29 protein-coding genes and 4 tRNA genes are annotated in these 57,671 nt (G+C 58.1%); 17 read left to right on the forward strand and 16 right to left on the reverse strand.

Annotated elements, in window-relative coordinates; all coding sequences use genetic code 11:
- Nucleotides 1–139: 139 nt before the first annotated feature.
- The 3 genes from ABEB25_RS12590 to ABEB25_RS12600 form a co-directional block, all read right to left on the reverse strand.
- Nucleotides 140–1,990 carry an amidohydrolase gene (locus tag ABEB25_RS12590; RefSeq protein WP_345736765.1) on the reverse strand — a complete coding sequence of 617 codons (1,851 nt, stop codon included), beginning with the start codon at nt 1,988–1,990 and terminating at the stop codon, nt 140–142.
- Between the two features lie 95 nt (nt 1,991–2,085).
- On the reverse strand, nt 2,086–2,619 hold the full coding sequence (locus tag ABEB25_RS12595) for a putative antibiotic biosynthesis monooxygenase (protein WP_345736766.1): 534 nt from the start codon (nt 2,617–2,619) through the stop codon (nt 2,086–2,088).
- Between the two features lie 88 nt (nt 2,620–2,707).
- Nucleotides 2,708–3,385, reverse strand: coding sequence for a hydrolase (locus ABEB25_RS12600; protein ID WP_345736767.1), 678 nt, complete (start codon nt 3,383–3,385; stop codon nt 2,708–2,710).
- Nucleotides 3,386–3,521: 136 nt separating this feature from the next.
- Here ABEB25_RS12600 and ABEB25_RS12605 point away from each other — a divergent pair, with 136 nt between their 5' ends.
- Nucleotides 3,522–3,872 carry a winged helix-turn-helix transcriptional regulator gene (locus ABEB25_RS12605; protein ID WP_345736768.1) on the forward strand — a complete coding sequence of 117 codons (351 nt, stop codon included), beginning with the start codon at nt 3,522–3,524 and terminating at the stop codon, nt 3,870–3,872.
- 78 nt (nt 3,873–3,950) lie between these two features.
- Nucleotides 3,951–5,426 carry a sulfatase family protein gene (locus ABEB25_RS12610; protein WP_345736769.1) on the forward strand — a complete coding sequence of 492 codons (1,476 nt, stop codon included), beginning with the start codon at nt 3,951–3,953 and terminating at the stop codon, nt 5,424–5,426.
- Nucleotides 5,427–5,443: 17 nt separating this feature from the next.
- Here ABEB25_RS12610 and ABEB25_RS12615 read toward each other — a convergent pair whose 3' ends face one another.
- Nucleotides 5,444–7,024: a peptide ABC transporter substrate-binding protein gene (locus ABEB25_RS12615; protein ID WP_345736770.1), complete on the reverse strand. Its 1,581-nt coding sequence runs from the start codon at nt 7,022–7,024 to the stop codon at nt 5,444–5,446.
- A gap of 85 nt (nt 7,025–7,109) precedes the next feature.
- Here ABEB25_RS12615 and ABEB25_RS12620 point away from each other — a divergent pair, with 85 nt between their 5' ends.
- From ABEB25_RS12620 to ABEB25_RS12665, 10 genes are all read left to right on the forward strand, one after another.
- Nucleotides 7,110–7,838 (forward strand): 3-keto-alpha-glucoside-1,2-lyase-like domain-containing protein, encoded by a 729-nt coding sequence (locus ABEB25_RS12620; protein ID WP_345736771.1) that lies wholly within the window; start codon nt 7,110–7,112, stop codon nt 7,836–7,838.
- Nucleotides 7,839–7,903: 65 nt separating this feature from the next.
- Nucleotides 7,904–9,010, forward strand: a complete 1,107-nt coding sequence (locus ABEB25_RS12625; protein WP_345736772.1) for an alpha-hydroxy acid oxidase — start codon at nt 7,904–7,906, stop codon at nt 9,008–9,010.
- A gap of 92 nt (nt 9,011–9,102) precedes the next feature.
- Nucleotides 9,103–10,014 (forward strand): metal ABC transporter substrate-binding protein, encoded by a 912-nt coding sequence (locus ABEB25_RS12630; RefSeq protein ID WP_345736773.1) that lies wholly within the window; start codon nt 9,103–9,105, stop codon nt 10,012–10,014.
- Nucleotides 10,015–10,136: 122 nt separating this feature from the next.
- A complete protein-coding gene (locus tag ABEB25_RS12635; protein ID WP_345736774.1) occupies nt 10,137–10,295 on the forward strand; it encodes a hypothetical protein in 159 nt (52 codons plus the stop codon).
- Between the two features lie 1,821 nt (nt 10,296–12,116).
- Nucleotides 12,117–12,189 (forward strand) — tRNA-Ile (locus tag ABEB25_RS12640).
- Nucleotides 12,190–12,200: 11 nt separating this feature from the next.
- Nucleotides 12,201–12,275, forward strand: a tRNA-Leu gene (locus ABEB25_RS12645).
- A gap of 22 nt (nt 12,276–12,297) precedes the next feature.
- A tRNA-Arg gene (locus ABEB25_RS12650) sits at nt 12,298–12,370 on the forward strand.
- Between the two features lie 192 nt (nt 12,371–12,562).
- Nucleotides 12,563–12,638: transfer RNA gene (locus tag ABEB25_RS12655), tRNA-Glu, on the forward strand.
- A gap of 161 nt (nt 12,639–12,799) precedes the next feature.
- The gene (locus tag ABEB25_RS12660; RefSeq protein ID WP_345736775.1) at nt 12,800–14,218 is read left to right on the forward strand and encodes an RtcB family protein; all 1,419 of its coding nucleotides are present in this window, start codon (nt 12,800–12,802) and stop codon (nt 14,216–14,218) included.
- Nucleotides 14,219–14,476: 258 nt separating this feature from the next.
- Entirely contained in the window at nt 14,477–15,058 is a 582-nt protein-coding gene (locus tag ABEB25_RS12665; RefSeq protein WP_345736776.1) for an HNH endonuclease, read from the forward strand.
- Between the two features lie 111 nt (nt 15,059–15,169).
- Here the strand turns inward: ABEB25_RS12665 and ABEB25_RS12670 are convergent, their stop codons facing one another.
- Genes ABEB25_RS12670 through ABEB25_RS12680 form a run of 3 tightly spaced genes read right to left on the reverse strand, consistent with a single transcriptional unit; the run spans nt 15,170 to nt 21,845 of the window.
- Complete coding sequence (locus ABEB25_RS12670) at nt 15,170–15,553, reverse strand: hypothetical protein (protein WP_345736777.1); 384 nt, start codon at nt 15,551–15,553, stop codon at nt 15,170–15,172.
- A 43-nt stretch (nt 15,554–15,596) separates the two neighbouring features.
- On the reverse strand, nt 15,597–17,087 hold the full coding sequence (locus ABEB25_RS12675) for an Hsp70 family protein (protein ID WP_345736778.1): 1,491 nt from the start codon (nt 17,085–17,087) through the stop codon (nt 15,597–15,599).
- A 36-nt stretch (nt 17,088–17,123) separates the two neighbouring features.
- Nucleotides 17,124–21,845: an FHA domain-containing protein gene (locus ABEB25_RS12680; protein WP_345736779.1), complete on the reverse strand. Its 4,722-nt coding sequence runs from the start codon at nt 21,843–21,845 to the stop codon at nt 17,124–17,126.
- 153 nt (nt 21,846–21,998) lie between these two features.
- On the opposite strand from ABEB25_RS12680, the gene ABEB25_RS12685 reads away from it, so the two are divergent.
- From ABEB25_RS12685 to ABEB25_RS12695, 3 genes are read left to right on the forward strand one after another with little or no spacing between them, the layout of a single operon-like run.
- Complete coding sequence (locus tag ABEB25_RS12685) at nt 21,999–22,784, forward strand: hypothetical protein (RefSeq protein ID WP_345736780.1); 786 nt, start codon at nt 21,999–22,001, stop codon at nt 22,782–22,784.
- A gap of 16 nt (nt 22,785–22,800) precedes the next feature.
- Entirely contained in the window at nt 22,801–23,232 is a 432-nt protein-coding gene (locus ABEB25_RS12690) for a hypothetical protein (protein ID WP_345736781.1), read from the forward strand.
- A gap of 13 nt (nt 23,233–23,245) precedes the next feature.
- The gene (locus ABEB25_RS12695; protein ID WP_345736782.1) at nt 23,246–24,088 is read left to right on the forward strand and encodes an ion transporter; all 843 of its coding nucleotides are present in this window, start codon (nt 23,246–23,248) and stop codon (nt 24,086–24,088) included.
- 44 nt (nt 24,089–24,132) lie between these two features.
- Here the strand turns inward: ABEB25_RS12695 and ABEB25_RS12700 are convergent, their stop codons facing one another.
- The 9 genes from ABEB25_RS12700 to ABEB25_RS12740 form a co-directional block, all read right to left on the reverse strand.
- Nucleotides 24,133–24,873, reverse strand: coding sequence for a dienelactone hydrolase family protein (locus ABEB25_RS12700; RefSeq protein WP_345736783.1), 741 nt, complete (start codon nt 24,871–24,873; stop codon nt 24,133–24,135).
- A 482-nt stretch (nt 24,874–25,355) separates the two neighbouring features.
- A complete protein-coding gene (gene guaA, locus ABEB25_RS12705) occupies nt 25,356–26,876 on the reverse strand; it encodes a glutamine-hydrolyzing GMP synthase (RefSeq protein WP_345736784.1) in 1,521 nt (506 codons plus the stop codon).
- Nucleotides 26,877–26,949: 73 nt separating this feature from the next.
- Nucleotides 26,950–28,410 (reverse strand): IMP dehydrogenase, encoded by a 1,461-nt coding sequence (gene guaB, locus ABEB25_RS12710; protein WP_345736785.1) that lies wholly within the window; start codon nt 28,408–28,410, stop codon nt 26,950–26,952.
- Nucleotides 28,411–28,468: 58 nt separating this feature from the next.
- Complete coding sequence (gene vccD, locus ABEB25_RS12715; protein ID WP_345736786.1) at nt 28,469–29,170, reverse strand: Verru_Chthon cassette protein D; 702 nt, start codon at nt 29,168–29,170, stop codon at nt 28,469–28,471.
- Between the two features lie 22 nt (nt 29,171–29,192).
- Nucleotides 29,193–30,302: a Verru_Chthon cassette protein C gene (vccC, locus tag ABEB25_RS12720; RefSeq protein WP_345736787.1), complete on the reverse strand. Its 1,110-nt coding sequence runs from the start codon at nt 30,300–30,302 to the stop codon at nt 29,193–29,195.
- A gap of 24 nt (nt 30,303–30,326) precedes the next feature.
- Nucleotides 30,327–35,576, reverse strand: coding sequence for a Verru_Chthon cassette protein A (vccA, locus tag ABEB25_RS12725; protein ID WP_345736788.1), 5,250 nt, complete (start codon nt 35,574–35,576; stop codon nt 30,327–30,329).
- A 151-nt stretch (nt 35,577–35,727) separates the two neighbouring features.
- Nucleotides 35,728–53,376: a beta strand repeat-containing protein gene (locus ABEB25_RS12730; RefSeq protein ID WP_345736789.1), complete on the reverse strand. Its 17,649-nt coding sequence runs from the start codon at nt 53,374–53,376 to the stop codon at nt 35,728–35,730.
- Nucleotides 53,377–53,459: 83 nt separating this feature from the next.
- On the reverse strand, nt 53,460–53,987 hold the full coding sequence (gene vccB / locus ABEB25_RS12735; RefSeq protein WP_345736790.1) for a Verru_Chthon cassette protein B: 528 nt from the start codon (nt 53,985–53,987) through the stop codon (nt 53,460–53,462).
- Nucleotides 53,988–54,487: 500 nt separating this feature from the next.
- Complete coding sequence (locus tag ABEB25_RS12740; RefSeq protein WP_345736791.1) at nt 54,488–55,588, reverse strand: L,D-transpeptidase family protein; 1,101 nt, start codon at nt 55,586–55,588, stop codon at nt 54,488–54,490.
- Nucleotides 55,589–55,812: 224 nt separating this feature from the next.
- On the opposite strand from ABEB25_RS12740, the gene ccsA reads away from it, so the two are divergent.
- Together ccsA and hemA are read left to right on the forward strand one after the other, a co-directional pair.
- Nucleotides 55,813–56,589: a cytochrome c biogenesis protein CcsA gene (gene ccsA / locus ABEB25_RS12745; RefSeq protein WP_345736792.1), complete on the forward strand. Its 777-nt coding sequence runs from the start codon at nt 55,813–55,815 to the stop codon at nt 56,587–56,589.
- Between the two features lie 2 nt (nt 56,590–56,591).
- Entirely contained in the window at nt 56,592–57,668 is a 1,077-nt protein-coding gene (gene hemA / locus ABEB25_RS12750; RefSeq protein WP_345736793.1) for a glutamyl-tRNA reductase, read from the forward strand.
- Nucleotides 57,669–57,671: the final 3 nt, after the last annotated feature.

Genomic DNA, 57,671 nt, shown 5'->3' on the forward strand with positions numbered 1-57,671 from the left:
TTTGATCTTATTTTCGATGCTGCAATGAACGCCGCCCCCACGTCAAGACGACGTTTGAGAGAGGTGGATAAAAATGGAGGCAAGGAAATTTCTAACACCTTGAAGCAACAAAAAACGCGAGGTCTAACCATCTCCCATCTCAAAACGCAAAGCAGTCGCAGCCAGAGCCCCAGAGCTGACCAAGCACCTTCGGCCCTTCCACAGAACCGCTGCGGCGCATCACACGGGGGGCGGCCCAGGGAGCAAAGGACATCGAGCGTTCACTGCGGATGAAACCAGGTGCGCCGTAACCGCCAAATTTAGCCACGGGGGACCAGTCCGGCATCACGGGGAGCTCAGGGGGACCTTCGTTTTTAAACTCCGCGTCTGCCCACACAGTCTGCCCGCCCAACAGGGTGAGCACGCTATGCAGTCCTTTGATCTCCTCCTCTGGCACGCTGAAATAGTCGCCACTTAGCACGATCAGGTCTGCTAGTTGACCGGGTTTCAACACACCCTTTTTTTCCTCGTCACGACTGAACCAGGCGCTGCCCTGGGTGTAGAGGCGCAGGGCTTCCTCACGGCTCACGCAGTTCTTTTCCGGATACAAGCTCAACCCGCCCACGGTGCGGCCGGTGACCAGCCAGTAGAGGGAGTTCCAGGGGTTGTAGTTCGCCACGCGGGTGGCATCTGTGCCAGCTCCCACCGGCACGCCCAGCTCCAGCATACGCCGCACGGGCGGGGTGCGCTCGGCCGCGGCGGCACCGTAGCGGTCCACAAAATACTCACCCTGAAAGGCCATGCGATGCTGGATGGCGATGCCACCGCCCAGGGCCTTCACCCTCTCGATGTTCTTGTCACTGATCGTCTCGCAGTGATCAAAGAACCAGTGCAGCCCCTCCAGCGGCACCTCTTGATTCACCTCCTCAAACACATTGAGAAAGCGTGTGATGCTTTCCTCATAAGTGGCGTGCAGGCGGAAGGGCCAGCGGTTTTGCGCCAGCAGTGTCACCACTTCTTTTAACTCCGGTTCCAAGGTGGGCGGCAGGTCCGGGCGGGGCTCCAGAAAGTCCTCAAAATCCGCCGCACTGAAGACCAGCATCTCCCCTGCCCCATTCACGCGGTAGTAGTCATCCCCCGTGCCCGGCTTGGTCAGGCCGATCCAGCGCGCGAAGTCCGCCTTCTCCTGCCCCTTGTTTTGGGTGAATAGATTGTAGGCGATACGTAGCGTCAGTTCCCCACGCTTGTGCAGCTCCGTCACCACCTCGTAGTCATCCGGGTAATTTTGGAAACCGCCACCAGCATCGCAAACACTGGTTAGGCCCAGTCGGTTCAGTTCACGCATGAAATGGCGGGTGGAATTGTACTGATACTCCAGCGGCAGCTTCGGGCCCTTGGCCAGCGTGGCGTAGAGGATCATGGCATTCGGCCGGGCGATCAGCAGGCCGGTCGGGTCGCCATTTTTATCACGCTGGATTTCACCGCCGGGGGGATTCGGGGAGTTGCGATCGTAGCCCACGGCCCGCAAGGCTGCTCGGTTCAGCATGGCATGGCAGTAGAGGTGCAGGATGAAAACAGGCGTATCTGGGGCGGCGGCATTGATTTCCTCCAGCGTGGGCATGCGCCTTTCCTGGAACTGAAACTCGCTCCAACCGCCGACCACCCGCACCCATTGTGGCGCAGGCGTGCGCTCCGCCTGGATCTTCAGCAGAGCCAGCGCATCAGACAGCGAGGTCACGCCATCCCAACGCAGTTCCAGATTGTAGTTCAACCCGCCACGGATGACATGGAGGTGACTGTCATACAGCCCAGGCACCACGCGCCGCCCCTTCAGGTCAATGCGGCGCGTCTGGGGTGTGGAAATGTCCGCATATTCCTCGCCCTCATCCAGGCCCAGGATGCGACCGCCGCCGATGGCCATATTGCTGGCCTCCGGGTAGGCGGGATCCAGCGTGGTGATTCGGCCATTGTATAAGATCAAGTCAGCCTGAGTGGTGGTATCGAGGGACATAGAAGTGAGTGTGCTTGAAGATTGAAAAAGGAAAGTATCCTGCGGCATCCCAGCCCTAGCCTAACCAAAAGAATTTTTCTAAAACTGCCCACCCCTCATTGGTGCGGGTGCAGCCAGCGATGCATCAGCTTCGTCACGGCTGGCATCACCAGCCAGGTGAGACACACCACCATGCAACCGGAAATGATGAGGCTGGACAACGCTCGGGGCAGTGTGTGCAGATGCGGAGCCAGCAGGAGGCCTAACACCAAGCTTGTTGGGTAAACACCCGCCCAAGTGGCCAGGGCCATTTTCCAGCGTGGGGGGCGCGGGGCGTCTGGCTGGCGGAACCAGGCCTCCAGCCCGTGCAGTTCCCGAAACTCGGGCGCACCATCCGTCAGATGGGCAATCTCCTTCTCCCAGTCCAAGTACGCCGAAGAGGCATAAAACGCATCCCGGTCCTCTGCACTGGCAAAAGTGCGCAGGATGCCATACTCAGGATTCTTTGCCCCAGGGGCCGGATGCAGCATCTGCACACCGCGCGTGCCCGGCGCTTCCAGCGACCGCTGGGCAAAACGGCTGAGCCTTTCTCCAAACTCCACTTCAGTTCCAAGGCGGACGCGACGGGTAATGGCGACATGGATGCTCATAATAAAAAGAGGGAAAACAGTCACGTGAAATCATGCAGGAGGCAGACTCGCTGCCCAGCTCCATCATTCCACGCGCTGCGGGAGGACATCAGTGTTTTAACCCGCCAGTCACCACCTGCGGGACTTGGGCCGATTGGGGGGCCTTGTGCACCATCGTGTAGGCATACTCCACGCCGACTCCGTAGGCCCCTGCTTGGCCTTTGAGGAGGCCCATAAGATTGTTGTAATGCTCGCGGTTCTTCCAGTCGCGCTGCCACTCCAGCAGCGCCGGGACGGTGGTCACGCGGGTGGCCCCAGCCTGGACCATGCGGCTCATGGCCGCCTCATGCGCGGCAGGGGAGGTGGCACCGCAGCAGTCCTCCACAACATAGATATTATACCCGGCACCAATCATCTCGATGGTCGGCCACGTCACGCAGACTTCCGTCCACAGACCGGTCATGAGGATGTTCTTTTTCCCGGTGGCCTCGATGGCCGCGCGGAAGCCCGCATCATCCCAGGAATTCATGGAGGTTCTCTCCACGATGGGCTGGCCTGGAAACACATCCAGAAGCTGCGGCCAGATATAACCGCTGAAGGATTCCGTCTCCACCGCAGTCAGCACTGTCGGAACATTGAACTCCTTGGCAACCTTCGCCAGGAGGGTCACATTGTTGATCAGGGTAGCCCGGTCAATGTTCGCGACCCCGAAGGTCATCTGCGGCTGATGGTCAATAAAAACGACGGCGGTGTCCTCAGCGGTGTAGAGTTGGTGATAATGGCTCATGGGAACTCAGTGGATCATTTGATTTATTTACCCGACAGGACCGCCATCCTGCGCCCAAACCAACATTCGCACAATTAGGCACAAAAAAGTGCCTGCCTGCTTGCAATCAGGGACAGGCCCGTGCTTTAAAACCCGCATGAAGGAAAACAGAGTCCAATGCCACGTGGAAGAGTTGCTCCGGATGATCGGGGGCCGCTGGAAAGTTGTCCTTATTCGCGAGCTGGATTCCGGCCCTCAACGCCACGGGCAACTGATGCGCAGCCTCACTGGCATCACTCAAAAAATGCTCACCCAGCGCCTGCGCGAGTTGGAGAGTGACGGGCTGATCCAGCGTCGCGACTTCCAAGAAGGCCGCGTCAAGCTGGTGGAATACTCCCTCACCGACTGGGGCCGCACGGTCATGGGCATCGTCATGGACATCCATCATTGGACGGTCACGCACCATCACCATTTCGCCACCCCGCAGGTGGCCGGCAAATCCGTCTGATACAACCTGCCAAGGCAAGACGGAAGAACCCGCATCCTTTTTGACAAACCTAGCCATCGGCCATCGTTACCACGCCCCATGTTTCGTCTTTTCCTCAGCCTCCTCGCCCTGGTCTTCACTGCCACGGCTCCTGCGGCCAGCCGCCCGAATGTCCTGTTCATCCTCTGCGATGACCTGCGGCCGGATGCCCTCGGCTGCTACGGCTCCAAGCACGTCAAGACGCCCAACATCGACAGCCTGGCCGCCGAAGGCGTGCTGTTTCAAAACGCCTTTTGCACCACCTCCCTCTGCTCCCCCAGCCGCGCCTCCATCCTCAGCGGCCTCTACGCGCACACCCATGGCGTGACCAATAACTTCACGGAGTATCCCTCCACGATGGGCAGCTTTCCCCAAGTCCTGCAAAAGGCCGGTTATGCCACCGCCTACATCGGTAAATACCACATGGGGGAGGACAATGATGAACCCCGCCCAGGTTACGACTGGTTTGTCACCCATAAAGGTCAGGGCAAATACTTCGACACCGAATTCAACTTCCACGGCCAGAAGCGCGAAGTCGTCAAAGGCTACTACACCACCGTCGTCACCGACCTGACGCTCGACTGGCTGAAGAAACAAAACGCCGACAAACCCTGGTGCATGTTTCTGGGCCACAAAGCCCCCCACAGTTTTTACACGCCCGAGCCCAAATACGAACACACCTTTGATGACGTGCGTGTGCCTTACCCCGCCACCGCATTCCAACTGGATGACAAGCCAAAGTGGATCAAGGAGCGCCTCTACACCTGGCACGGTATCTACGGCCCTCTCTTTGAGTGGCGCAAAAAATTCCCGGACGACCGCCCCGAAGCCGTCAAAGACTTCGAAAGTATGGTGCATGGCTACTGGGGTACCATCCTCAGCGTGGATGACAGCCTGGGCCGCCTGCGCACGCATCTGGAAGAAACAGGCCAGCTCGACAACACCCTCATCGTCTTCATGGGCGACAACGGCCTCCTCGAAGGTGAACATGGCATGGTGGACAAACGTACCGCCCACGAAGCCAGCCTGCGCATCCCCATCATCGCGCGCTTCCCCAGCCTAACCAAAAACGCTCAAAAGATCACCCAACAAGTCCTCACCATGGACATGGCCCCCAGCGTACTTGAACTTTGCGGTGCCCCCGCCCTGACCAACATCCACGGCAAGTCCTGGACCAAGCTCGTGCGTGAAGGCGATGCCACCTGGCGCAAAAGCTGGTTCTACCATTACAACTACGAAAAGCAGTTCCCCTACACGCCCAACGTCAGGGCCATCCGCACCGATGAATGGAAGTACATCCACTACCCTCACGGCAATGGCAAAGCTGACCGGCATCTGGCCGAATTGTACAACTTGAAAGATGATCCTGGTGAAACAAGGAACCTCATCGGCCAGCCCGACCTCGCGGGCAAAGTCTCCGAACTCCAGGCGGAGCTGGCCAAGCTCATGGCCGCCACAGGCCTGACGCCGGCCAAGGACAAAATGCCTCTCGATGAAGGCGTGAAGAGCGAATTGCCCGACGCGAAGATCCGCTGACACGGCCCGCCAGCCCATCACTTCCAACGCATGCAGCGGAAGGGATGGTCATCAATGAGGTTGCCCTGCACACCGTCCAGTTTCTCGTCGCGGTAAAACTGCACGCCTACGTAATAATAAACCGGAATCACCGCCGCCTCATCCCGCACCAGCGTTTGCTCCGCCTGCTGGAAGATGCCATTGCGTCGAGGGATGTCCACCTCACGCGCAGCAGCGGCAATGAGACGGTCATACTTCTGGTTAGCCCAGCCGGTGCGGTTGTTCCCATTGCCCGTGGTGAAGAGATCCAGGAAGGTGCTCGGATCGTTGTAATCGCCCACCCAACTGGACCGGCACAGGTGGTAGTCCAGCTCGCGCATGGACTTCAGCCACACCTTCTGCTCCTGCTTTGTCAGGTTCACCGTCACGCCCAGCGTCTCCTGCCACATGGACTGGAGTTCGATGGCGATGTTTCGCTCAATCGGCAGGGGAATGTAAAGATATTCGATCCGAGGAAACCCCTTGCCGCCAGGGAAACCTGCCTCGGCCAGTAGACGGCGTGCTTCCTCGATATTGTAGTTTAGCCCCTCGGGTGACTCATAGCCCTGGCCAATTCCTGGAGGAGCGATGCCCTGGGCCGTTGGCTCGCCCAATTGCGTGATTTTTTCCACAATGCGCTTTTTATCCACCGCCAGTGCAAAGGCCTGGCGCACGCGTGGATCCGTAAAAGGCGGCCTCGTCACATTGATGCGGATGAACCACGTGCCCAGAAATGGCCCAGTGTGGAACCAGGGCTGCTGTTTCAGCTTCTGCGTCAGCGTGGGTGGCACCATGCCCTTGTCCATCATGAGATCACACTGACCCGTGTGAAAGTAGCTCAGCGCCGTGTTCGCATCCTGCACCGGCTTCACCTCGATGGTCTCCATCTTCACATTGGCAGCGTCCCAGTAGGCCGGATTTTTCCGCAGGCGGATGTGGTCATCCAGCAGCCACTCTTCCAGCAGATAGGCGCCGTTGGTAACGATGTTCGCCGGCTTGATCCAGGCCGTGCCATGCTGCGCGATGGTCGCCACGGGAACTGGGGCAAGGGTGACAAAAGCGGAAAGGTCCACAAAATAGGGCGTGGGATTTTCCAGCTCCACCACCAGGGTCTTTGCATCCACCGCCTTCACGCCCACTTTGGCGAAGTCCTTCTCCGTTCCTTCCGTGTAGGCCTTTGCGCCACGGATGATGTGCATCAGCGTGGCGTAGTCCGCACCTGTGGTGGGGTCCAGCGCGCGCTGCCAGGAGGCCACAAAATCCTGCGCCGTCACCGGCTGCCCATTCGTCCACATCGTACCCGCCCGCAGATGAAAGGTGTAAGTCTTGCGATCTTCCGAAACGTCCCACCGCTCCGCCATGCCCGGCTCCGGTTTGCCTGCCTGCGTCACGCGGCACAGGCCCTCAAATAGCGAGGTAGAAAGCCGCATGGAAACCTGGTCCGTCGTCAGCGCCGGGTCCAGCGTTTCCGGCTCGGCACTCTGGATAAAAACCAAGTCCGCACGCTCCCGCTCCGGGGCACAGGCACCGGGGAAAACAGCACAGGCGGCAAGCAGAAGCAGTCGGGACAGAAATCGCATCGCCCGAGAGTGCATCGAAGTGCCCCAGGACGCAAGGGATGCAAATCAGCGCAATATCTCCCTAGCACCCACGTTTTCAGCGGCCATGAAAGTTTCCGCCTTCCTCTTCCTCACGCTTGCCTCCCTGGTCAACGCTGCTGAAAAACCCCTCCTCGCCCTGCCCGGTGCCGTCATTTATGAAAGCAAGCTGGACACCGCCCCTGCCGCCCCCTGGAAGGCGGCCAAAGGCCAGTGGGAACTGAAGGACGGCGTGCTGCGCGGCAGTGAACTAGAGGCCGACAAACACGGGGCCGTCACCCGCCTGCCTAACAAACTGAATGACTTCATCATCGAATACGAATTTAAGTTCGAAGGAGCCCGCACCACCAGCCTCTCGATCAATGCCGTGAAAGACCACATGGCCCGTATCAACATCACCCCTAAAAGTATCACCGTGCAGCGGGATGACAACGACCATGAGGGCCCCGATAAAGCCGTGGTCTTTGCCCGCGTCCCAGCCGATCTCACCCCAGGCACCTGGCACAAAGTGCGCCTGGAGATGGTGGGCGACACCCTTCTGGGGCAGGTGGACGACTTCACGGCCTGGGGTAGCAGCGACCTCTTCAAGAGCGATAAAATGAACCCCGGCTTCACCGTCGGCGGCCAGTCCGTGGACTTCCGCCACCTCACCATCCGCTCCGCCACCTTGAACCCGGAGTGGGAAAGCGTAAAAGCCACCCTGCCCAAACCCGGTGAAAAAGTCGCCCCGGCAGCTCCGAAGGGAAAAGGCAAAGGTAAGGGCAAAGCCGCTGCAAAGAAGAAAAAGGCGGATTGATCCCGTCTGCCGCCCCATCAATCCACTTGCCCATTCCCTGGGCCAGATGAACACGTGGGCAGACCATGTCATTTCCGCTGCCCGCCCTGTCCCAGATCCCGCCAGAGATCGTCGCGCTGACGGATTACGAGCCGCTCGCCCGCCAACAGTTGGGCGAGCAGGCTTGGGCTTACTTCGCTGGCGGTGCAGCAGATGAAATCACCCTGCGGGAAAACCGCAGCGGTTACGATCAGCTCAAACTCGTACCACGTGTACTGCGCGACATGACCGGCGGCCACACCCGCATCAACCTGCTGGGACAGACCTATGATCACCCCATCTTCCTTGCCCCCATTGCCTATCAGCGCATGGCCCATGCCGAGGGAGAGCTGGCCACCGTGCTGGGTGCATCCGCCTTGAAGGCCGGCATGGTCGTCAGCACCCGTGCCTCCGTGCCACTGGAGGACATTGCCGCCGCTGCCCAGACACACCTGTGGTTTCAGCTTTACATGCAGCCCGACCGCGCATTCACCCAGCGCCTCGTACAACGTGCCGAGGCCGCCGGTTATCAGGCCCTGGTTCTCACCGTGGATGCGCCTCTCAACGGCATTCGCAATCGCCAGCAGCGCGCGCAGTTTCGCATGCCAGCAGGGGTGGAGGCCATCAACCTCCGGGGCATGGCCCCGCCTGACATGCGCCCCCGCCAAGCAGGTGAAAACGTGGCCTTCGGCGCCCTGCTGGATGATGCCCCCACATGGAAGGATGTGGAGTGGCTGCGCTCCATCACCACCCTGCCCATCATTCTCAAAGGCATTCTTTCACCCGCCGATGCCGAACTGGCCGTCCAGCACGGTTTTGCCGCCGTCATCGTCTCCAATCACGGTGGCCGCATCCTGGACACCATGCCCGCCACCGTGGAGGTGCTGACGCAGATCACCGCCCAGGTCGCAGGCCGCATCCCCGTGCTGGTGGACGGAGGCATCCGCCGCGGCACGGATGTGCTCAAGGCACTCGCCCTCGGTGCCAGCGCAGTCCTCGTCGGCAGGCCCTACATCTTCGGCCTCAGCGTCGCAGGACCCATCGGCGTTGCCCACGTGCTGAACATTCTCCGGGCCGAATTCGAAGTCGCCATGGGCCTAACTGGATGTGCAACCGTAAACCAAATCACGCCCGACATCCTTTGGCAACGCTGAAGCCGGAGGCAACATCCTCCCTCTTCAGCACGTTCATTCTCACCGCGAGGCGAATTCATTCCCCGGCACAAACCTCCAAACCTCTCCTTTTCATGAAAGCCCTCCTTGCCCTCTCTTGCCTGCTGGCCATCGCCAGTTGCAAACCCTCCTCCAGCACTCCCGCAGCCGTTGCCAAAAGCGGCAAGCCCCAGGTCTATGTGGCCAACTACCCGCTGCAGTACTTTGCCCAGCGGCTGGGGGCCGATCTGGTGGATGTGCACTTCCCGGCACCGGCGGATGAAGACCCCGCCTTTTGGCAGCCCGATGACGACACCCTGGCCAAGTATCAGGCCGCCGACCTCATCCTCATGAATGGCGCCAGCTACTCCAAGTGGGTGGATAGCACCACCCTACCCGATGAAAAAGTCATCAATACCGGCAGCTCCTACTCGAACCAATACATCGAGGTCAAGGATGCCACCACCCATAGCCACGGCCCCGGTGGCGAACACAGCCACAGCGGCACCGCCTTCACTACCTGGCTCGATTTTCAGCAGGCCATTCTCCAGGCTCAGGAAGTCTCCAAAGCTCTGCAGGCCGTGGCCCCTGCCACCGCAAAGGATACCATCGCCCAGCGTTTCGAAGCCTTGAAAAAGGACCTCGCCGATCTGGATCAACGTTTGTTAGGCGTGGGCAAACGCATGGGTAAAACCCCGCTAGTCGCCTCCCATCCTGTTTACCAATACCTCGCCCGCCGTTACGATCTCAACCTCCAGTCCGTCCTTTGGGAACCGGAGACCGTGCCCGATGACAAAGCCATGGCCAACCTCCAGGCCATCCTCGCCAAACACCCGGCCAAGCACATGCTCTGGGAAGGCACCCCGGCCTCAGCAAGCGTGACCAAACTCACCGCCCTTGGCATCCAAAGCCTTGTCTATGACCCCTGCGGCAACGTCCCGGAAACAGGCGACTTTCTCAGCGTCATGAAGGCAAATATTGAGGCCCTGGATAAAGCCTTTCCATGAGTCTAGGATGACCTAAGGACAAAAGTTCGAATTGAGTTCACTATCGATAAAAAAAATGATTATTTGAATTTGACGTCTTTGAAGACTGTGTCAAACTCCGCCTACCTTCAGCACGCACTTCCATGAAACCCATAGCCATCAACTCCTCCAGCCTCAGAGCACTCGCCGAGTGTCGAGCAGGGAGTTTTGGCATCGGATTGGAAGCAGGCATTACAAGCCTGGGCCATGACGAGATGTATCAAAGCACCCCGAACATGGAGGTCCACGAGCAACGCGGCTAAGCCGCAGGTTTTACCCAGAACCGGCCTTTTAAAAGCCCTGCTCGCCCTTCGAAAGGCAGCAGGGCTTTTTGTTTTCACGCAGATCCCGTATCACCCCCATCCACCGGAAGATCTTTCCACCCACCCATTCCCCAAACAACCCATACCCTTGAGCCCCCGTCACCTGGACGGGGTCGCTAACTCGTCAAAGCTCCGGCGTCTGTCGCCCAGACGCCGGAGTGAGACCCCGAATGCCACTCGCAGATGAGGCCCCGAAACGGCCTGCGCAAGACCCGCTGAAAGCACCTTTTTGTGCACTCTGCGAAGATGAATTTTGGACACTATTAAGCGCGTAGTATTTCCTAAGCATTCAATCTGAATGCAGGGAGTCCGCGCCCCTTTCCCGACATCACGAAGAGGCTTCCCGGAAGGTGTGCCATAAACACCGAAACATCCGCCGTGAAATACCCTGCGGGTGCGACGCCAGCGACGAGCTTTACCCCCTCCTCCCGTGCGTGGCAGCGGTGTTCGTTCTATTCAGACGTGACGTGCCTGAAACCTAGCCTAACTAAAAGGTGAATTTCACACGTCACGCATGAATGGCCGCAGAAGTTCATCCGTCTCGAATGAGCTTCTGCGGCCATTCCAAAGAGCGGCGGTGGCAGATAACCACCCGCCGCGCCAAACATCATGGAGCGTGGGGACTCGCCGCAGAGGATCGCCCACCACATTCCAGGGGACACAAGATCACCCCGCCGGAATGTTAGGTCCGGGCAGGCTGCCTGTCCCCACGTTCCATGGCCTCGATCCATTTCCCACAAGGGCTTGTAGTGTAGAAGTTTGCACGGCTGGCTCGCATCCAGCAAGTGACGGAGCATTACCGTCCTCGTCCACCATTTTAGTAATAGCAGGGAGAGCCAGTGCTCGGCCCGGTCTCATAAGCCGCGCCCGGCTGGTGCAACTCCAGCCCCTGCGTCCCTTTCATGCGGCGGTAGTTCGTTAAAGACACGAGCCTGGCTGTAACCCAGGAGTCCCCCGACCGACACGGAGCGTTACCGTGACGCCGCACCCCTTTTTTCATCAAGCCCGCAAGGTGTAACAGACTTGCACGCGCTGCTTCTAACGGCCGAGGTTCCAGGTGCAAATCCTGGTGTGGGCACTTTCATTTTCTAACGGAGCACGTCCGGAACAGACGAGGAAACGGTCTTGAAAACCGCTGCGCCTAACCAGCGTCCAGAGTGCGATTCTCTGGTGCTCCGCCAATCTCTCAACCTCATGCAGCCAAAAGTGGCCGCATCACTTTCCCCTCCGTAGCTCAACAGCAGAGCACCCGGTTGATAACCGGAAGACCGTGGAGCGTCACCACGCAGAGGGACTTCCTTTTAGAACGCTGGATGGCTCAGACAGATGAGCGGCGGATTGAAGCTCCGCACAGGTTGGCGCGCTACCAACTCCAGCGACCTTTTCCCCGCGGCCTTGATGTAACAGCAAGCATGTCTGTCTTCCAAACAGGGCGCGCCGGGGCAGCACCGGCAGGCCGCACTTTTTTTATTTCACTCCCTTCATGGTGTAATAGCAGCATTCCTCCCTGTGACGGAGACGGTGCCGGGGCAGATCCGGCTGAGGGAACTTTTCTAACCAACGGTGTGTCTAGCGAAAGACGCCCACACCCCAACCGCGTGCAAGACAAAGAGCCAAGTCAGTGGCCTGCAAAGCCGCCTTACCCAGTGCAAGTCTGGGGCACGCGTCCATTTTTAATCGGATACGAGAGAGCCAGCGAACTCGCTTGTTTTGGAGACAAGAGGTGCCCGGGGCAGCACCGGGGTATCCGACCCGTTTTTTCGGTCAGTCGCTTAACAGTCAAAGCACCGGGCTCATAACCCGAGAGATGCGGGTGCAACTCCCGCCAGACCGATTTTTTGTTAGGCCGCACTAGCCCAATCTGGCAGAGGCACTGAGCTCAGACCTCAGAGGTTCTTGGTTCGAATCCAAGGTGTGGCACCTTATGTTAGTCCATTTTTACGTCACCGTAGCTCAGTAGAGAGAGCGGCTGTTTACGAAGCAGCAGGCCGCAGGTGCAAATCCTGCCGGGGACACTTTTTCTGGAACGTGATCCGGGCGAGGCCCCGGGACTCTTTGCTAAAGAGATCGTGCGGCTAGGTGCCGCATGGGGAGCATGCCCTCCGCGTTCCGCCACTTTTGTGGGAGTCAGGTCCCTGCGTTTCAGCCGGGGTGTCGGCCATAGCACTTCGTCTGTCAGCGCAGAGCGCGCCTGCTCCCACAGAGATGACCCTGTCGTCTAACGGCTCAGGACATCCGGCTTTCTACCGGATAATACGGGTTCGAATCCCGTCAGGGTCGCCATTTTTGAACGGTCCAAAGCTTAGACAGCGAAGCAGCCGGCTTTTAACCGGCATAGCGGGGTGCATGTCCCCGTGGGCCGACTTTTGCATTCGTAATACGCGGATCCAGACAAACTCCGCCTCTCATTTTCACCTCTTTAGTTTCTCATTCTAACCAATTTTATGAACTCTCAATCACTCACCCGCCTCGGCATTCCTGATGGCCCGGCGCTGGGCTTCGGCCTAGCGTTCGTCGCCAATCAGGCCAGTGCTGGCGGCGACCCTTCCAGGCTGGAGGAAGACATCTGTGCGATCGTCGCAGATCCAGCCGCTTTTCTAGGCGATCCTTTGCGCGAGTCTTTGGCTCGCGCTCTTTATGCGCCCGCTTACACGCAGCGCGATGCCCTGGCTCCCTGGCACCAGTGGGGATCTGGCCTCGAAGCCGGGGCCGCGCAGCAGCTGGCCAATGCCTGCGCGCTGCCGGTCGCTGTGGCCGGTGCGCTGATGCCGGATGCGCATCAGGGTTATGGACTGCCCATCGGTGGTGTGCTCGCGACGGACAATTGCGTCATCCCCTATGCAGTGGGTGTGGACATCGCCTGTCGCATGAGGTTGAGCGTTTATGACCGCAAGGCCAATATCATTCCAGGCCAAAAAGGTCGCCTGGCCAACATCCTCGAACGTGAAACCAACTTCGGCATGGGAGGTGCGTTTAAAGACAAGCGGCACCACGAGGTCATGGACGAGGACTGGAATGTCTCGCCCATCACCCGACGCTTCAAGGACAAAGCCTGGGCTCAACTTGGCACGAGCGGTTCGGGGAATCACTTCGTCGAATTCGGTGCCTTTGAGGTCAAGGCAGACCAAGTGGAGGCGCTGAAAGAATCCGGTTTTGACATTCCGCCTGGTGAATACCTAGCCCTGCTCTCCCACAGTGGATCACGCGGCGCAGGGGCCCAAGTGTGCCAGCACTACAGCCACATCGCCATGGAGAGACGCTACGACCTGCCGAAGGACATGAAGCACCTGTCCTGGCTGACTTTTGAGGAAGAGGCGGGCCAGGAATACTGGGCCGCCATGAACCTCATGGGACGATACGCAGCGGCTAACCATGCGTTGATTCACAAAACCATCGCCAAGAAGGTGGGTGCCCATGTCATCCTCGATATTGAGAACCATCACAACTTCGCCTGGAAGGAGACGCACGTCATCCAGGGCCAGGAGCGCGAGGTGGTGGTGCATCGCAAGGGGGCCACACCCGCTGCGGTGGGAGAGCTGGGCGTCATTCCCGGTTCCATGGCGACCCCCGGATTTGTCGTTAGGGGCCGGGGCAAACCAGGCTCCCTGAACAGCGCCTCCCACGGTGCCGGACGAGTGATGAGCCGGGCAGAGGCCAAGCAAAGCTTCACCTGGGGCGTTGTGAAAAAGCAGCTCACAGCGGCTGGGATTGAGCTCCTCAGCGCCGGCATCGACGAAGTGCCTGGAGTCTATAAAGACATTCACAGCGTCATGGCAGCCCAGCAAGATCTGGTGGAGGTGCTGGGGCAGTTCCAGCCGCGCATCGTCAAAATGTGTCCGGCTGGAGACAAGGCAGAGGATTAAATATGGCCACCCCGAATTCGCGGCCCACGTACGTGAATCCGCACTTTGCAGATGCCCTAACCTTGCCTTTGTCAGAGATCCCCTGGCAGGCGTAACTATAAAGCTGACAAATTTGCCACTTGGCAAATGCCTAAGTTGCTGCACGATAAGTGCCCAACATAGAGGAACGAACACCGCGTCGTCCCTTCGTGCCGTCAATTCCCGTCAATAAGGAGCCGAAGCATGAATGATGTGTTGAACAAATCTACTGTCCTAGTTTTGAACCGAAACTGGCAAGCCATCGGTGTGAAATCACCTGCCGATGCCTTTAGCATGATGGCCGCAGGCAATGCGACAGCGCTGAACATCTCTGCTGAAGATGACATGACACCCGTCACCTGGGAGGACTGGATGCGCCTGCCGGTGAACGAGGGCGACAACGCCATCGGCACTGTCCACGGTCCCGTGCGCGTGCCCACCGTCCTCGTCCTGGCCCGCTTCGACAGAGTGCCAAAGCGCAGGCCCAAATTCTGTGCCAAAGCCATCTGGGAACGCGATGGCGGCGTATGCCAATACACCGGGCGCAAGCTGAAGCCTAACGAGGGGAACATCGACCACATCGTCCCCGTTTCTCGCGGTGGCAAAAGCACCTGGGACAACTGCGTGCTGGCCGATAAAAAGGTGAATAGCAAAAAAGGCAGCAAGCTGCCCGAAGAAGCGGGGCTGAAACTCCTACGTCGCCCTTCCGCGCCGCGTGAGGTACCAGTGACCCAGCTCATTCGCAATACCTACCAAGTGCGCGACTGGGAGGTCTTCCTCGCCCACGCCGGCATCTTCCAGACCGACCGTGCAGTCAGCTAAAGCTGGCTGTCGCGGTTTTGCCGCGTCGACTAGCCTTGAGCCGCCTAACAAAAAATTGGGCCGCAATCCCCTCTATGAGGAAAACTGCGGGCCTTGAGTTTCCTTTGACGCTCAGATCTCCCCAAAATATTTCTCTCGCACGCGGACAATGGCGTCGAGCATGCCGTCGGCTTCTTCGCGGATCTTCGCATCCAGACTTGAGGCACTGCGATTGTAGCGGCGGTACAGCAACTTCAGTTGCGCCTGGATCTGGTCTTTCGGCATCTTCGGCGTGATCTCGCACATCTCCTCCGCACTGAGGGGAGCGGCGGCGATGTTAGCAGCTAGCACAGGCTTGGCGGCCTTTGGCAGCACCACTCCTTGCTTCGAAGGTTCTGACTTCGGGGCTTCGGGTCTGAGGGGCTGAGGCGAGGCTTTGGCCACAGGGGCAGGGGCTGCCGCAGGCTGCTTGGCCGCTTGTGACTTCGACAGCGATTGAAGGATCTTTTTGAACATGACGTTGGGCGTTCGGGGTTCGGAGGCGGGGCGTGCGTACAGGTTACTCAATGCGCATCGTGCGCAGGTGGGCTGTCTTGCGCTTCAGATCTTCATCGGACAAAACACCGGCTCCTTTATAGCTCACCGCCACCTCGCGGCTGCGGCCCGACTGCTTGTCCATCACCAAGGCGCGTACCCGTTGGTTTTCATCATAGCTGAAGGTGACGGCCACCTCGCAGCCCTTCGGTCGGTTGGGCGGCACCTCCAAGGTGATGCGACCGATGACATCCACGAATTTTGAGTCCTCATCTTCTCCTTGAGTGATGTCCACCTCGATCACTCTCTCATTGTCTTCGCTGGTCTGGTAGATCTGCGTACGGGAGCAAGGGATCGGGGTGTTTTTCGGAATCACCACGGAATTCATCAGCTTCTCCTCACCCGTCTTGGCATTGTAAACCATGGCCACTGTGCCGTAGCTGGCGTTGCATACTTCCTGGATGCGTGCGGATTTCTTGGCAAACAGGGCCGCGCCCAGCGCCACGCACTCATCGACATTGCCACAGGACTTCGGCGTCTTGCCAAACATCTTGTCCAGCATCGTCTTCACCTTGGGAATGCGGGTGGAGCCGCCCACGAGCACCACGTGGTCGATGTCGCTCACCTTCAGCTTGGCAGAGTCCAGTGCCTGCTCCACTAGCATCACCGTGCGGGTCAGCATGTGGCGGATCATTTTCTCAAACGTCTCGCGCGTGAGGTCGATACGGGCCAGGCCATCGTTCTTGTCATTCGCCACCGTGTCATTCACACGCTGCAGCTTCGAGAGCATCTTCTTGGCATCTTCCGTGGCCAGCAGTACACGACGGCGATGGCGCTCATCATTGAAAAGGGGTGCCCCGGTCTGCTTCGTGTATTGCTCCCCGTAGGCAGCCAGCAGCATGTCATCAAAATTGCTGCCACCTAGATGACGCGCTCCTTCGCTGGTCAGGATTCGGATGTTGTCCCCTTCCACATCGAGGATGGTCACATCCAGCGTGCCGCCGCCCAGGTCATACACCAGGATGCGTCCCTTCACCCCCTGGCTGTGCGCATAATACACGGCCGCAGCCGTGGGCTCATTCACCAGCCGCCGCACCTTCATCCCGGCCATCTCCGCCGCCGCGATGGTGCTTTTGCGCGCCAGTTCATTGAAGTTCGCTGGCACAGTGATGACGACCTCGTTGATGTCGCCAATGATCTTCGAACAATCGCGCCTCAGCTTGGCAAGGATCAGCGCAGAAATTTCGGCAGGCGTCCATTTCTTGCCGTCGATCTCCACCAGGTGCTCCGGGTCATCCATGTAACGCTTAATCTGGAAGATCGTGCGGTCCGGCTCCCCCCCGTCGCGGGCCGGGCTGCCCACCAGCTTCACATCCTCGTGCGCCTCGAAGAACACCACCGAAGGAGTCAGGCGCTCACCGTCAGCGTTGGGCACGATCTCCGGGTTGCCGTCAGGTTTCAGATATGCCAAGCCCGAGAGCGTGGTGCCAAGATCAATGCCAACGTATTCAGCCATAACAGAGGATAGAATGAAAAAATGAAAAGACGACTACTACTGGCTGGAGGTTCTCACCTCCACTTTGCGAAGGATGAATTCGTGACCCTCCTCACGGGAGTAGGCAAACCCTGAGCGGCAGCTTTCCACCACCCGAGGTTTGTTTTTTCCAGGCACGGACTCCACCACTGTGATGCGCTTGCGCAACTCCACATCCACTTCGGTACCACTGCCAATGTCAAATTCGCTGATGCCGTGCTGAAGGAGGATATCCTCAAACGAATGCCGCAGGGTGCGAAGCTGCGCCACCACATCCCCGCCATTGTAGCCCGCATACCGGGAACTGAGCGCATCAATGAGATCAATCCGCTTGATGATGTCATTGGCGAACATCACCACCGTGGCCTCCTCGGCAGGCAGGCCACGCCGCAGAATTTCGTGCTTCTCCTCCAGTTCCAAAAGCTGGCCACGCAGGCGGGCATCGATCTCTTTCCAGTGGTTCAACTGTGCCTCCGCCTGGGCAAACTCCGCTCGGCGGTCACTCAGCGTCGTCAGCTCCGCTTTCAGATGGGTCACGGCAGCGGCCTGCTCATGCAGTTGTGCATCCAGGTCTGCCAGCCGCTTCCGCTGCTCGCTCTCCTGGGCCTGGAGGGAGGCCGCTAGTTTCTCGGCCTGTTGCGTAAAGGTGGCCAGCTCCGTCTCCACAGCCGTCCGTTCCTTCCGTGCTTGCTCCGCACGTGCGGAGTCACGGTTCAGGGACTCTTGCAGGGCATTGATCTTCACCTGCAGCGCCAGCTCACGCTCCGCCGCATCCCTCAGGTTTTTGCTGGCTTCAGCCTGCCGGGTTTCCAGGCTGGCCAGGGCAGCCCCCAGGGAAAGGATCTGACCACCGACCTGGGTAAAGTCGCCCAGGCGGGTTTCCTCATGCCGGATTTTGTCCTGCAACTCGGCCATCACGGCAGTCCGGCCCTGGATTTCCTGGGTTTGCGTTTCCAGTTCCTTGGTCAGGCGGGTCTCTTCCAGCTTCAGCTTCTCCACCCGGTCCAGCCGCGTGCCCAGCTCCGTCTCCAGACCGTTCGCCTGAGTCCGGGCGGCATCAGCACGCTGGCGGGCTTCCTTCACCTCTTTTTCCAGATCTTGCTGGGCCTGCTCAGCAGCGCGGCTACCTTCCTGCGCAGCCTTCAGGCGTGCGGCTTCTTTGTCCACCTCCTCCTGGGCTTTCATCAGCCGCTCCTCACGCATTTTGTGGGCTTCTTCCAGTTGGGAAATCTGCTGCTGCAGCTCAGCGAGCTTTTTGTTAGAATTTTCAGTGGTGACGTTCAGGCGGGTGACGAATTGCGAGGCCTCTTCACGCTCCTTGGTCAGGCTCGTCATCATGGCCTGCAGACCTGCCAGCTCCGTGGTCAGGCCCGGGATCTGCTTGCGTAGCACCTTCTCCTCCTCGCGGGCACGAGTGGCCACGGCCTCGGCCTCCAGCCGCTTCGCCTCCACCACCTGCGCAGCCGCAGTGGCCTTTTGGAGGCGATTTTCCCAGTCTGCCGCCCGGGCTTCCTCCGCCTTGGCCTTTTTCGTCTGTTCGGAAATCTGGGTGTTCCATGCCTTGGATTCTGCCTCCAGTTTGGCGATGTCTTTGCGCAGTCCCTCCTGCTGCCGGGCCAGTTCGCCCAGGGCTTTTTCTTCGGTCAGGCGCTGCTTTTCAGCCTCTTTCACACCCTGGGTGGCACTCGCGAGTTTTTGCTGCACTTCCGCCAATTCAAGTAAACGCTTTTCATCGGCTTCAATCTTCGTTTGCAGCTCGCGCAGGCGCGTCTCCGCAGCCGCAGCCTCAGCCAGCTTGGCTTTGGTTTCAGCCTCCAGATTGCTACGCTTGTCGTTTAGCAGTTTCTCCAGGTTCGCCGTCTCCGCGCGCAGACTTTCCGTCTGGTCAAAGGCAGCGCGGCGATCAGCCTGGGCTTTTTCCAAAGCGGCGGCTGTCGACTGCTTGTCGCGCAGCAGCGTGGTCATCTCCGCCCGCAAGCTTTCGATCTCCGTCTTCAGGCCGGGCAATACTTTTTCATGCTCCTCACGCGCAGCCGCCAGCGGCGGCACCTGAGTGGAAAGTTTCTCATGCTTGGCCGTGATCTCGGCCAGCTCCGTGCGCCCCTTTGTCAGCCTGGATTCCACGCTGGCCAGCTCCTGGGCCCGGGCCTCAAGTTGCGCAGTCTGCTGCGTCAGGGCAGCCACACGGGATTCGCTGGCAGCCAGATTATGCAGCTTCGCGGCCAGCTCCGCCTGCATTTTCTCGGCCTCGGCACGCAGGCCAGGGGTACGGGCTTCGTAGCCTTCAACCTCAGCTTGCAAGCGCTTGGCTTCCGCCTGGGCTTTGTCCCGGCTCTGTTCCGCAGACAGCAGGGCAGACTGGGCCTCCTTGGCGGACTCCAGGTTGGCTTTGATCTCCGCCCCAGCCTGCTCATTAGCCTTCTGGGCAGCGGCCAGCTTTTCCTGCTGCTGCTGCACATCTGCCTGCACTGCGCTGAGCTGCGCGGCGACGCTGGCAGCCTGCGCCTGCAATTGTGAGACTTTTTGTTCGGCAGCGGCCACATCCTGCACTTTCCCCGTCTGAGCAGCAGCCAATGTCACCAGCAGAGCTTCCAAACCTGTGATCTTCCCCTGCAATTCACCGGCCTGGGCACGTAGCTTTTGCTCCTCCACCGTAGCCGTGATGGCAGCCTGCTTTTGTGCTGCAGCTTCGCCCGTCGCCTTGTCCAGCTCCATTCGCGCGGCCTGGGCTTCCGCCCGCAAAGTGGTGATCTCCTTTTGCAGCGCGGCATGCTGGGCCACCACCTCACTGGCCTTGGTGGTGAATTCCTCGGTCTTCGCCTCCGCCGCCTTGGCCTCCTGCTGACGCTCAGCCAGCGCGGTTTCCGCCTGGCGCAGACTCTCACGAGCCTTCGCCACATCCGCAGTCAGCATCTCTTTCTGCTCCTCAATGCTGCGCACCTCTTTTTCCAAGGACTCCCGCCGCATCATCAGCGTTTGCGTGAGGCCATGCTGCGCCTTCCCCTTTTCCGTCGCGGCTAAAAGTTCCCGGGTCAACGCATCGCGCTCCTGGGACAGTTGGGAAATCGCCGTCGTCAGTTCCGCCTTGTGGGCCTCCACTGCTTTCAGTGCCTCGCTGGCACTGCTGAGCTGCGTATCCGTAGCCGCAAGATCATCCAGCTTATTTGTTAGGTCGCCCGAGCGTGTCTCAAGGGCTTTCAGCTCTTCGGCCTTCTGGCGCAGCCGCCCTTCCAGTGTGACCAGCTTTTGTGAAGCCTCCTCTTCCGCCTTCTTTTGATTGGAAATCAGATGCTCAGTTTGCTGGCGCAGATCCTGGATATGTGTTTCCAGCTTCAGCTTGGTCGCATTCAGAGACTCATGCTCAGAGGTCGCCTTGGCGTGATCGCCGGAAAGATCCTGAAGCCGCGCACTGGCCACAGCGCATTGTTGGTCCAAATCGGCCAGCTTCGTCTCCAGCGCCGTTTGGTTGCCCGTCAGACCGGCCAGGGCAGCATCCAGCAGACGGCGTTTATTTTCTAGCTCCGCCAGGGCACCGGTGGTCTGAGTCAGGCTGGTTTCTTTGACCACCAATGTTTGCACCTGGGCCGTGAGTTGGTCTTCTTCCTGACGCAGCCTTTCCAGCGTCTTTTTCACCTCCTCCACTTCCGCCTGCCGCTGTGCCACCTGCGCGTCCAACGCCGCCAGCTCCGCACTGCGCTCACCCAAGGAAGCCTCATCCACTTCTGGAGAAACAGCCGCCAAGACAGCGGCAGCGGGCAATGAGGCCTCACTGAGATCCTGCTTCAGACGGGCCAGTTCTGCCGCGACCGTCTCCTTTTCTTTCAGGCTAGCGCTGCGGTCCGCACTCGCTTTGTCTGCCTCGGCATGCAGCGCCTGCAAACTCTTGCTCGCCACGGCAATGTCATCCTGCACCTTGGCCAGTGCACTGCGGCTGGACTCCACCTGACTGTCCAAATTTGCAGCTTCACGTCGTTTGATAGCCAGCTTTGCCAGCTCATCTTCCGAATTGATCAGGCTGCTCTTGATCTCCACGGTCCGGCTTTCCAGGTCAGCCAAGGTTTTGCGGCCCTCTTCGACCTGCCTTTCCAGCACCCGCAGTTCCTCCCGCCGCAGCGTCTCCTTTTCATTTTCACGGCGCAGCAGATCACGCTCCTTTTGCAGCCTGCTCACTTCCTCTCTCAGTTCATCCGCCTGCTTTTGCTGCGCGGTGTCTACAGGAGCAACCCGCTGGATCAACATGCCGTGCGCGGCTGCCACAGAAGGCCCTTTGATGCCCATGTCAGGTCTGCCCAGGGGCGTCTTCGTGGGCTCCACCTGGCTCGTTTCAGACTTTGGCTCCACATCCTTTGCAGGCACGGACTCCGTGTCCCCACGTTTGCCATCCGTTCGGAAGGGCTGGCCCTTCGCTGCCACATTTTTGGCCTCAGTCGATGGTGCCATCCCTTTGGGGGCTCGTTCACGAAACCTCGAGTCAAGCTGGCCAAAACGAATTTTGTCCCCCCCCTTCACCCTCATACGGTCGATCCGCTTCCCATTCACGAAAGTACCGTTCGATGACTTCAAATCCACCAGCTCATACACCCCATCCGCCTGACGGATGAACTCGGCGTGAAACCCCGAAATGTACGTGTTATCAATGACGATGTCGTTCTTCGCATCCCTGCCGATGGAAAGACGCTCTTCGAGGATATCGAAGACGAATTCATTTCCGTCGTTGAGGTTAAAGGCCAAATAAGGCATGCAGAAAGCGGGGCAGCGGGTGCGGCTCGGAGATTAATTTTGGAAAATCATTGAATCAATCTTAATAAACTGGGGAGATCTCATCAAACGATGCAGAATGCCATCATTTTAGCGCCTGTCAGAAAAGCCAGATACATTTAAGTTTATTAAAATATGAATCCCCGCAGATTTTTAAAACTTTTTAGCCTCGCCGTCACCCTCACGGCTTCTTTTTCGCCATTAAACGCCTTCAGCGCCGCCGTTGAACTCTCTCCGGCCCAGCTCCAGCGAGTGGGACAGCGCATCTGGCAAAACGAATGCGCAGGCACGGTGGCAGGACTGACAAGCTGGAACTCGGGCGAAGATTTTGCATCGTTAGGGATCGGTCATTTTATTTGGTATCCTGCAGGCAAGAAAGGACCGTTTGAAGAAAGTTTCCCCCCCCTCGCCACCTTTTTGCAGAGCCGGGGAGTAGAAATGCCAGACTGGACCACTGGCCCCTGCCCCTGGACCAGCAAGGCCAACTTCGAAGCGGACAAAGACGGCCCGCGTCAGACCGCCCTCCGGGCCATCCTGGTCAAAACCGTCTCCCTACAGACCGAATTCATCATCGCTCGGCTTCAGCGTGCCCTGCCCAAGATGAAAGCCAGCTCCAAAAAACCTGCCCTCGTCCAGGCCCACTTCGATGCTCTCCTGGCCAGCCCCGAAGGTGCCTTCTGCCTCATTGATTACGTCAATTTTAAAGGCGAAGGCACCGCCCCAACCGAGCGTTACAACGGCCAGGGCTGGGGCCTCCTTCAAGTCCTCGAAGGCATGAAGCAACCCACCCCCGCCGCCTTTGCCGAAGCCTCCAAAACCGTCCTCAGCCGCCGTGTGCAAAACGCGCCCGCAGCCCGCAAGGAACAGCGCTGGCTCGCTGGCTGGCACAACCGCTGCGACGGATACAAACGGAAGCTGTAACGGCCCCTTCCCCGCCATGCTCTCCCCAAGCCGATGGACCGTGGCCCTACTCACCTGGCTACCGCTCTTCATCGTCACAATCCTGGGTAGCTCCTGGGGCGCGGCACGGATCACCCACGCATGGACCCAGGGCATGGACTACTACCGTTCCCAGCATCCCGTCCAAGACGCCGGATGGACGGCCCTCCTCATCGCCGCCATCGCTTCCATCCTTTTCATCGTCATTCTCCCCTTTCGCTTGCGGGATCCTCTCCGGGAGACCCGTCTCTGGCAAACCTCCACCCTGGTCGCCCTCGGCCAAATGGCCATACTTGTCCTTAGCGGTCTGCTGGCCATCAGCCTCACCTTCCATTCTGGCATCCCCACACACGGTCGCATCCCTCCTCTAGGACGCGAACCCGGCCCCCAGTCTCTCCAGTGGACGCCACGACAGTCTAACGTACGATGATGAAATGGACCGCATGAGTGCCGCCCCACCCGACCCCTCTCCCAAACGGGAACGCCTCTGGCGGATCATCTTTCTTTCCGATACTCCGGTAGGCCGGGCCTTTGATGTCGTGCTCCTCTGGCTCATTGCGCTCAGCGTGGTCACCATCATCCTAGAAAGCGTGGATGAAATCCGCCTGCCTCACGCCAATCTTTTCTGGACGCTCGAGTGGATCTTCACGGTCCTTTTCACCACCGAATACCTCGCCCGTCTCTGGTCCGTCCGCCGTCCCTTGCGCTATGCCCTCAGCTTCTTTGGCCTGCTGGACCTCATCTCCATCCTGCCCGCCTACCTGGAGTTGCTCATTCCTGGCACCCACTACCTGATGGCCCTCCGCGTGCTGCGCCTCATGCGCATGTTCCGTGTCCTGAAAATGGCCGAATACCTGGGCGAGGCCAGCATCCTCCTCGCCGCCCTGCGCGCCAGCCGGCGAAAGATCACTCTCTTCCTCACCACCGTCATCGGCATCGTCTTGGTGGAAGGCACCGTCGTTTACGTGCTCGAGCATGAGGCCAACCCGGACTTTGCCAACATCCCCCAGGCCATCTACTGGGCCATCGTCACCATCACCACCGTCGGTTATGGCGATGTCGCCCCCATCACTGTTCCTGGTAAAATGATGGCCTCCATCATCATGCTGACGGGCTTTGCCATCATCGCCGTGCCCACCGGCATCGTCACCAGCGAGCTGGGCCGCGCCATGGGCAAGCCCCTCGCACCCCGTCGTTGCTGCAACGAATGCGGCTGGGAAGATCACGATCCTCTCGCCCTCCACTGCCAGCACTGTGGCACCAAACTCTCCTCTTCCGCCGAATAGACCCAATATCGACCCAGGGGAAAGAGATCCCTCAGGGGGCAATCTCACGCCAAACAACGACGGAAAAAATCCACCGTCATGCCCAGCGCCTGACGCCCCAGCTCCGCATCATAGCGCAGACCCTCATCGCGGAGGAAAGCATGGGCCGCATTGAACTCGTGCCAGGTGAAGTTCACCCCGGCCGCCGTCAGCGTCTGGTAGATCAGCGCCCGCCCTTCCGCCGGCACATGCGGGTCCTGACGGCCAAAGACCATCATCAGTTCCCCCTTGATCTCCGCCGCCCGCGCCAGGGAATCGTCATTCATGCCCGCCCCCAGGCTGCGCTTATGCAGATCCGTCGGGTAAAAACAGGCCGCTGCTGCCACGTCCGGCTGCAAGGCTGCGCGATACGTCAGATGCCCGCCGATGCACGGGCCAAAGGAGCCCAGACTCCCCGTGCAAGCCTCATGCCTCTTGAGGTAATCCAGCACCGCCCGGTTATCTCCATCATAGGCCGCCACTGGCTTCTCCGTTTTCAGCCGGTTCCCCACATCCGAGCCCGCCTGATCATACGCCAGCACTGTCCCCGCCGTCAGGTATTCATGGTAGATCTCCGGCAGCGCCACCACAAACCCATGCCCCGCCAGAAACGCCGCCGTGCGCACGATGGGCCCCGTCAGTTGAAAAATCTCCGAGTGAAACAACAACCCCGGATATCTCCCCGCCCCCGCAGGCCGCAGCACCAAAGCCCGCATAGGCCCCGTAGCCGTGGAAAGTTCAACAATTTCAGGATCGCGGAGGGTCATGGTCAGAGGAAAAGCCAGTCGTTCGCCGCCAAAGTGGCAGGAGATACCCGAACTGACAAGCCCTCCGTGCGTTGCAGTCCCGGCTTCAGCAAGTGCTGGGCACCGATCTCACAGGAACACGCGTCGCCCGTTCGCCGCACAGTACTCATCACTCTCCGAGTGATGCATCCGCCCCCACCCAGCCCCGTCCGCCCCCTTGCCCCCCTTGAAGGGCGAAAGAAGGTAACCGGGGGTGCAGCGAGGCACGAGCGCCCCTGGACCCACACCTAACAAAAGATATCGCAATAGATACACCCCTCCAAGTCGCTTCTGCTTGAAGATGTCTTTTCGCCATCATTCACAGAAGATCAAACTCCACTTCCTGTTAGGCCCCGACCCGCGCGCGCCCATCTCCATCGCGTGAAGTCCGTCTAAAAAACGCACCCCAAACCCAGTCCCCCAAAGAAAAAGGGCACCCGCAGGTGCCCCGTCTCCTTCCCGCATCATTCCCACTCGATGCTCGCTGGTGGTTTCGTGCTGATGTCATACAGCACGCGGTTCACACCCTTCACGCTGTTGAGGATTTTGTTAGACGTGTTGCGCAGCACTTCATACGGCAGCTCCACCCAGTCGGCCGTCATCGCATCTTCGCTGATGACCGCGCGCAGAGAGATGGCCTGCTCGTAGCTTCGTTCGTCGCCCTTCACGCCCACGGTTTTCACCGGTAGCAGCGCCGCATAGGCCTGCCACACGTGCTGGTACCAGCCACTGCGATGCAGCTCCGCGATGAAGATGGCATCCGCCTGCTGCGTGGCCACGATGCGCTCCGGCGTAATCTCACCCGGGATACGCACGGCCAGGCCGGGGCCTGGGAAAGGATGCCGCCACAGGGCGCGATGGGGGATGCCCAGGCTGGCGCCCAGCGCTCGCACTTCGTCCTTAAACAGCTCGGCCAGAGGCTCCAGCACCTTGCCCTGTGCCTTCAGTTCCATGATGCGATCCACCCGGTTGTGGTGGGTCTTGATCTTGCTGGCGATGGAGCCGCTCGTAGCGCTCTCGATCACGTCTGGGTACAGCGTGCCCTGGGCCAGCAGTTCCACATCGTCCGCCAGCTTCCAGAATTCCTCCACAAACAGCGTGCCGATGATGCGGCGCTTTTGCTCAGGGTCCGTCACTCCTTTCAGTGCACCCAGGAAGACCTCGCTCGCATCAATCTGCTCAATGGGCACACCCACTTCTTCAAACAGCACTTTGACCTCGGCCGATTCATTCAGGCGCATCAGCCCGGTATCAATGAAGATGCAGCGCACCTTCACGCCCGCGCGTGCCAGCAGCACCGCCAGCACCGTGCTATCCACACCGCCGGATACGCCGCAGATGACTTCGCGGTCACCCACGTCCGTCTTGATCTGGGCGATCATCTGGTCCTTGAACTCTTGGATGTCGAACTTCGCCAGCTTCGCACCGCTTTCCGTGAGGAAGTTTTTCAAAATGGCCGTGCCCTCGTGCGAGTGCGTCACCTCCGGGTGAAACTGGATGCCCCAGCAGCGGTCGCTCCACTTCAGCGCCACCGGCACCGCATCTTCATTCGTGGCGATGACCTGCGTGGTCGCCGCCAGATTCGCGCAGGTATCGCTGTGGCTCATCCACACCTGAGACTCATGGGAGATGCCCTTGAAAAGATCTGCATGCTCCGTCACCACCAGCTTCGCCGGGCCATACTCGCGCGTGACCCCTGGCTTCACCGTGCCGCCGTGTTTGATGTTCAGGAGCTGCATGCCATAGCACACGCCCAGCACCGGCACGCCAAAGGCCAGCAGCTTTTCAAAGTCCACGTCCGGTGCATCTACCTCGGAGGTGCTGCGCGGGCCACCAGAAAGGATGATCGCTCCGGGGTTCTTCAGGTTCGCCAGTTCTGCCGGCGGGTACAGGTGGGAAACGAAGCCCAGCTCGCGAACGCGGCGGACGATGAGCTGAGAGTACTGGGAACCGTAATCGAGTACGGCAACTTCGTGGTCGGTCATGGAATATAAATCGAAAAAGAGAATCAAAAAACGCGGTCACCAGGGCGACCGCGAAAGGTCAGAAACAGGGAGATTAAGACGGCTCGTAATTCACTGGCTCTTCCGTGATCACCACGTCATGCGGGTGGCTTTCCTTCAGCCCGCCAGCGGTGATGCGGACAAAGCGCGCCTTTGCCCGCAGCTCATCCAGATTATCCGCGCCCACATAGCCCATTCCAGAGCGCAGACCGCCCATGAGCTGGAACACCACATCCGCCAAAGGTCCCTTGAACGGCACGCGAGCCTCCACCCCTTCCGGCACCAGTTTGCCCGAGCTATTTTGCCCGTAGCGGTCCCCAGCGCCCTTGCGCATGGCCTTCAGGCTGCCCATGCCCCGGTATTCCTTAAAGGTGCGGCCCTGCCACTTCACCATGTTGCCCGGGCTTTCCGCCGTGCCTGCCAGGAGAGAGCCCAGCATCACGCAGTCCGCCCCGCCGGCCAGTGCCTTCACGATATCGCCGGAGTAACGGATGCCGCCATCCGCGATCACCGTCACGCCGCGCGGGCGGCACACTTCAGCCACCTCCTGCACCGCCGTGAACTGGGCCATGCCTACGCCCGAAATGATGCGCGTGGTGCAGATGGACCCCGGGCCCACCCCCACCTTGATGGCGGAGGCACCCGCCTCGACGAGATGCAGCGCCCCGTCCTGGGTCACCACGTTCCCCGCCACGATCGGGATGCTGCCGCCCACGCGATCGCGCAAGCGGCGGATCACATCTGCCACACGGGTGGTGTGGCCTGTGGCCGCATCAATGAAAAGTGCATCTGCACCCGCAGCCACCAGGGCCGCTCCGCGATCTGCACAATCATCACCCACACCTACGGCCGCGCCCACGCGCAGTTGGCCATTCGCATCCTTCGCGGCACTGGTAAACATCTGGCGCTTCACCACGTCCTGCTTGGTGATCAGCCCGGCCAGTTTGCCATTCGCATCCACCAGCGGCAGCTTTTCAATTCGGTGCGTGTAGAGGATCTTAAGCGCCTCATCAAAGCTCGTCGTCGGAGTGCCGATAGCTAGGCGGTCGCGCGGCGTCATGATCGTCGAGACCGGCGTGTTTTCGTCCTCGATGTACCAGAGGTCACGGCTCGTCACCATGCCCACCAGCGTGCCATCCGGCTCCACTACAGGGAATCCGCTCACGCCTTTTTCATGCATCAGGCGCTGCAGCGCGCCCAGCGTCGTCTCCGGGCGCACCGTGTGCGGCGTCTGGATGACGGTGTTTTCAGAGCGCTTTACCTTCGCCACCTGCTCCGCTTGATAATCAATCGGGATGTTGCGGTGGATGACTCCCAGGCCACCCTCGCGTGCCAGGGCGATCGCCAGCTCGGCCTCCGTCACCGTATCCATCGCCGAGGATAGGACCGGGATGTTCAACTGGATGCTGTTGCCAAAAACCGTGCCCAGATTTACCTCTCCAGGCAGAACCTGGCTCAGTCCAGGCAGGACCAATACGTCATCAAAACTCAGTGCAAGGGAAGGAATATCGCCCATGTGCCATCTAAGCGGCACTCAGACGAGTGTCACGCAGAAAGTGACTTCTGAATGCAAATCACGGACGATAAACGCGGGTTCTGCCCGTGTAGGAGTCAATCTGCACACAATAATAGTTTGTCGGTGCCTCGTTACTTTGAGAATCCCTCGACTCGATCACCATGATGAAGCTTTTATTAAATTCTGGGATTGTGTAGGCTCGGGCGACATCGTTGGCATTCGCATCGGCATTTGTTGCAGAGGTCAGCATCCGCATGCTGCCATCTGGGTAGAAGCGCATGGCGGCATAAGAAACATCGCCAGCCGTGGCATTCCCTGGTGGAGTGAAAAGGTACTGCCCAGTCTGCCCTTCCACTTGCTGGACGACCGTCTGCAAGAGGGGTGACATCCTTTCTTGGGCAGACAAAATGATGCCAGACTCCAAGTAATATGGGTCGGAAATGGCTTTCTGTCCCCCACTCGGCAGGCTCTGCACCACCTGATAGGCATAAAAAGAGTTGTCGCTTGGATTGTCCGCCGTGCTGTCCACATAGCGGTAAAAACGCACTTCCACCTCGGATGATAACGAGACGGCGCTCTGTTGAGCAAGGCTGATGCGGTTGATCAGCGCATCACCCGCCGAATTCAGCCGGGTAGAGCGCACCACATCAATCAAGGCCGGAGCAGCCAAAGCGATCAAAATGGAGATGATGCCCACGACGGTGAGCATTTCGATGAGCGTGAAGGCCGACCTTCTGCGGCGCTGAGAAAAAGTTGTCATGTCTCAAAGGGAAAGATTTGGACTAGCTGCCCCACTTAGCTCCACGCATGGATACCGTGGCTGAAAAGATGCGGTAATTGACACGCCTGTCGGCCATAATATTGGCCACCTTCGTCATCGTGTCATTGAGGTTTTGCGCAGCATCCTGACCTTCAAGCGCTTGAGAAATAAGTGTGTCGAAGGGCGGGCTTTCGGGTGAGCTATTCTGGCTGAGCCTGTCGGCGCTTCCTTCATCAATGGCGATCAAAATCACTTTCACCAGCGAAGGCAGACGGTGCTGGTTTCCCTGCTTGGTCGGGGAAGCTTCCGTATCAACTGCAGAATCATAATTGAATACGGACTGGAATTGATTGCCAGCACCCGCACCCGGAACTTCCACCTGTGGGGCCACGATCAAAGCGACAATGTTGTCGGCAATGGGGCGGGTGAGGTTTTGGTTGATCGTTGTCGCGTTGGTATCCATCTCCACGCCTGCCTGTTCATACCAAGCAATGCTGGTATTAGCACCCGTCGGGGCTGCCGCCGCTGCGGGGTAGATGAGGTTCTTTTCGGCTGGGGGAGAGAACTCCATGAGGCGGTAGCGGAAACGCGGAATTCCTGGAGGCAGGATCTCTGGTCGGAAAAATTCATCCGATGTGTATTGCACAAAATAACCGCGACCACACAACAGACGGTCCAGACCCACATAGGAGGGATCATGGGCAACTCCCAGGGGTGCCTGGAAAAACACGGCATGTCCTGGTGAATTGGCCGCACTTGCCCCCTGCTGCAGGATGCCCTCGGCTGGACCACAGACAAAACGCAGATCCGATTTCCGCAGGTAATTCTGTGGAGCCGTGTTGCTCACGGTGTTTACCGAATCAGACAAGTACGAGTTGTCATAATCCACGTAAGAATTCAGCGTCGCTTGGCTGAGGTTTCTTGTGATGATGTCAAAGGCGATACGCGCCTCCCGGAACTGGCTGACCCGGGCATTGGACTTCGTCCATGTGCTCTGGACCGTCCCGATGACCTGAGCGCTGACCAGCAGCAGGATGATCAGGATGGTCATGGAGACGAGAACCTCCACCAGGGTGAATGCAGCCCTCCCTTTCCGGAGGGAGGCTAAAGATTGCGAATGTCGAAAGCTCATGGCCAATGGGGGGTAAGAAACAGATTAGGGAGCAAAACGTTTGGATTCGAGAACGCGGAAGCGGTAGTAGCTCTCAAGCGGCTTCAAGCTAAACGGATTGGCTGCCGAAGCATAATCCACATCGAGTCCCGCTTCCTGCATGTCCGTCTGGTCAATGTAACGCTCGACCAGGAAAGATCCGCGGAACTCGCCGACGGGGAGGTCCAGGGCAGGATCAAACTGATTGGCGGCCACAGAACGACGGGCTTTGCGGATGGCCTGGGCCCGCACATGCACCCGGAAGGTGTTCGAGCGGGTGGTGAACTTGGAATACAAGTTTGCGTAAGGCTTCTCACGGGTGTTGTCGCCCGTGGAGCAATGGGCACTCCAGAACCGAGCCATGGCGTCCCTGCGTTTCGTCGGAGTATCGACCGCAGAGGCCGAGACATTACCCTCAGCCGGCACGCCCGGAACCTCGCTAGGAATCAGGTGAATCTCGCAAAGTTGGGAAGCTGTGCGGAAAAGCCCACCACGGAAACCATCCCCCAAGTTCGGCGAGAAGTTAAATCGCTCCTCAAACTGGCGAAGTGTACCCTGAACCAAGTTGTCCTTGGTATTGGCGGGGTCCCACCAAAGCCTAGCACCAGCCCGGAACTGATCCACCACGATGGACCGGTGCCAATATTTGTTGTCAGCCTCACTGCGGAAGATCGGTGCAGAAGAGCCATTGGTACCCCAGCCTGTGCGGACACTTTTCGACTGCTCATAGTCCCCATTAGGCAAGGCCGCCATGATTTCACCCTTCATGGCTGCATGGACGGCGGTAGCACGGCGAATGTGCGTGAAGGGCATCATCTGGTAGTTCAGGTTGATCTTGCCCGCCGTGGATAGAGACTCGCTGATTGCGTAAGGCTCGACCACCGGCATCCAGAAAAGGTCCAGGAGGTAATGATCGGGCGGAGACGTGGCACCTGGATGTGTCGGGGCTGCATTGGAAATGCCTCCCGTCACAGGGTTGAGGTAGGTTACGTAAGGTCGGAACAGGAGGTTCGTCCATGCACCGTTGCCATTCGCATCCCAGATACGTGATGGCAGAGAACCCATGACCACTGGTGAGGGAACCATGCGGTTCGGCGAGAAGTAGTTGCCCTGACCGCTGGCAAAACGGGCCGACTGGCTGTTTGACCGGAAGTAAGTGGACCGCCATTTCTTGGCATCTGGCCAGCCGGTAAGCCTGAAATCACCCACCGAGTAGTTGCCTTCATCCACTTTGTTGATGAAGGGGCCAATGCGTCCACCTGGATCGGAATCATCAAAGTCATAATAACGCTGGATCGAATCAGCGGCCAGCCGGGTATGAGGCAAATCCGGCGTGCGGCCTGCACCCAAGCCATTGGTACCATCCAGAACTACACTTTTTGGCAATCCCCGTACATCGGTGTTCACGGCACTGTCCGTCACGCTGGCTGAACCGCGATCAAATCCTGGCTCAGTCCCGGCTGTGTAGGAGGAGAAGTTATGGGCCGTGTAAACATCTTCATTGTTCCAATAGCGGTGGGGCGTCCAATCCGTAGCAGGAACGATCTTCTTGGCCGCAATGATACGCGGATCGCCCTGAGCGGGCATTAGGGTGCGCACGACATCCGAACCAAAGTGCCATGGCCGGTCCCAGTTAACCAATTCGCGCGCGTCTTCATTGCGCAATTGAATGTCTTGAACGCCGTTTTGAGGATCATTGAGCGGCCCGTAACCAATGGCAGCCAAACGGTTGGTGCGGATGAGTTCATTTTGCTGAAGCTCCACACCGATGTAGTTAGCGGCATCTTTGCCGTAGATAAGGGCGACCGCTCCTGGCACACTCTGATTATTGTTACCAGCCACGCGTGGATCATAAGCACGGGTATTGGTCTGAATGTTAACGTTATCCCAACGGTAGAAACGGCCTCTAATGCCACGGGTGGTCGTTGCTTGTTCAACGTCGATGCGATTACCAGCATCATCAAAACGGGCCAAGGCACCATCCCGGCTGAAGCTCCACCAGCGTGGTGCCTGGATGGCTGGGTGGTTGTAAGTGCTGCCGTCGGTATTGGTGTAGTTGACGGTATAGGAGCCTGCCGTGACAATGTCAGGAGTCGGGGAAGACCCTTCACTCAGCCGGAAATTGATGATCTGCACGGGCTCCTCATTGGTATTGGCCTGAACATGGTGGTCGTAAATCCTAATCGTCATTTCTGAGGATGAGAAAGTGAGCTTCTGGTTGTGATTGACGGTGAAGAAGCCGGAAACCAAGTCCATGTTGACCAGCCCAGAATGCACCTGGCTCGTCGCGTTTTCATCATAACCTCCATCTGCAGGCATGGTGGAACGACTGCTCACACGGCGTCCCAGGGCCACGTTGCGGAAACTGGCGAAACCACCGATTTCCGGGTGGCCATCTGTCTCATACAAAGGACGCTCACTGCGAAGGGCCACGGCATCATTGGTGGGGAAAATGGCGCGACCATTGACTTCAATGCTGTTCAGATTTGTAACCACAATGGTGTAATCTGGATTGATCTCCGTGTAGGCGGCCGAAGGGCAGAAGAACTCAAGCTGCAGAAGAGCCTGCACGCGTTTTTGATTGATGGCCAGTGGCGTATCAAAATCCAAGGTCCAGTTCCAGTTGCGCCAGTCATACCCTGGATGCAGGCGGTAATAACGGCCATAGTTAGGGCTGGTTTCCGGTGCGGCAACGCCTGTCGTTCCATAAAATCCGGCCTGCTGAGGGTTACGCAGGGGGGGGTAATTGGAATAATAACGTTCCTTGATCATGTTGGCGGCTGGCGTGACGCCATCCGGCTGGGTAGTGCCATTTCTCCAGTGGACAGCATCCACATTGGTGAGGCGAGCTGTGCCGCCATCAAAACCGTTCGGGAAGCCATGCAAGATGTGGAACCCTTCCAGATCTTCTTCACGAACGCGGAGGGCTGTGCGGCCACCGCTGACCACTGGAATGGCCGCCTGGGCAGCGGCATCCAGATTGCCAGGAGCAATGGCCGGAATTCTGAAATCACCTGGCTTTGCCGTCGGACCGGTCTCAAGGGCAGGAATTCTCCAACTATACATGTCGGGCTGGCCATCGGCGGTACAAATGAACTGAAGCCCGATTTCACTCAGAGAGATGAAGCGGCCAAAACCCCGAATAGCCTCAGGGGGCACCGTGGGACTTTTCCAAGTGGGGTGCTCCGAAGGTGTCACCTGACCGTGACCAGGCAGAAAGCGATCTGCAAAAGGATCCGCCAAGTTCGTGGCGTTGGAGGCATTCCGGACGACTCCAGGCGTGAATGTTTTGAACTGACCCTGTTGCGTATCCCGTATTTTGTAAAGATTTGTCCAAGCCATGTCGTTGCTCTGAAGCCAGTTGCTGCGGCTCTGGGGCACCATGAAGCTATCATAAAGATTGGTGCTGCGGATGTAGTCAAACATGCTCACCAGAAGCTGGCGCGCATTGTCCACTCCGAGTTTTTCGCTGCTCTTGAAAGACTTGGCCGTGGCATTGCCTTCCTCTGAAGCGGTTGGGAAAGGCTGGTCCAGAATCTTGTCGAGCATGCTCAACAGCTTGCCGTTCCGAGACAGATTGATGTCAGACTTGGCACCACTAGCCGAGCCGACGATCGTCGCAGAATTTTCCCGCTGAAAGATGTAGCTGTTGCCAGTGTCGGGATTGCCATTGGTCCCCAGGCGGGAACAAAATTCCATGAGTTTGTCGAAGCCAGTGCGTTTGTCGATCGAGTGAGACACGGGCCACATGGCGATGCGTGGAAGGCCGAAAAGGTTGATCTCACTGCCTCGGCTCTGAGCTGTGAGGAAGGCGCTCGAACGCTCCAGACTGGTCTTGTTAAACAAAGTCACGCGGTCATTGACCTGGGCGGAGTTGAGGATACGACGTCCGGCATTAGCCCCCTGGGCAAAGAGCAGCTCATCCACGCTGGAGTAAAGACGCTCTCCCATGGCCACGGCAATCGCAGAGGCATTATTGGTATCTCCGGTGACCGTTCGATAGTCATCCTGCTCGAAGGTGGTGGTCCCCGCCTTGCTGCCGCCGGTGTGAATGCGCGGCATGATTTCATAAAGCCGCTCTTTGACAGCAAGGATAGTTGACTGCTCTGTGCCGGAGACCGGACCCCGAAGGCCATAGGTATCCAGGCTGCGATTTTCATCCTGAAGTGGGTTCGGGTAGAATACGCTGCTGAGGGCAACAGTCGCAGGATGGCCAGGGAAACGTTGATATTCGCTGCGTGCAGGTGGAAAGTCGGCCCAGCGGTGGTCACGCTCATGGTAATAGATCGGCAGACCGGCATAGGTCGGCTCAGCAGCGGTGTTGATGTTGATCTTGCTGGTTTCGTCGTCCGTCCAGAATGCGACACGACCGACGATGGGATTGGCTTCGGAAGGGACGCCATACTGCTCATTGGCATCCACCGAAGGCCCCTGACCCAGGCCACCTTCCGCGCTATTGAGCACGCGGAACTCCAACGAGTCTTCCAGCAGGTATCCGACAGCGCCGTCTTTCAGCACATACAGCCACTGGACGGGCATCGCCAAACGCAGTTGGTCAATCCCGGCGCCAGCGCCGGTAGGCTTGATAATGGGCTGTAAAGCATCGCCCACGGCACCGTCGCCAATGTTGTTAGAGTTGATCTGCGTATTGGTGTCGTAAGAGAAGCCTTCCACCGGCACCTCGGCGTTGGTTGGGTCAATGTCCTGACCAGCGCGCGGATCAATGATCGGGAAAAAAATCTGGGCATTGTCCTGGTTCGTCTGGGCTCCCGTGACCACGCCTTTGATGACGGGATCATTCATGTCCACGTATCGGGCGGCATTTCTGACGTCGTTCCAATTGCTGGGTGGCTCTGACTGGCTCACAAACTCGCGTTCCCGGACATTCAGACCACCGCCCGCACCTCGAAAGATCATGTCCTTGTCAGAGAAGAGCTTGTAGCCAGCCAGGAATGCGCCACTGGCAGCGTATTTACGGACGGCACCGGGCTGGGTGGCATGGATCACTGGCACGCCCTCGCTTTCACGGGCTGCACCAGAACGAATCTGGGCGATGACCATGTTCACAGCCGTATCCGCAAAGCGGCGCGAAGCCTGGGAAGCGGAGTAAATGTTCGTGGCCTTGTTCTCAGTGTCTGCAACACTCAAGAAGGCCAGGATAACGATGGTAGCCAAGGCGAGCATCGAAAGAACGATGATCAAGGCTAACCCTTGGTGACGCCGGGCGTCTGCAAGGAAGAGGCGGATGTGTTTCATGGCAGTAAAAGGGGGGAAATTTATTTCTTTTTTTCGATTAAATCGGAAACACGAAATCTTTTCAAGTCATTGCTCAGTATATACTTCGTTATTACAGTCGATTTTTGCCCAAAAAAAGCCCCTGGAGGATTATTCCTCCAGGGGAAGGGGTTTAAGGAGCAGGTGAAAACAGCACCTGATTGGAAATCAGCGGCACTTTTTCATTCGAGCGTTTCACCATCAGGTAGTAACCGACGCCACGTAGCCCTTCGTCCGTCCTGACGATGAGACCCTGGTAGGCCGCCGTGCGTTTGACCAGCTTGCCCAGGAGAAGCTGCTGGACCATCACCGTGCCTCTGATGGCCCCGGTCTTGGCCGTGACAGTCAGTGTTGTCCCGTAAGGGTTCACATTGATTCCACCCGAGATTTGCTTCGGCACGACCACCGTGTTTTTCGCGGTCACATCCACCTTGTCCGTGCTGCCGGGGTACGGCAGGTTGGGGGTCATCAGCGGCCCGATGCCTTCGATGCCATCCTGAGAGAACAACAACGTGGCATTGTCTTTGTTATCAGCCTCTACCAGAGTCCGGGCAATGCCCAGAATCAGCGGGAACGGACCGACATCATCACTGTGGACCGGTTTGCGCGTCGGATCTTCGTAGGCACCGCCAGTCACCGTCAGGGTGATGGGGCCGAAGCCTGCCAGATAGCTGGTGGCCTTTGGATTCGGCGGGCAACTCCAGGTCGGCGCCGTCCCAGGGCTGGCGGAGATGATGTTATCGGCGTATTTGCCGTCATCCACCTTATTAAGGGTGATCTGGCCCACCAGCGATCCGCGAAGAGGCGCTTTGTAAAGAGCCTGATACATCACAATCTCTCCATTCGGGCCCACAAACTGAGCCCCGGTGATGGTCTGGCCATCCGCAGTTCTGCCGACCATGCTAAGGCCACCCAACGCATTCACCGTGAAGGAAGCATAGCTGTCTCCCTGCGGAATAGTATCAGCCGACGCGTCCGGAGGCATGAGGGCAAAGGTGTAGTAACCGGAAACAGGGGGTTTTTCGACCGGTGAATCAGACACAGCCAGCTCGTTTAGATACGGATTGGCAGGCAGGTTCTTGGACCACTTGTTGCGCCAGCCCGTGAAGGCGACCTCCAGGTCCACAAATTCGATCTGACCGTCCACTTCCTGCTGGACCGTCGTGCTCAGGGAAGCCGAAGCCAGGCGATTCTGGTCAGGATTCAAAGCGAAAGTCAGCGTAAGCGGTGGCGGCACAGGCTTGCCCGTGCGTGCAATCGTGATCGTGGCATTGGGTGACTGTGGGACACCCGTGTCAGGATCGAGATCAATATCGAGGATACCTTTGAAGGCGTGAATATTGCCCCCGAGCGTGACTCTGCCGGAGAAGGTTCCCAGGGCGGTGACCGTCATGTCGAAGCGACCGCCGAGTTCGCCATTGAGTTCATCCCGTGGAATCCAGCCTGCGAAGACACCCACTGCCCCTTCAGGAATGGCCTGGACGGTCAGAACTGGATTGATCGGATCGGTTTTGGAGGTGCCCAAAGCATTGATGGCCGAAACCTTGACCGCGAATGCGCCAGCCTTGGTAGGGCGACCGGTAATTTTGCCAGTCTTGGCATCCAGTTTCAGACCCGCAGGCAGACCTGCGGCCGCATAGCTAACAGGGGTTTTGGAACCGTCCACACCGAAGTCCACAGGGATCTGGTACTCGAAATCTGACCCAACCATGGCGAATGGGAATTCGATCTCTTCCAGGTCTGCGCCTTCCGTGTAAACCTTCAGGTGATGAGTACCTGCCATGCGAACAGCAGGATCTCCGACACCCGTGATCTCGCAGGCATAGGTGCCGCGGTCTGCCACTTCGACGTTGTTGATGGTCAGGGTCTTGGTCGTGACGCCAGTGAAGTCCAGCAGATCTTCTGCAGGGATGTCCACAAAGACACTGTTCACCAATCTCTTCCATTTGTAACCGATGGTCACTCCCTTCGGTCCCATGGCAAGGACCGTCATGGTGGCCTTCGTTTTGGGTTTATTGGAAGCTGGCAGATTGACGTCAGGATTGGAGGCCACCACCACCTGTCCAGTTCCAGGAACCGAGAGGGTAGGTTTGGTGACGTTCACGTTTTTGGCCTCGACGGTGAATTCCCCGGCGAGCGCTGGGGTGATGTTTTCGATCCGCAGGGTGGAAACCAGCACGGTGCCATCCAGCTCTTCCGTGACGGAGATCTTCGAGGTGACGCCGCCAACTACAGTGTCGCCCAGTTTGATAGCGCCTTTGTTGCGCTTCCACACCACGGTGCGGCCCGTCTGGGCACCGCCCACGCGGGTGATGAGTTCCAGATTTTCACCCTGAACCAGCGTGTAAGATTCAGGCTGAAGCTGGATGTTTGGCACACCTTCCACCACCGAGATGGAGGCGACAGCACTAGGAACAGTGCCGACCGAGTTGGTGACTTCCACCCGCACTTCGTCACCGTTGTCATTATTGGTGATGCCCGCGATCCTCAAGGTGCTGGCCGTCTCGCCAGGGATGTTTGCAAACACACCACCTGCCTCGCGGCGCTGCCATTGGTAGGTCAGCGTCGGCGTGCCTGTGGCAATCACACGGAAGAAGGCGATATCGCCCGTGCTCACCTGCACCGAAGTAGGGGGAGATGTGATGACCACCGGATTGTTAACGGTGAGTGACACCAGGTTGCTCACAGGGCCGTTGCCAGCAAGATTGCTCGGGACGACGTTGTAGTTGCTGTCCTCATCACTTTCCAGCAAGCCCGTGATGGTCAGGGTGGAGAAGCCCGTCTGAGCATCCGAGGTCACGGAGAAACGACCGCCAGAGTTGATGTTCGTCGTACCGCGTCTCCATTGGAAAGCGTAAGGAGGCGGGCCGCCGTTGATCAAATCAAGCTGCACGGTGAAGCTGACAGAGCCATTCGGATTGGCCGACTGAGGCAGAGGCTGCACCGCGATGACCGGAGGATCGTTGACGGTCAAAAGCACTGGGTTGCTGGTTGCCGTGAAGGCACCTTCACCATTCGTCACCACCACACGATACAGACCTTGATCTGCCTCAAAGATGCCGGTCTTCGAGAAGGTGTTGGTGAGCTGACTGCTGCGGACAGGATCGCCGATGTTCTCAAACGCACCGCCATTAATGCTTCTCTGCCACTGATAGACAAACTGAGGGCTGCCAGCGACGGTGACACTGAAGTTCGCGATGGTACCAAGACCAGGGTTGACGGCGATAGCCACAGGCTGGGCCGTGATTTCCACATCGTCGGTCAGGCCGGTGATGCGAATCACACCCTGGCTGAGCAAGGTGGAAGTATCCCACAGATACTGTCCAGGAAGCCTCACGTAATCCGAGAGGTTTCCAGGACCGAAGGTGAGAGATCCTGTCAGATCCAGAATATCAAACGAAGTGTTGATTGCAGGGTTGTAGCCGGCAGCCAACTGCACTAGCAGGCGTCCGGTTTCCGTGATGTTCACGGAAGTGCCCGCAAGCTTGGTAAGATTGTTGGCACCGAGGGTGAATTCGACCACGGAATTGGCGCCCACGGTGAGAGGGCCACCGAGAGTCAGTTTTTCCTCAGGAGAGGTGACAGTCGGATCACCGATGCGCAGGGTGGCGCGGGTTTCAATCCCCGTGCCTGTGCCTACCAGTTCCACAGGTCCACCGATGCGGCCAATGCCACCCAGGACTGCGCCCGCATTGACACGGACAGTGCCAGAACCGGTGGCAGAGCCCGTAGTCACATTGGTGTTCATCACCAACAGAGTGCCTTCATTGACGCTAACGCCACCATGGAAGGTGCTGTTGTTGCCACGCAAGGTGACGACGCCTGTGCCGGTCTTCACCAGGGAGAGAGAATCGGCTGGCAGCGGATTATTATTGCTGTCCAAACCAGCCGTGCCACGAGCTTCCGTGATGTTGCCATTGATGCTGACTCCATAGCCAGAGAGGATGTTGGAATCGAGATTCAGCTTCTGGATTTCAGCGATCTGCGCCTGATTATCACGGAGGGTGATGTCACCTGTGAAGGTGGCATTGCCGGTGGTCATGGAAGTGGCAGAGCCAAGGCTCATGCTGCCAGCACCCTGACGGGCATTGACATCAATGGCTTGGGAAATGGTCAGGCCGCTGACGGCAGTGCGGAGGGAGAGATCTCCATCGGCGACATCACGAGTCCAAAGGACTGGCGAATTGTTCAGATCACTGACTTGGCTGGCAATAAAGTAGGCTTCACCAGCATGCGTGCCGTTGGTGACACGGGCCTGAGTGCCATAAGTCAGTTCGGCCAACTGATCGAGCTCAGGTGCGCGGACAAGGTTCATCGTGCCGTCAAGCTGAAGGCCCGCGCTGTAAATGACTTGGTAAACTCCGTTCCAAGCGGGGTTTTCCAGTTCGTCTTTGACCAAGATCAGGGTGCCGACGTCGGCTTCCGTGAAAGTGCGACCATCAATGGTGGTGTCGATTTCCACAAAAGCTCCAGGACCGCCAGCGTTGCTGAAAAGTCCGTTATGAGTGGCGTCGAAACGGCCTTTGTCACGGGTCAGACTAAAGCCTGTCGTGGCGCGATCCACCGTGAGCGTCTGGGCCCATAGCACAGGCGAAGTGTTCACCGTCTTCACCAAGCTAGCGAGGAAGTAAATCTCATTGGCTTTACTGCCTGTCTGGACACCCACCTTGGTGCCATAGACAAATTCGTTCAATGCATCCAGGGCGGGTGCACGGACAAGATTCATCGTGCCTGCAGGCTGCCCATTGGGGATGCTCACAAGGTAAACGCCGTTGCGCTCAGGATGGGCTAGCTCATCCTTCACCAGGACGAGGCTGTTAATATCACTGGTGGTGAAGGTGAAGCCGTCCACCACATTGGCCACATTCACAAAGGTGCCCGCGCCCAGCCCGGCATCAAAGGAGCCGCCGCCAGCCAGCACGCTGGTGCCGGAGGTCGCCCGCAGAACGGAGACCTGCGGATTGGTGAGGAAAGGGTTGCCATTTCTGTCACCCAGATCCACCCGGCCATGCCAGGCAGGATTGTTAATGCCGCTGGTATTGATGCCCAGCGCGGTGCTGCTGCCCAGCAGGAGATTACCTGTGCGAATGACCACGCGTGCACTGCCGTTGTCCTGCTCGCCCAGTCCACCGCCAAAGTTGTTGTTCGAGCTGTTGATGACCAGCGTGCCGTCAGTATTCAGGCGGAAGCCGCCCGAACCTGTAAGGGCACCCGTGACCGTGACCGTGCTGCCATTTTCAGGAGAGACAATGGCCATGCCGTCCAGGTTCATCCCACCAGACAGGGTGGTGTCGCCAGTGAAGGTCAGTTTGGAATAGCCTGAAGCATCCGTCAGATGGACAAATTTCAAACGTCGCTCGTCGAGTTCCTCATTGAAATCCTGGTAGCTGATGCCGGGAACTCCATCTGTCATGATCATGCTGGTGTAACGGCCGACGTCGTTTGCCGAATTCACGACAATGATCGGCTGGCCCCAACTGCCGGTGGGCATGCCCGAGGCCGTGTTGGCCCGCACGTATTTGAGGTCCTTGCGCGTGGCATCATAGTAGGCCACAGCGGGTGTGCCTGCAGCCGTGGTAGGCTGGCCGTTGACGACGGTAAGGCTAGGATATTGACCAACGATGTCCTGGCCAGGCGATGCTGCATTGCCACTGTCCAGCAATTGAGGAGCTCCAAAGGCTGACTCGAAAGAAACGCCAACGATAGGCTGCGTCACGCCAGCGCCAAAGTTGCTGGTAAGCCCACCGACATGGGTGGCGTGAATATAATAGAGACCACGGGGAGCCGTTGGAGGATTATTTGTGTTCTTGTAGTAAGCGATGCCGGGGAACCCATTGACGATTTCCAATGAGAGATGGCCACCGCCAGTGCCGATGTTCTCCAGGATTTCTGGCGTACTCCAGGCATCACCAGCAGAGTCATAGGAGAGGATGTATTTCAGGTTGCCATTTTGCTGATCGTAGTAAGCGATGGCAGGGTTGCCCAGGTTCGAAAGCGTGGTGATGGTGGCCGTGCCATTGGTCGGGTTTTCCACAATGATGTCACCACCGATGTTGGCGATCTTCATGGATGTGCCCTCGCCAACATTAAGACCTCCTGCACCATCCAGCCGCCGGGAAGGAACCCAGTCGTTGCCATTGACATCCACGGCACGAACGTAACGAAGATCGCTCTGGGCGACATCGTAGTAAGCAATGGCAGGAACCCCGTTCACAGGAGAACCGGTGTTTGCTGATGCAAGGGAGGTGAACTGGCCGCGGTCATTGACTTTGCGAAGGAAGCTCACATCCTGCGTTCCATTCACATTGAGACGGCCCAGCATGTGCTGCGTGCCTCCACCGATATTGCTGAACAAACCGCCGACGACCAGCTTGCCATCCGTCTGCTGGGCAATGGCCCGGACTTCATAGTCGGGGTTGGGCGCGAAAGACGTGTCCACCGAGCCGTCTGGATTAAGATTGGCGAGGAAATTGACCGAAGTCTGGCCAACCCCAGAGAAGATACCGAGCACAGCGATCTTGCCACTAGCCAAGAGACGCATGCTGCGGATTTCGGCATTCACTTCCACCCCATAGGTGAAGTCCACTTTGCCATCAGGCAGCAGACGGGCCAAACGGTTGCGCGTAAAAGTGGTGCCAGAGCCTGTGCCGACCAGGGTGCTGAAAAGGCCACCGACATAGATGTTGCCGTCCCCGGCCACCACGATGCCACGCACGACGTTGTTGGCATTCGGGTTAAAGGCCTGAAGGACGCCGGCCGAGTTGACTCGAGCCAACCGATTGCGGGACTGGCCACTGACGTTCAGAAAGCTACCGCCCAGAAGCACGCTGCCATCGGCTTCGAGAGCCAAGGCGAAAATTTCACCGTCCACGTTCGGGTTGAAGGCATCTGCGATGCCTGCGCTCGTAAGACGAGCCAGACGGTTGCGACCGCTACCACCAATATTAGAGAACACGCCTCCTACCAGCAAGCTACCATCCGGCTGCAGAAGCAGGGTGCGCACGGTGTTGTCAGCATTTGGATTGTAACCAGCATCCAGCGCTCCAGAACTGGAGAGGCGTGCGATGTTGTTACGATCGGTTTCGGTCTGCCCCGCACCGCTGCCTTTCACTTTGGTGAAAGCACCGGCAATGATGATGCTGTCATCCGACTGAATGACAATCGCACGGACCTCACCACTCACCGTAACATTGAATCCAGTGTCCAGCACGCCTGTGCTGCTGAAACGTGCGAGACGGGTCTGCGCCACACCATCAAATTCCGTGAAGGTGCCGCCCACGACTATCTTGCCATCGGACTGGATGCCGATGGCGCTGACAGGACTGGAATCCGCAATGACGCTGGCAGCCCAGAAGACCCCGCTGCTGTCTGTGGAACGAATGTAGCAGAGAGTGCCATTGGTAGCGTCATAGTAGCTCACGGCTGGAGTGCCGTTGATCACCGAGAGGGATGGATATTTGCCCACATCGCCACGGGAGGCGAGAGTCACAGGCGGAAGCCACGTGTTCCCACGAGCGTCGGCCGCGCGGACATATTTCAGATCCTGCGTACTCGCATCGTAATAAGCAATGGCAGGATTGCCATTCACCAGTGCCATGGAGGAGTGAGTCCCCAAGTCGCTGGCGGAAGTGTCCACCGTGCCACGAGCTAGCCAGTTTGGGCCGCGGGAATTGACATTGCCCACGTTGATGTTTTTGCTCACATTACCGCCTTCAACAGCCAGCTCAATGGCGGCATTTTTCGAGGTGTTGGTGTTGCTGGTACCCAGAGATACTGCGCCAGCGCCGAGTCCCAAGACATTCGGCACATTGGCCACCACCAGACGACCGTCGGAGATCTCAATGCCGCCCGTGTGGGTGCTCTGACCACTGAGACGCAGGGTGCCCTGGCCAAATTTGATGAGCTTGCCCACCCCGGAAAGTGTGCCGGACAGCTCGCCTTCGATGTCAGCAGGACCATTGTTGACCCGCACGACTTGGCTGAAGCTTCCGAGGTCAATTGGATTGACGATGGTCACTTTGTGAGTGGCATCCGACGCGCCCAAAATCAGGGAGGAGCCGTCCGTGACGAATCCATCATTACCAAATCGCAGACGGGCACCCGCACCGCCGAAATTCACCAACCGATTAGAACCGTAAGCAGCAAAACCGCCGCTTCCTTTGAACTCGATCTGATTCGCCGCCGTGCCGAGGTTACGGGTGAAATCTCCTGACCCCAGACCGATGACGCCATCCTTGACGATGATGTGGCTGGATGTTGCAAGGGGAGCCGAAGTGGAAATGCCACCAGGAAGGGCCGTGGCCGAATCCAGGCGCAGAACACCGCCATGAACAAAGGTGTTGCCCGTATAAATATTCGTACCAGACAGGACTGTGGTGCCTGTGCCGCTCTGGACGAAGTTGGTCGTGGAACGGAAAATGTAGGTTGCGTCAATATGGGTGGTGAGCGCCGGCTTGCTGAGCACAATCTGATTCAGCAAGGTAACCGTGGCGACCACGAAGGTATCTGTCTGTAGGCCGGGACCAGTCACTTCCATCCCTGGATGGATGCGGTTGAAGATTTGAAAGGCCCGTCCATTGGAGTTCAGGGTCGTCTGACCTGCTTCAATGCTGCCTGCACCGAGGGCGGGCAACCCAGCCCTTGGCAATTCCAAGCGCAGAACGTTATCTACAATGTTGGCTCCAATGGTGAAGTCTGAAGACGGATTGTAGTTATGGACGATAAAATCACTGCTGTCACCTGCGGCGGCCACGCCAGTGATGTTGCCGGGGCCAACGATGTTTTTGCTGCCACCGCGGACGTTGGAGGCAACCAGGATAGCCCCCGAGGTGAGTCTCATCGTACTATCTTCATCAATGGTGATCGTGCTGTCCGCATCGCTGTAATAACGCAGCGTATTAAGCTCACGATCGCGGCCAAACTCTACATTCACAGAATCATCCTCTGGCTTGTTCGGATCTACAAGACCCACACGGCCAAAAAAGGTGCGCTTCTGCTCAAAGAGATAGGCTGTATCGGAAAAGTCTCCGGTGCTTTCCTTCGTCAGAGTGATGGTGAAAGTAATGGGATCCAGGGATTCAATCTGCGTATCGGCAGGAATACCGAGACCAAAAACGCTCATGCCCACCAGCAGTCTGTTAAAATTGACCGTCTGGACTGGAGAGACCAGCAGGACTTTGCTGCCAGTAGTTGCCGTGATGCCAGAGGTGAAGTTGACCTGCAAAGTGCCGCCTTCAGAAGCATCCACCGCAGTACCTGGCTCGACGGTGCCCCAATTGTTGGCATTCATGAAGAAGCTGCCAAGATCGTGCAGGAAGAGGGAGTCTGCCGAGACCACACCAGCGCTGGTCAAAGAAATAGAAGCGAAGTTGTTCACTCCAGGCGTGCCGGTATCGGCCGTGTTCTGGTAAACTGCCCATGGCAGAATCTGCGCACGATCAAAAAGATTGGTATTCAAGATGATGTTGGCGGCACCGGAATTGGTTTCCGGATTTTCCACAAAATGCACCGTGCCTCCCGAAGCACGAAGGACACGGGTCGTTTCCTCCCCACCCATGAGGGTCAGAGTGGTGGTGCGCGCCTGGGCCCCGATTCTCAGGTTGTTAGGATCAAACCCAGAAACGCTTGTGGCGATGACTTTGGAGGCCCCTTCATCTACAAAGAGAGACCCCCCGAAAGTCTGGCCCGAATTGGTCTCAGCCGCGCCGCGCACTTCGAAGATACCCCCTGCGAGACGCAGGCTAGCCAGACCATTTTGGCCCAAGTTGGAAATGTTGCCTGAACCAGGTGCTGGATTGAGATCCACCAATTGGACCCGTAGCTTACCTTCATCCACCTTGATTTCGTTGAGGCTGCCACCGCCGCGCATTTCCAGTGTCCCTGAACCGGTTTTTTCCAATCGGTCAGAGGCCCCGATGGTTCCGGAAAGAGAGATAGAACCATTAAAAATAGAGGTGGTCTTTTCATGACCAATGTCAATGCGAGCAAAGTCAGTGATGGTGAAGTTGCGGTTGTTTGAATTGTTTTCACCGATGTACTGAAGAGTACCACCATTGAAGACCAAATTAGCTGCGGTATTGGTCGAGGCACCCAAGCTGCCAGCGATGCCTCCGTCCGTCAGATTTTGCGCCCGGAGCACCCCGTCTGCAATGAAAGTGACCCCATTGTAAGTGTTGTTCCCGCTGAGGATCAACGTACCGCCACCCAGTTTCTGAACACCCACGGAAGGGGTGAGCGTAAACTCAGAGACAATGCCCTCAGGTTCCGCATTGAAAAAGTGGTTGGTATTGAGGGTGATGTCCGATTCATTGACGATGCTACCCACCAGAGCACCCGCTGGGATACCGGGGCCGGAGATCGGCATGTTAATGTAAATGTCGGAGGTGGAAAGAGCCCCAGTGATTGGGTTGACCACGCCATTGATGCGGTTCTGGGTTGTCGAGCTCTGAGTAGTGCCGAAACGTTTGATCTGATTGCCTGCCACCGTGAAGGTCAGCTCCACACGCGTGTCGCTGTTGGGTCCTTCATTGTTAAGACGCACGGTGTTGCTATCCAAAATCGCAGCGATGACGGTGCTCCCAGGAATACCAGGGCCAGCGACAGTGGCGCCGACTTCCAGACCGGCCGTGGTCGTCAGACCGCTGATGATACGACGGTTGCCACTGGTGAGGCGACCGCGACGAACGACGGGATCGCGATTGAGAAGAGGCACACCAATCACAAGGTCCCCCTGCTCATTATACTGATGGATCATGAAGTCGCGCAGGTTGCCCTCATTGAGAGTGGCAAGGCTGCCGCTACCGATGATGCTGGAATCATTCGCACCGACAGTCGGAGAAACCAGGATGGCCCCCGTCTGCAAGGTGCTGATGCCGCCAAACTCATTGCCACCACCCAAGGTGACAGCGATCGGGGCGCTAGAGGCAAATCGCAGTGTGTAGGTGGAGCTGCCTTCCTGCACATCCGTATTGCTCACCATGTTGGTGTTGGCATTTTCCTGCCAAGAGTTGGCGGAATAGACGCTGTTGACCTGCACCAGGCCGTCCAAGCTGTTGGAACCATTGCGGGCCCAGCCGAGTTCTTGGCTACCATTGTCGTTGGTGCCACCCTGAAGCAATTGGGGGCCATAATCGCCGGGATCCAAAATGAGGTCACTGCCCGAAGACGTGACGCTCAGGTAATTCCGCACAACTATATCGGTGCCATTCACAAAAGCCACGATGTCATTGGCGCTGCTCTTGGTGGTGGTGGTGATGATCCGGTAGATCAGGGGCGTGGCGGGCGTGATTTCCGGGGGTACCGTGAGCTGAGAGGTGATGTTTCCAGCGACGCCTGAATTATCGATTTCAACACGGAAAATGTCGTTGCCCAGAGCACCGGGATAGATGTCTGGATTGGCCATGAAGACCAGGGTGGATGGACCTGCACGCTGTGGCTGGTAGGACGCCACTGTGTGCACATCTCCACCAGCACCTCCTGTGGTCAAAATATCAATAGGAGGGCCAGCAGGTGTTTCTGAAAGCTTGAACCGGATGGCAGACGCGCTGACCACGTAATAGGTTTTGTTTGGAAGCAGCGGCGATGGCAGACTGCCTGTAGTTGTCAGCCGGACGGGGCTGCCATTGGCCAGATAATGCACCCCAACCGGCGTAGGCGTCAGCAAATCCGTGGAGACGTTGGCGGTAAAATTACGGCTAACCGTCCCACGAAGGGTCCAGCTTGCATTGACCACGGCATCCCGGATGATGGCCCAACCGCCGAGAATATTGTTGATGTTGAGATTGTCCACCGTCGCGATGCGAGCGAGGTCAAAGTAGAGGGACGAACCCTCTGCTCTTGAAATTGTATTGAGACGGATCGTGCTGGTGCCGCTGTCCCGATAGATCTGGTTGGCTCCGGGCTGGATGCTCAAATTGTTAACCACCTCCTCGTGGCTGCCGCCTTGCAGTCTCAGAATGCCCCCACGGCGACCGCCACCGAGAACGAGTGTGGCAACATCCACAAGCTTAGAATTGTTGTTGATACCGTAATCCAGAATCAAGGTCCCAGCCTGAACCGAGTATGTGCGACGATTGCTGTCCAGTTCCGCAAGGCTTGCATCCGGCTGGGTGGGCGTAATAGTTTCACCCCGCATGCGGATGATCCCTTCACCCAACTGGGTCAGGGACCGTGTGCCGATGACGTTGCCATTCAGGACAAGTTCCGAATTCGCACCAACCGTAAACGTGGTGTTGGCCTGGACGTCCAGATTGCCAGCCCAAGTCGCCGTTGTTTTTGCGGGCACGGATAGGGCACCACCCTGAAAAGTGAGCGTCTCATGGGTCATGTAGTCCACATTGCGCAGTTCCAGACGACCGCCGATGATGTTGACTCCCGAAGTGGAAATGCCAGGACCTGAGGCAGTGTAGATGATGTTGCCGGTGGAATTGCTAGTCAGATTAAGCGCGGTTCCCCCAGGTGTCGGGGCAACTTTGAAAGTCGTGCCTGTGGCATTGACGACGTAGTAAGTCTCATAAGTAGTGATACCCCCAGGCAGCGTCGCGCCCGTCTGCGCGTTGGTGATAGTTGCGCGGTTTGGAAGACCGTAGCTAAAGACGACAGCAGTGCCGTTGATGAGATTGCCGCTGAAGGTATCGGACGCATCCAGACCGACCGTTGAGGCCACAGACTGAATGTTCGGAACAAAAACCACATTGGCCGGATAGATGGGGATCTCTTCGAAATCCTCGTTGAACGTTTTCAGAGCAGTCAGCTTGACGGCGGTTGTGCTGCCAGGAGATGTCGCCACCTGGAAAGTGGTGCCATTGGACGCGATGACGTAGTAGCGTCTGTTTGCCTGGAGCCCCACAGGAAGGATGGTCTCATAAAATTTCGGGAAGGTCACTTCCGTGCCATTCGGGATATCACCCGTCAGAGTATTCGCTGGATCAAGGCCCACTGTGGTCGGAATACCGTTGCTGGTGCCGAGAGTGTCGTTGCCAAGAACGGCGAGAACGCCTTCCTGCTGAGTCACCGCGCCGCTGAAGTTCGCAGCCGTGCCGAGAGCCCAGGTTCCAGGGCCTGCCTTGAGCAAAGAAGTGGCTTCAGTGGCAGACTTGTCTGAAAGCTGAAGCTGGAATTCATTATCCCCTGTATTGACCCCGCTGAGGGTCAGAGTGCGTGAACCTGCACCGACGAGACCAACAGGCTGGCTGAGGTAACTTTCCTCAAACTGGGTGCCTGGGTAGAGAGTGAAGGCGGAACCCAAAATCACACGGGCGGCCTGGTTCAGACCGTTGGCCACCAAGGTGGCGGCATCGATGCCAGCACCCATCGAGAAAGAACGGTTGGTGAACTGCTGGCCACGGGGAGAAAACGAGAGGGCACCTCCATCAATGAAGATTTCAGAGGCGTTTCCACGGCTGCCTTTGCCAAGAGCCGACTGCCCACCGGCAAAGGTGATGGTCGTCACATCAATCACACCTTCGAGGATGCTTACATCGCCGGTAAAGTCGCTGTCATTGCTGGTGAGGGCCAGACGGCCGGGGCCCGTTTTGACGAGGTTCAACTTGCTGCTGCCACCGTTATTGAGCCGACCGTTGTAGGTCTCATTGATGGGCAGTTGTACGGTCAGCGTCGAAGGATTGTCTTGCTCTGTCCCGGTGCCTGTAGGGCGGCTATGACCATTGCTGATGGTCGAACTGGCAGTCCCAGCGAGGCTGAGCAGCGTTTGGTTCGTTCCTTGGAAACGCAACTGAGCGTTGTCGGTCATGTTCACCTTGATGCCGGCCGTGCCCAAGGCACTTTCAGAGAGGAGATTCACCGTCGCCGAGTTGATGGTGATCGTGTCGGTGAAAGCAGAGGTGTTGTTGTAAGTGTTATTGCCGTACAAAGTGAGCTGACCGCTCAAGATGCGGATATCACTGCTAAAATTGTTATTGCCAAAGAACTCCACTCGGCCGCCTTCCATGAAAAGGCCGTTCACGTAGTTATTACCATAGATCAGGGCCTTACCGTCATAAGTACCTTCGGTCTTGATACCGCCGCCGTAGTAGTTTTCGGAATCTTCATCGCCCAGAACCAGGGAGTTGAATTCGCTGATTCCCACATTTGAGCGCACAGCCAACTCAACCACGCCCGTGGCATAAATCGGGTTGGTGATGGTGACGTTCACCACCTGGGTGATGTTGCCAGCAGTCTCAAGCCGGGGACTAGGATTGATGTGGCCAATTTCAAGACGGCCACCCGCATCACCAAAAGTGATGCCGCGATTGCCATCGGTAATCATGTAGTCGTTAAAGTCGGGCGAACGCACTCCGGCAGTCCCAGCGATAGAATCGCGGCCAAACTGCAACGTACCGCCATTGATCTGAAGATGGGCGGCCTGGAAGGTCGATGGATCCGTGCCCAGGTTGGTATTGGCACGCAGACGAAGGATGCCGTTGTTGACCACCGTAGGACCCGTGTAGGTATTTTGAAAAGTCAGCGGCATGACCAGAGTCCCTGGCCCGGATTTAACGAGGCCCACGCTGCCGCCTTTGAACGCCACCGGATTGGCGTTCGAGGCCGCCAAAGCTGCCGTAGGCTTCTTGTTGAGGGTTATCGTCGTCACACCTGCCTGGGTGCGGTCCACCGCCGTGATGACGGTGCCTGGAGGCAGGTTGGCATGGGTGACTTCCATGCCGACCTGAAGCACCGTGGCCGTGTTGATCGGCACCGTCATGGTAAAGCTGTCTGCTGGCATCGTCACCACGTCAGGCGCTCCCTGGCCGCGGAATTCCAGGATGAAGTCGCGCACCGCCGTATTCAGGGTCAGCGCACTGGCCGTCGTGGAATTGGCAGTCGTGCCCGTGGTGACAAAAAGCTCGGCAGGAGTGCCGATCGGAGAACCAACCGTGAGATACCCCGTGGAGCCGGAGCCAGTGATGGTATGGCTGCCGTGGTTGGCCAGCAAGCCTCCCGATTCGATGGAGAGAATGTTGGTGCCTAGAGTCACCGCACGGTTGGCGGCAGCCGCCCCATCCGCTGTGGTGGCCTGGATGTTCAGAGAGTTGATAGCCCTTCTAGCACTGAGAGTCAGGGTGGTGAAGTTAGACGCACCCGTCATTTTAACATTTCTGTCGAAAAACCACTGATTGGCCTGGTCGGTGGCGGCAAGCGTTACCGCATAGTCCGTTTCAAGAAGGCGGGTCACCCCATTGGCCCCATATTTGACGAATTCATTGTTGGCCCAGGCCCAGCCGCCAATGATGCCATTGTCCAGCGTCACTCCGCCATTGATCAGGATCTGATTGCGGGTGTTGGTACCCAAGGTGTTGGTCACGGTGCTGGTGACGGTGCCCACAAGTTCACGGCCAGAAAATTCGACGGTGCTGCCATAGTTGCGAGCCAAGGAGGAAAACCGGAGGGCCGAAGTACCCCCGGCACCTGCTTGGTAAGCATTGATCTGCGACTGCCCCTGGTTGAGGGTCAGTGCGCCCAACTGCTCAGAAAAGGTATTGGTCGTGCCGTCGTTGATGAATTCGATCACCCCACCCTTGAGGTTGATGTTGGTGCCATCTGGCAGGCGGTTGGTGTTGTTTGAGTAACGGTTATTGACCAGATAAAGACCGCCGGCAACGGGCGTCGCACCGACAGTCGCTGGGCGGCCAACGATGGTCAGATTTGGCAGGGTGCCGTTGATGACACCATCCGTATGGCTCGAGTAAGCGAAGTTAAGGCCCGAGCCAGCAGGAATGTTGGCCGACTTGCTGAGAGTCACCACACGGTCCACCGGATCAATGGCGGTCACGACAGTATCGGCCTGAATGCCACTACCAGTCACCCGCATGCCCACCACGATGGAGGAACTGTTGGTGATGGTGACTGTGGAACCGGATGACGTTGGTCCAGAGGTTTTGGCAATCGCAAAATCGCTTTCCAAACGGAGATCCATGTAACGCAGCTTGACGTCGCCATTGATGGTGGCCAAACCATCCTGAAAGAACGATGTTTCCTTATCGCCACCGGTGAGGACGGTACCGCGGACGCTGATGGTGCTGCCTGTATTGGCGTAACGACCTGTGGCATCAATGCCTCCGACGATCGTGGTGCGGCCCAGCAAGCTGACATTTCGGTTCAGGCCCGAGTCGCCGGCCACGACAAGCGAACCGCCAATCTTGCCTCCATCTGTCGCCCCAGCTCCCATGAAATTAAGCGTGCCGTTACGTACGGTGAAAGATCCACCGATGAGGTGGTTTTCAGATGCGCTTCCGCCGAGGTTCAGGATGCCATTGCCCATTTTTTCCACATTGCCGCTGCCTGAGATGGTCAGGTTCTGGGGCACCGGGGCGCGAACGGGGCCCGAGCCGTCGGGGTCATCAAAGGTCTTGGTAAAACCCCAGGTTCCCGTGTTGTCGAAAATCAGGGTTCCATTGTTCACCACATCACTGCGGAAGTTGGTAGCCTGACGAAGGATGGTCGTGCCGCCGGTCACGGTGAGACCACCCGTGAAGATCATGTTGCCACCCTGAAGGGTCAGCGTACCGGCACCTTCTTTGGTAATGCCAAGCCCGCGTGTGCCTGCAGTGCCGTCAGCATCCGCCTGCTGAAAGTTGTTGCCGCTGTTGTCGCGGATGAAACCAGTGACATAGGAGTCTGCATTGCCAGCGATTGTCAGCCTGGAGGCCGTGAAGATCCCTTCCGATTCACGGTTTTCAATGACCGCCAGACTGCCGAGGTCCAAAAGGCGACCCACCGTTTCATTGACGCCCATCAGCTTGAAATAATTATTGCGACCGCTGCCAGCAAAGCTGTCAAACGTGAGGGTGGCCGTGTCCAGGATCTGATCGTCGTTGCTGCGGCCTGCAAGTAGCTGAAGCACGGCATGACCGGAGGTGCCGCGGGAGGCATTACCGATGGTGATGTTTCCTCCCACCGCACGACCAGAGCTGGCACCCAGCTCCACCTGGGCTCCCGTATTCGTGGTGCCACGGTTCCACAACACAAGGTCAAAGTTGCTCCCAGTATTGTTCCCCGTCAGGGACAAAGTGCCGTTGCCATAACTGGTGATGGTATTGCCATTGCCCGTGATCGTGTTGCTCAGCGTCAGCCGTGAAATCGTCGCTCGGATGTTTAGCTGGTCGTTGAGCGTAACGGGTGCCGTGATGGAATCTGTGATACCAGTGATTTTATTGACAAACGCCCCACCCCCATCGCCGCGGTTGTTAAAAGTCAGGCTGCCCCCGGTTCCAGACGCGAAAGTGTAGGTGTTACTGTTATTAAAAAGGTCCCCCAAAACCATTTTCCCAATGGTGCGATTGCCATCCAAATTAATGGTGCTGTTGACGCCCAAGTCCGTGTGAAAATTCACGGTGGAGCCTATTCCGCCAGGAGCCGGAGGAGAAATGGTGACTGTAGGAGTCCCAGTGTAACCTGACCCCTGGTTAGTTATCGTGATAAGATCCACGCGCCCGTCCGCAGTAATAGTAGCAGTCGCAGTAGCGCCAGTGCCACCACCAAGGGTGATCGAGACCGTTGGCACAGCCAGATAACCCGCCCCATTTTTTTGGATGCTAATCGCTGTAATCTTATCACCAACTCGTGTGGCAGTTGCCACCGCCTGAATCATCTGCGTCTGCGTGTATCCAGCAACAGCCTGCTGCCAACTGGTGGTCGCTGTGTTGGTGTTGGAGGAGGCATCCACCTTGGTCAATGAGGCACCCTGCCCGAAAACGGGCCCTTGAGCCATCAAGACCAGACTCAGGGCTGGCACCAGCCTGAGGGCTGCACGCAGGACTCCAGAGGAAGCGGGGTTAGTTTTCATAAGCAAGGAGGGGGGGGAACTGAAAGGTTGGTTACGGCCAATTGTCCTGGCAAACGGGGGGGAGACAATTACACAAACGAAGGCTAATTATTCGCCAGACCCGTGTTGGCGACCAACTGGGTGAAGACTTTGACCGGAATCGTTGAGGCAGGGGCATCAAAATTAAAATCCCGCAGCGGGGCAGCGATCATTTTGATCATCACGCGGCGGAGGTTCTGATTGGGGGTCATGCTCCCATCATTGTTAGGCAAGCGCACATCAAGCGGGGGAATGTTCACCTGAACGACGTAGCTGAGCATGATGCTGAAATCGCCGCCTCCTGCCTCGCCTTCCACCAGCTCCAGGCCTTGATCGTCAAAATAACGGACCTGTTTAGGGGTGAGATCCAGTGTGGCCCAGTCAGCCGACTGCATTTCGCCGACGATGAGGTCCACAATGCGGGTCTCCGCTTGTTCATTGGCCGTCTTGCGGGACATTTCCAGCCCGTGTGGCAAGAGGCCCAGGATCGTCACCACGCCAAGAGCCATGATGCCGACGGCCATGACCACTTCGACCAAGGAAAACCCGCGACGTAGAGACTGACGGGATGGGAGAGAGAGAGAGGTGTTCATGGTGGGAGAGACTCCGGGCTAGTATGAAGGACTGATATTTCCGGTATTTTGTTCAGAATAGCGGAAGGGGCCATGTAGCGTCAATTCAAATACATGGTAAATACCAACTTGCGAAGACCCCATGCTGTTGAGATTTTGTTGCAAAATGCGCCAAAAGAGCCGTTCCCTGGGGGATTTTGCCGCCAAATGGCCCTTTTTTGCCGTGCAGTTGTAACTTGGCCGCTAATTCGGCGATGCGAGGCTCCGTGGCCGTGACCGTTTCATTTGGGGCTCAAATGGGTCAAAAATGGGATATAGGATCAGTTCACCCCAGACCTTTTCCCAGGCCGTGATCTACGAATGGACGAGAGAGGCTGAATACAGATTATACCCGATCCACCTGGAGTATTTTCACCTGACTACCAGCGCTTTCTGGCTGATGCAGGCTAGCTTTAAAGCGGAGCTTTAGTCGCAAGCGAATCGCATCAAGGCGATGCCCTTCTCCATCAGAGCCAACGTACTTATTTCTTCCAGAAAAACAGCCGCAAGCCGCGCTTGGGTTCCGTTGCAGGCGGCTCCACCACCTCGGCAGCCCGCACTTCCTCCGCCTTCACCGCCTTGGCATACACCGGCGGGCGCGGCACGGGCGCGGGGCCCTCAATGATGACCGTCATGCCCTGCGTGATCATTTTCACCAAGCGCACCACGTCCCAATTGGCCGTGCGCATGCAGCCGTGGCTGGCGCTGCGACCGATGGTCTGCGGCTGATTGGTGCCGTGAATGCCGATGCCAGGCTTGTTCAGGCCGATCCACATCACCCCCACCGGGTTGTTTGGCCCCAGGGGGAGCTGGAAGTAGCTGCTGCTGCGCACCCCATACTCCAGCACACTCTTATCCCAGCGGAAGGTGGGCATCTGCGCGATGCCTGAAATGCGCCACGTGCCCGGTGGTGTCGCCAAGTGTCCACTCCCTGGAGTGATCGGCAGCGTGGCCAGCAGCTTTTCCCCTTCATACAGGCGCAGGCGCTTTTCCCGCGTGTCGATCTTGATCACCCGCGTGAGAAATTCCGGCACCTCGGGCAGCTTGGCGATCTGCGTCAGCTCCTCGATGAGGAAAGGCTGCACGCTTGGCACCTTCACCGCATCCCCTGGCTTCAGGGCCGCCATCTTCATGGGTCGATTGACATATTCAATCAATTCGGGCGAGCAGTGAAAGCGCTCCGTCAAAAACTCCAGCAGCGAATCGTACGGCAGGTACTTCTTCTTGCTCTGGGCGGAGGGCTGGCTGGGCAGATCCCCCACGTATTTCAGGTCCTCCGGGCGGATGGTGTAGGTGGTGTACACCTCTGGCACGCTGCTGAGATCCAGCGTGTGCGCCGCCACCTCCGTCTCTGGCAGGCCCTGCGTGCGCTGGTAAAGCTTCAGCGCCTGGGTGGTGATGTCCCCCGGCCGCCCATCCACCTTCCCCGGGCCGAAAAGCTGCGTATCGAGGAAAATCTGCAGCCGTAGGATGTCCTCCACCGGCTCCGGTGCCGCAGGCAGCGGGTCCGGGATCACCGCCCAGGCAGGCAAAACGAGCGCCAGGACGAGCGTGGGAACCAAGGAAGAAAACAGCTTTTTCATAAGAAACTCCAGAAATGAGCTCAAGGGATGCCATAAGGCCCCCTTTCAATCTCGCATTCATCAAGGGTTTCCAGAGGCTGGTCAAGTGACTGTACAAGACGATGACATGGAGACCCGCCTATAGCTGAAAAATGAAATAGTTCGCTGATTCGGGGCTGTTTTGAGCGTAATTAGCTTCCCAGTTGCAGGCGTGCGCCGCTGCCGCGAAGCTGGGTCCCCCAACCATGACTCCAGACCGGATCGCGCTCCTTCTTTCCACCTTCGCCTTTTTGGCGGCGGTGGTACCAGCGTTGCGCGCGCTGCAGACCGGGGACTGGCGCCGGGGAATGGCCCAAAAGCTGACCATGGCCCTGGGTTTTGTCTTTCAAACCGGGGCTATTTACCTGCGGGGGCAGGTGGTGGGGCAGTGCCCGATGAAAAGTGTCTCGGATATCCTGGTCTTCATCGCCTGGAGTGTGGTGCTGCTGTATTTCCTGGTGGGTACGACGTACCGGGTGTCCCTCCTGGGCATGTTCACCGCGCCTCTAGTCGCGGCCATGCACGGGCTGGCCTTTGCCCTGCCGGGTGCGTTTCCAGACTATGCGGCGAAGCCGAAGATTGATGCGTGGGTGGAGCTTCATGCCGCCCTGGCCCTGGTGGCCTACGCCGCCTTTGCCCTGGCCTGCGTCACAGGCGTGATGTACCTGCTTCAAGAGCGCTTCCTGAAGCGCCACCTCATCGGCGGCCTGTTTTATCAATTGCCGCCCATCCAGGGCCTGGCGAAGGCCATCCAGCGCCAGGTGCTGCTGGGGCTGATCCTGCTGAGCGCCAGCCTGGCCATCACCTTCAAGCTGGACACGCCCATCACGAATCCGAAGCTCATTTTCGCCTGGGGGGTCTGGGGCCTGTACGCCGTCATGGGCTTCATCGCCTGGCGGCACGCGCTTTCCCCCCGGCAGACGGCCTGGCTAGCTGCGGTGGGGTTTGTCATCCCCTTCATTTCCCTCTGGCTCGTCACCTGACCATGACCCCACCACCCGCCACCCGCGAGCATCTGGTCTGCCTGGGCCTGAACTACCGCACCACTCCGGTGGAGGTGCGTGAGCGCGTGGCTTTCCCCGAGGCGAAGGTGCCGGATGCCGTGCAGGAGATCCGCCAACTGCCTGGCTTTGAAGAAAGCGTGGTGCTGAGCACCTGCAATCGCGTGGAGCTGTACGCCACCCACACGCTGGATGATGCCCGCGTGGCCCATGATGCCCTGGTGGACTACCTGGTGCGCCGTTTTGAACTGCCCCAGGAACAGGCCGAGGCCCTGGTGACCTACCGCCTGCGGTCCGATGACGCTGCCCGCCACCTCTTTCGCGTCGTCAGCGGGCTGGACAGCATGGTGCTGGGGGAGACGGAGATCTTCGGCCAGGTGAAACAGGCCTACAAAGTGGCCCTGGAAACCGGCAGCACCGGCCGCGCCCTGAATAAACTTTTCCAGCAAGCCTTCACCGTCGGCAAAAAGGTCCGCAACGACACCACCATCCAGCGCGGCTCCACCAGCGTGGGCTCCGTGGCTGTGGATCTGGCGGAAAAGGTGCATGACCTGAAACAGTGCCGCGTGATGCTCGTCGGCGCGGGCGAGATGAGCCGCACCTGCGCGCAGAGCCTGCTCTCACGCGGCGCGCGCAGCATTATCGTCTCCAACCGCAGCTATGACCGCGCCGTGGAACTGGCCACCGAGATGAAGGGCACGGCCATGAAATTCGACGAATGGGAACACGCCCTGCATGAGGTGGACGTCATCATCTCCAGCACCAGTGCGCCACATTTTGTCATCAAGCCCGAGCTCATCCAGCAGGTCATGCGCAAACGCCGCTGGGACCCGCTGCTGATCATCGACATCGCCGTGCCGCGCGATGTGGACCCCGCCGTCAACGAGATCGAAGGCGTGTACCTTTACGACATCGATGCCCTGCAAGCCATCGCGGATGAAGGCCGCCGCGAACGCGAACGCCAGCTCAGCGCCTGCGAGCGCATCATTGAGGACAGCTTGGAAAAGTACGGCTTCCTGCCACCGCCTCCCCTCAGTCCGCAGAAACACGCGGCAACTTAGGAA

The organism is Prosthecobacter algae, assembly GCF_039542385.1.
GTDB classification, from domain to species: Bacteria; Verrucomicrobiota; Verrucomicrobiia; order Verrucomicrobiales; family Verrucomicrobiaceae; genus Prosthecobacter; species Prosthecobacter algae.

Bases quoted from the DNA above. Each gene is read 5' to 3' on its own strand.
- ABEB25_RS12590 (WP_345736765.1), bottom strand. From the start codon at position 1,990: ATGTCCCTCGATACCACCACTCAGGCTGACTTGATCTTATACAATGGC.
- ABEB25_RS12595 (WP_345736766.1), bottom strand. From the start codon at position 2,619: ATGAGCATCCATGTCGCCATTACCCGTCGCGTCCGCCTTGGAACTGAA.
- ABEB25_RS12600 (WP_345736767.1), bottom strand. From the start codon at position 3,385: ATGAGCCATTATCACCAACTCTACACCGCTGAGGACACCGCCGTCGTT.
- ABEB25_RS12605 (WP_345736768.1), top strand. From the start codon at position 3,522: ATGAAGGAAAACAGAGTCCAATGCCACGTGGAAGAGTTGCTCCGGATG.
- ABEB25_RS12610 (WP_345736769.1), top strand. From the start codon at position 3,951: ATGTTTCGTCTTTTCCTCAGCCTCCTCGCCCTGGTCTTCACTGCCACG.
- ABEB25_RS12615 (WP_345736770.1), bottom strand. From the start codon at position 7,024: ATGCGATTTCTGTCCCGACTGCTTCTGCTTGCCGCCTGTGCTGTTTTC.
- ABEB25_RS12620 (WP_345736771.1), top strand. From the start codon at position 7,110: ATGAAAGTTTCCGCCTTCCTCTTCCTCACGCTTGCCTCCCTGGTCAAC.
- ABEB25_RS12625 (WP_345736772.1), top strand. From the start codon at position 7,904: ATGTCATTTCCGCTGCCCGCCCTGTCCCAGATCCCGCCAGAGATCGTC.
- ABEB25_RS12630 (WP_345736773.1), top strand. From the start codon at position 9,103: ATGAAAGCCCTCCTTGCCCTCTCTTGCCTGCTGGCCATCGCCAGTTGC.
- ABEB25_RS12635 (WP_345736774.1), top strand. From the start codon at position 10,137: ATGAAACCCATAGCCATCAACTCCTCCAGCCTCAGAGCACTCGCCGAG.
- ABEB25_RS12660 (WP_345736775.1), top strand. From the start codon at position 12,800: ATGAACTCTCAATCACTCACCCGCCTCGGCATTCCTGATGGCCCGGCG.
- ABEB25_RS12670 (WP_345736777.1), bottom strand. From the start codon at position 15,553: ATGTTCAAAAAGATCCTTCAATCGCTGTCGAAGTCACAAGCGGCCAAG.
- ABEB25_RS12675 (WP_345736778.1), bottom strand. From the start codon at position 17,087: ATGGCTGAATACGTTGGCATTGATCTTGGCACCACGCTCTCGGGCTTG.
- ABEB25_RS12680 (WP_345736779.1), bottom strand. From the start codon at position 21,845: ATGCCTTATTTGGCCTTTAACCTCAACGACGGAAATGAATTCGTCTTC.
- ABEB25_RS12685 (WP_345736780.1), top strand. From the start codon at position 21,999: ATGAATCCCCGCAGATTTTTAAAACTTTTTAGCCTCGCCGTCACCCTC.
- ABEB25_RS12690 (WP_345736781.1), top strand. From the start codon at position 22,801: ATGCTCTCCCCAAGCCGATGGACCGTGGCCCTACTCACCTGGCTACCG.
- ABEB25_RS12695 (WP_345736782.1), top strand. From the start codon at position 23,246: ATGAGTGCCGCCCCACCCGACCCCTCTCCCAAACGGGAACGCCTCTGG.
- ABEB25_RS12700 (WP_345736783.1), bottom strand. From the start codon at position 24,873: ATGACCCTCCGCGATCCTGAAATTGTTGAACTTTCCACGGCTACGGGG.
- guaA (WP_345736784.1), bottom strand. From the start codon at position 26,876: ATGACCGACCACGAAGTTGCCGTACTCGATTACGGTTCCCAGTACTCT.
- guaB (WP_345736785.1), bottom strand. From the start codon at position 28,410: ATGGGCGATATTCCTTCCCTTGCACTGAGTTTTGATGACGTATTGGTC.
- vccD (WP_345736786.1), bottom strand. From the start codon at position 29,170: ATGACAACTTTTTCTCAGCGCCGCAGAAGGTCGGCCTTCACGCTCATC.
- vccC (WP_345736787.1), bottom strand. From the start codon at position 30,302: ATGAGCTTTCGACATTCGCAATCTTTAGCCTCCCTCCGGAAAGGGAGG.
- vccA (WP_345736788.1), bottom strand. From the start codon at position 35,576: ATGAAACACATCCGCCTCTTCCTTGCAGACGCCCGGCGTCACCAAGGG.
- ABEB25_RS12730 (WP_345736789.1), bottom strand. From the start codon at position 53,376: ATGAAAACTAACCCCGCTTCCTCTGGAGTCCTGCGTGCAGCCCTCAGG.
- vccB (WP_345736790.1), bottom strand. From the start codon at position 53,987: ATGAACACCTCTCTCTCTCTCCCATCCCGTCAGTCTCTACGTCGCGGG.
- ABEB25_RS12740 (WP_345736791.1), bottom strand. From the start codon at position 55,588: ATGAAAAAGCTGTTTTCTTCCTTGGTTCCCACGCTCGTCCTGGCGCTC.
- ccsA (WP_345736792.1), top strand. From the start codon at position 55,813: ATGACTCCAGACCGGATCGCGCTCCTTCTTTCCACCTTCGCCTTTTTG.
- hemA (WP_345736793.1), top strand. From the start codon at position 56,592: ATGACCCCACCACCCGCCACCCGCGAGCATCTGGTCTGCCTGGGCCTG.